This window comes from Rhodobacter sp. P1_C2 (assembly GCF_056406375.1).
This window is the reverse complement of record NZ_JBFUAG010000003.1, coordinates 112488-169859: the sequence shown is the minus strand read 5'-3', so window position 1 is coordinate 169859 and position 57372 is coordinate 112488. Positions and strand designations below refer to the sequence as shown.

Annotated in this window: 49 protein-coding genes (2 of these 49 running past the window's edge); 23 read left to right on the top strand and 26 right to left on the bottom strand. The window is 65.6% G+C overall.

Annotation, left to right across the window (positions count from 1 at the left end; all coding sequences use genetic code 11):
- From AC1DZT_RS05820 to AC1DZT_RS05805, 4 genes are all read right to left on the bottom strand, one after another.
- A protein-coding gene (locus AC1DZT_RS05820) for a trypsin-like serine peptidase (protein WP_478005667.1) crosses the window boundary here: on the bottom strand, positions 1-87 show its beginning. The gene continues 726 nt to the left of window position 1, outside the view; only the first 87 of its 813 coding nucleotides appear in the window; the start codon lies at positions 85-87; its stop codon lies beyond the left edge, outside the window.
- A gap of 33 nt (positions 88-120) precedes the next feature.
- A complete protein-coding gene (gene glcF, locus AC1DZT_RS05815) occupies positions 121-1431 on the bottom strand; it encodes a glycolate oxidase subunit GlcF (RefSeq protein WP_478005666.1) in 1311 nt (436 codons plus the stop codon).
- Complete coding sequence (locus AC1DZT_RS05810; protein ID WP_478005665.1) at positions 1431-2519, bottom strand: FAD-binding protein; 1089 nt, start codon at positions 2517-2519, stop codon at positions 1431-1433. Before AC1DZT_RS05810 ends, glcF begins: the two co-directional genes overlap by 1 nt.
- Before the next feature lie 66 nt (positions 2520-2585).
- Positions 2586-4016 (bottom strand): FAD-linked oxidase C-terminal domain-containing protein, encoded by a 1431-nt coding sequence (locus tag AC1DZT_RS05805; RefSeq protein WP_478005664.1) that lies wholly within the window; start codon positions 4014-4016, stop codon positions 2586-2588.
- Between the two features lie 84 nt (positions 4017-4100).
- Between AC1DZT_RS05805 and AC1DZT_RS05800 the strand changes: the two genes are divergently transcribed.
- On the top strand, positions 4101-4799 hold the full coding sequence (locus tag AC1DZT_RS05800) for a DUF599 domain-containing protein (protein ID WP_478005663.1): 699 nt from the start codon (positions 4101-4103) through the stop codon (positions 4797-4799).
- 3 nt (positions 4800-4802) lie between these two features.
- Here the strand turns inward: AC1DZT_RS05800 and AC1DZT_RS05795 are convergent, their stop codons facing one another.
- Genes AC1DZT_RS05795 through AC1DZT_RS05780 form a run of 4 tightly spaced genes read right to left on the bottom strand, consistent with a single transcriptional unit; the run spans position 4803 to position 11492 of the window.
- The gene (locus tag AC1DZT_RS05795; RefSeq protein ID WP_478005662.1) at positions 4803-6872 is read right to left on the bottom strand and encodes a glutamine amidotransferase; all 2070 of its coding nucleotides are present in this window, start codon (positions 6870-6872) and stop codon (positions 4803-4805) included.
- Positions 6869-9613, bottom strand: coding sequence for a DUF4159 domain-containing protein (locus AC1DZT_RS05790; RefSeq protein ID WP_478005661.1), 2745 nt, complete (start codon positions 9611-9613; stop codon positions 6869-6871). The genes AC1DZT_RS05795 and AC1DZT_RS05790 overlap by 4 nt, the downstream gene beginning before the upstream one ends.
- Positions 9613-10491: a DUF58 domain-containing protein gene (locus AC1DZT_RS05785; protein WP_478005660.1), complete on the bottom strand. Its 879-nt coding sequence runs from the start codon at positions 10489-10491 to the stop codon at positions 9613-9615. The genes AC1DZT_RS05790 and AC1DZT_RS05785 overlap by 1 nt, the downstream gene beginning before the upstream one ends.
- On the bottom strand, positions 10488-11492 hold the full coding sequence (locus AC1DZT_RS05780; RefSeq protein WP_478005659.1) for an AAA family ATPase: 1005 nt from the start codon (positions 11490-11492) through the stop codon (positions 10488-10490). Before AC1DZT_RS05780 ends, AC1DZT_RS05785 begins: the two co-directional genes overlap by 4 nt.
- Before the next feature lie 82 nt (positions 11493-11574).
- On the opposite strand from AC1DZT_RS05780, the gene AC1DZT_RS05775 reads away from it, so the two are divergent.
- The 5 genes from AC1DZT_RS05775 (at position 11575) to polA (ending at position 16955) form a co-directional block, all read left to right on the top strand.
- Positions 11575-12144, top strand: a complete 570-nt coding sequence (locus tag AC1DZT_RS05775; protein ID WP_478005658.1) for a DUF1285 domain-containing protein — start codon at positions 11575-11577, stop codon at positions 12142-12144.
- A gap of 43 nt (positions 12145-12187) precedes the next feature.
- Positions 12188-12970 (top strand): hydroxypyruvate isomerase family protein, encoded by a 783-nt coding sequence (locus AC1DZT_RS05770; RefSeq protein ID WP_478005657.1) that lies wholly within the window; start codon positions 12188-12190, stop codon positions 12968-12970.
- A gap of 254 nt (positions 12971-13224) precedes the next feature.
- Positions 13225-13410: a zinc-finger domain-containing protein gene (locus AC1DZT_RS05765; protein WP_478005656.1), complete on the top strand. Its 186-nt coding sequence runs from the start codon at positions 13225-13227 to the stop codon at positions 13408-13410.
- A 7-nt stretch (positions 13411-13417) separates the two neighbouring features.
- Positions 13418-14092 (top strand): TIGR02117 family protein, encoded by a 675-nt coding sequence (locus AC1DZT_RS05760; RefSeq protein WP_478005655.1) that lies wholly within the window; start codon positions 13418-13420, stop codon positions 14090-14092.
- A 58-nt stretch (positions 14093-14150) separates the two neighbouring features.
- Positions 14151-16955: a DNA polymerase I gene (gene polA, locus AC1DZT_RS05755; protein WP_478005654.1), complete on the top strand. Its 2805-nt coding sequence runs from the start codon at positions 14151-14153 to the stop codon at positions 16953-16955.
- 3 nt (positions 16956-16958) lie between these two features.
- On the opposite strand, the gene AC1DZT_RS05750 is transcribed toward polA, so the two are convergent.
- Complete coding sequence (locus tag AC1DZT_RS05750; RefSeq protein WP_478005653.1) at positions 16959-17417, bottom strand: DUF1203 domain-containing protein; 459 nt, start codon at positions 17415-17417, stop codon at positions 16959-16961.
- Between the two features lie 187 nt (positions 17418-17604).
- Between AC1DZT_RS05750 and rimP the strand changes: the two genes are divergently transcribed.
- From rimP to infB, 4 genes are read left to right on the top strand one after another with little or no spacing between them, the layout of a single operon-like run.
- A complete protein-coding gene (gene rimP, locus AC1DZT_RS05745) occupies positions 17605-18213 on the top strand; it encodes a ribosome maturation factor RimP (RefSeq protein ID WP_478005652.1) in 609 nt (202 codons plus the stop codon).
- Positions 18214-18233: 20 nt separating this feature from the next.
- Positions 18234-19829 (top strand): transcription termination factor NusA, encoded by a 1596-nt coding sequence (nusA, locus tag AC1DZT_RS05740; RefSeq protein ID WP_477998759.1) that lies wholly within the window; start codon positions 18234-18236, stop codon positions 19827-19829.
- A 16-nt stretch (positions 19830-19845) separates the two neighbouring features.
- Entirely contained in the window at positions 19846-20484 is a 639-nt protein-coding gene (locus AC1DZT_RS05735) for an RNA-binding protein (RefSeq protein WP_478005651.1), read from the top strand.
- 5 nt (positions 20485-20489) lie between these two features.
- Positions 20490-23066: a translation initiation factor IF-2 gene (gene infB / locus AC1DZT_RS05730; RefSeq protein WP_478005650.1), complete on the top strand. Its 2577-nt coding sequence runs from the start codon at positions 20490-20492 to the stop codon at positions 23064-23066.
- Positions 23067-23251: 185 nt separating this feature from the next.
- Here infB and AC1DZT_RS05725 read toward each other — a convergent pair whose 3' ends face one another.
- The 4 genes from AC1DZT_RS05725 to AC1DZT_RS05710 form a co-directional block, all read right to left on the bottom strand.
- A complete protein-coding gene (locus tag AC1DZT_RS05725) occupies positions 23252-23407 on the bottom strand; it encodes a hypothetical protein (RefSeq protein ID WP_478005649.1) in 156 nt (51 codons plus the stop codon).
- 125 nt (positions 23408-23532) lie between these two features.
- Positions 23533-23931 (bottom strand): (deoxy)nucleoside triphosphate pyrophosphohydrolase, encoded by a 399-nt coding sequence (locus AC1DZT_RS05720; RefSeq protein ID WP_478005648.1) that lies wholly within the window; start codon positions 23929-23931, stop codon positions 23533-23535.
- A gap of 89 nt (positions 23932-24020) precedes the next feature.
- A complete protein-coding gene (gene argJ / locus AC1DZT_RS05715) occupies positions 24021-25355 on the bottom strand; it encodes a bifunctional glutamate N-acetyltransferase/amino-acid acetyltransferase ArgJ (RefSeq protein ID WP_478005647.1) in 1335 nt (444 codons plus the stop codon).
- Between the two features lie 9 nt (positions 25356-25364).
- Positions 25365-26264 carry a peptidylprolyl isomerase gene (locus tag AC1DZT_RS05710; protein ID WP_478005646.1) on the bottom strand — a complete coding sequence of 300 codons (900 nt, stop codon included), beginning with the start codon at positions 26262-26264 and terminating at the stop codon, positions 25365-25367.
- A 215-nt stretch (positions 26265-26479) separates the two neighbouring features.
- Here AC1DZT_RS05710 and secA point away from each other — a divergent pair, with 215 nt between their 5' ends.
- On the top strand, positions 26480-29218 hold the full coding sequence (gene secA, locus AC1DZT_RS05705; RefSeq protein ID WP_478005645.1) for a preprotein translocase subunit SecA: 2739 nt from the start codon (positions 26480-26482) through the stop codon (positions 29216-29218).
- A gap of 30 nt (positions 29219-29248) precedes the next feature.
- Here secA and AC1DZT_RS05700 read toward each other — a convergent pair whose 3' ends face one another.
- Genes AC1DZT_RS05700 through AC1DZT_RS05670 form a run of 7 tightly spaced genes read right to left on the bottom strand, consistent with a single transcriptional unit; the run spans position 29249 to position 37422 of the window.
- A complete protein-coding gene (locus AC1DZT_RS05700) occupies positions 29249-29935 on the bottom strand; it encodes a response regulator (protein ID WP_478005644.1) in 687 nt (228 codons plus the stop codon).
- Positions 29932-32631, bottom strand: coding sequence for an ATP-binding protein (locus AC1DZT_RS05695; protein ID WP_478005643.1), 2700 nt, complete (start codon positions 32629-32631; stop codon positions 29932-29934). The genes AC1DZT_RS05700 and AC1DZT_RS05695 overlap by 4 nt, the downstream gene beginning before the upstream one ends.
- 12 nt (positions 32632-32643) lie before the next feature.
- The gene (gene kdpC / locus AC1DZT_RS05690; RefSeq protein WP_478005642.1) at positions 32644-33189 is read right to left on the bottom strand and encodes a potassium-transporting ATPase subunit KdpC; all 546 of its coding nucleotides are present in this window, start codon (positions 33187-33189) and stop codon (positions 32644-32646) included.
- 11 nt (positions 33190-33200) lie between these two features.
- The gene (gene kdpB / locus AC1DZT_RS05685; protein WP_478005641.1) at positions 33201-35252 is read right to left on the bottom strand and encodes a potassium-transporting ATPase subunit KdpB; all 2052 of its coding nucleotides are present in this window, start codon (positions 35250-35252) and stop codon (positions 33201-33203) included.
- Positions 35253-35264: 12 nt separating this feature from the next.
- Entirely contained in the window at positions 35265-36974 is a 1710-nt protein-coding gene (gene kdpA / locus AC1DZT_RS05680) for a potassium-transporting ATPase subunit KdpA (RefSeq protein ID WP_478005640.1), read from the bottom strand.
- 21 nt (positions 36975-36995) lie between these two features.
- On the bottom strand, positions 36996-37082 hold the full coding sequence (gene kdpF, locus AC1DZT_RS05675) for a K(+)-transporting ATPase subunit F (protein ID WP_478005914.1): 87 nt from the start codon (positions 37080-37082) through the stop codon (positions 36996-36998).
- A gap of 10 nt (positions 37083-37092) precedes the next feature.
- Entirely contained in the window at positions 37093-37422 is a 330-nt protein-coding gene (locus AC1DZT_RS05670; RefSeq protein WP_478005923.1) for a hypothetical protein, read from the bottom strand.
- A gap of 102 nt (positions 37423-37524) precedes the next feature.
- Between AC1DZT_RS05670 and AC1DZT_RS05665 the strand changes: the two genes are divergently transcribed.
- Both AC1DZT_RS05665 and AC1DZT_RS05660 read left to right on the top strand, forming a co-directional pair.
- Positions 37525-38466, top strand: a complete 942-nt coding sequence (locus AC1DZT_RS05665; RefSeq protein WP_478005639.1) for a hypothetical protein — start codon at positions 37525-37527, stop codon at positions 38464-38466.
- A 14-nt stretch (positions 38467-38480) separates the two neighbouring features.
- Positions 38481-39995 (top strand): phosphate ABC transporter substrate-binding/OmpA family protein, encoded by a 1515-nt coding sequence (locus AC1DZT_RS05660; RefSeq protein WP_478005638.1) that lies wholly within the window; start codon positions 38481-38483, stop codon positions 39993-39995.
- On the opposite strand, the gene radC is transcribed toward AC1DZT_RS05660, so the two are convergent.
- From radC to AC1DZT_RS05640, 4 genes are all read right to left on the bottom strand, one after another.
- Positions 39973-40740, bottom strand: coding sequence for a RadC family protein (gene radC / locus AC1DZT_RS05655; RefSeq protein WP_478005637.1), 768 nt, complete (start codon positions 40738-40740; stop codon positions 39973-39975). The two genes, AC1DZT_RS05660 and radC, sit on opposite strands and share 23 nt — an antisense overlap.
- 111 nt (positions 40741-40851) lie before the next feature.
- The gene (gene dnaJ / locus AC1DZT_RS05650; RefSeq protein ID WP_478005636.1) at positions 40852-41994 is read right to left on the bottom strand and encodes a molecular chaperone DnaJ; all 1143 of its coding nucleotides are present in this window, start codon (positions 41992-41994) and stop codon (positions 40852-40854) included.
- A gap of 72 nt (positions 41995-42066) precedes the next feature.
- Complete coding sequence (gene dnaK, locus AC1DZT_RS05645; RefSeq protein ID WP_478005635.1) at positions 42067-43974, bottom strand: molecular chaperone DnaK; 1908 nt, start codon at positions 43972-43974, stop codon at positions 42067-42069.
- 222 nt (positions 43975-44196) lie between these two features.
- Positions 44197-45018, bottom strand: coding sequence for an ABC transporter permease (locus AC1DZT_RS05640; protein ID WP_478005634.1), 822 nt, complete (start codon positions 45016-45018; stop codon positions 44197-44199).
- A 159-nt stretch (positions 45019-45177) separates the two neighbouring features.
- On the opposite strand from AC1DZT_RS05640, the gene cysQ reads away from it, so the two are divergent.
- The 7 genes from cysQ (at position 45178) to AC1DZT_RS05605 (ending at position 53341) form a co-directional block, all read left to right on the top strand.
- The gene (gene cysQ / locus AC1DZT_RS05635; protein WP_478005633.1) at positions 45178-45972 is read left to right on the top strand and encodes a 3'(2'),5'-bisphosphate nucleotidase CysQ; all 795 of its coding nucleotides are present in this window, start codon (positions 45178-45180) and stop codon (positions 45970-45972) included.
- Positions 45969-46757 carry a 3-deoxy-manno-octulosonate cytidylyltransferase gene (locus AC1DZT_RS05630; RefSeq protein WP_478005632.1) on the top strand — a complete coding sequence of 263 codons (789 nt, stop codon included), beginning with the start codon at positions 45969-45971 and terminating at the stop codon, positions 46755-46757. Before cysQ ends, AC1DZT_RS05630 begins: the two co-directional genes overlap by 4 nt.
- 202 nt (positions 46758-46959) lie before the next feature.
- Complete coding sequence (gene galU, locus AC1DZT_RS05625; protein ID WP_478005631.1) at positions 46960-47874, top strand: UTP--glucose-1-phosphate uridylyltransferase GalU; 915 nt, start codon at positions 46960-46962, stop codon at positions 47872-47874.
- Positions 47875-47988: 114 nt separating this feature from the next.
- The gene (locus tag AC1DZT_RS05620; RefSeq protein ID WP_478005913.1) at positions 47989-49002 is read left to right on the top strand and encodes a glycosyltransferase family 2 protein; all 1014 of its coding nucleotides are present in this window, start codon (positions 47989-47991) and stop codon (positions 49000-49002) included.
- 201 nt (positions 49003-49203) lie between these two features.
- Positions 49204-50214 carry a glycosyltransferase family 2 protein gene (locus AC1DZT_RS05615; RefSeq protein ID WP_478005630.1) on the top strand — a complete coding sequence of 337 codons (1011 nt, stop codon included), beginning with the start codon at positions 49204-49206 and terminating at the stop codon, positions 50212-50214.
- Positions 50215-50224: 10 nt separating this feature from the next.
- Positions 50225-51922 carry a DUF5927 domain-containing protein gene (locus tag AC1DZT_RS05610; RefSeq protein ID WP_478005629.1) on the top strand — a complete coding sequence of 566 codons (1698 nt, stop codon included), beginning with the start codon at positions 50225-50227 and terminating at the stop codon, positions 51920-51922.
- A gap of 12 nt (positions 51923-51934) precedes the next feature.
- Positions 51935-53341 carry a nodulation protein NodH gene (locus AC1DZT_RS05605; RefSeq protein WP_478005628.1) on the top strand — a complete coding sequence of 469 codons (1407 nt, stop codon included), beginning with the start codon at positions 51935-51937 and terminating at the stop codon, positions 53339-53341.
- Here the strand turns inward: AC1DZT_RS05605 and AC1DZT_RS05600 are convergent.
- Positions 53317-53778, bottom strand: a complete 462-nt coding sequence (locus AC1DZT_RS05600; protein WP_478005627.1) for a MaoC family dehydratase — start codon at positions 53776-53778, stop codon at positions 53317-53319. The genes AC1DZT_RS05605 and AC1DZT_RS05600 overlap by 25 nt on opposite strands.
- Positions 53779-53970: 192 nt before the next feature.
- Here AC1DZT_RS05600 and AC1DZT_RS05595 point away from each other — a divergent pair, with 192 nt between their 5' ends.
- Positions 53971-54393: a MarR family winged helix-turn-helix transcriptional regulator gene (locus AC1DZT_RS05595; protein ID WP_478005626.1), complete on the top strand. Its 423-nt coding sequence runs from the start codon at positions 53971-53973 to the stop codon at positions 54391-54393.
- A gap of 12 nt (positions 54394-54405) precedes the next feature.
- Here the strand turns inward: AC1DZT_RS05595 and AC1DZT_RS05590 are convergent, their stop codons facing one another.
- Positions 54406-55026: a TetR/AcrR family transcriptional regulator gene (locus AC1DZT_RS05590; protein ID WP_478005625.1), complete on the bottom strand. Its 621-nt coding sequence runs from the start codon at positions 55024-55026 to the stop codon at positions 54406-54408.
- Between the two features lie 126 nt (positions 55027-55152).
- Between AC1DZT_RS05590 and AC1DZT_RS05585 the strand changes: the two genes are divergently transcribed.
- Both AC1DZT_RS05585 and AC1DZT_RS05580 read left to right on the top strand, forming a co-directional pair.
- Positions 55153-57186: an oxidoreductase gene (locus AC1DZT_RS05585; protein ID WP_478005624.1), complete on the top strand. Its 2034-nt coding sequence runs from the start codon at positions 55153-55155 to the stop codon at positions 57184-57186.
- 151 nt (positions 57187-57337) lie between these two features.
- A protein-coding gene (locus tag AC1DZT_RS05580; RefSeq protein ID WP_478005623.1) for a hypothetical protein crosses the window boundary here: on the top strand, positions 57338-57372 show its beginning. The gene runs 868 nt beyond the window's last position; only the first 35 of its 903 coding nucleotides appear in the window; its start codon is at positions 57338-57340; the stop codon falls past the right edge of the window.

Below are 57372 nucleotides of genomic sequence, written 5' to 3'. Positions count from 1 at the left end.
GTTCAGGGTCTGCAGCTTGACGAGGGGCGTCTCCTGCGCCCGCAGCGGCAGGGCGATCAGGCACAGCAGGGTGATGAGACGCAGCATGGGACCTCCGGGGTTCACGGCGGTCCTATCCTGTCAGCGGGGCAGCATTGCGGCGCTGGTTTGGCGCAGTTGGGCAGGAACCGGCCCGCCCGTCGCCCAATCGAGAAGCGAGACCGTATGCACCACCGGCACCCCGGCCTCCTGCCCGATCTGGATCATGCAGCCAAGGTTGCCCGCCGCGATCACATCGGGCTTCTTCGCCATCAGGCTGGCCACCTTGCGGCTGCGCAGCTCGCCCGAAATCTCCGGTTGCAGGATGTTGTAAGTCCCCGCCGAGCCGCAGCAGAGGTGGCTGTCCAAAGGCTCGCTGACGGTGAAGCCCGCGGCCTTCAGCAGGTCCTTGGGCAGGGTCTTGATCTTCTGCCCGTGCTGCAGCGAACAGGCGGCGTGATAGGCGATGGACAGGCCCTTGGGCTCGGTCGGCGGCAGGCCCAGCTTGGTGATCACCTCGCTGATATCCTTGGTCAATCCCGCCACCCGGGCCGCATCGCCCGCAAGCGCGTCATGGGCCAGCAGATGCCCGTAATCCTTCAGCGTCGTCCCGCAGCCCGAGGTGTTGATGACCAAAGCGTCCAGCGCCTCCCGCCGGTCCTCGGCCATCACCGCCTTGACCATATTGCGGGCGAAGGGCAGGGCCGCGGATTCCTTGCCCATATGCAGCGGCAGGCCGCCACAGCAGCCCATGTTGCGCGGCACCACGACCTCGGCGCCAAGCCTTGTCAGCAGGCGGATCGTGGCATCGTTGATCTCGGTATCCAGCGCCTTCTGGACGCAGCCGGTCATCAGCGCGACCCGCATCCGCCGCGTGCCCTGCGCCGGAAAGACCTGCGCATCGTCGTTGCGGCTGACCGGAGGGATCGTCTTCGGCGCGAGCTTCAGCATCGCCTTCAGCCGCGCATCCGGCATCAGCCCGGCAAAGGGCCGCGCCAGCTTGGCTCCGAAGAGGGCGAGGCGGAAGCGGCGCGGATAGGGCATGACCATCACCAGCACCCTGCGCAGGAAACGGTCCATCAGCGGGCGCTTGTAGGTCCGGTCCACATGGGCGCGGCCCATGTCGATCAGATGGGCATAATCCACGCCCGAGGGGCAGGTGGTGGTACAGGCAAGGCAGGACAGGCAGCGGTCGATATGCTTGGCGGTCTTTGCGTCAGCCGGCCGCCCGCTCTCCAGCATCTCCTTGATCAGGTAGATTCGCCCGCGCGGACTGTCGAGCTCGTCACCCAGCACCTGATAGGTCGGGCAGGTCGCGGTGCACATGCCGCAATGGACACAGGTCCGCAGGATCTTGTTGGCTTCGGCAAGGGTCGGGTCGGCCAGCTGGGCCTCGGTGAAGAAGGTCTGCATCAGTCCATGATCCCTGCGTTCAAAATCCCTCTGGGATCAAATCTGGCGCGAAGCGCGCGGGACAGGGCCGAAACCCCTGCCGCTTCGGGGTGAAAGACGGCGACGCCGGCGGGCCCGCGCATCAGCGTGGCATGGCCGATCCCCGCCAGGGCCGCCCGCAGCCGCGCCGCCCCGCCATCGGCCAGACCGCTCACCGCCAGCCAGATCAACCCGCCGCCCCAGTCATAAGCCGCCTGATGCGCCGCCCCGGCAAGAGAGGCCACCACCGCCTCCGCCTCGGTCGGCTTGCAGGAAATCCGCCACAAAGCCTCGCCCTGCACCCCGCCGCCATCACGCAGCCGCGCCCAAAGATCCTGCCCCGCAACCTCCTGCCAATCGCCGCCCAACAACCCGCGCAAGGCCGCCGCGCGATGCCGGACCGAGGCGTCCAGCCCCTCGATCCGCAGCAAGGTGCCGAAATCCCCCTGCGCCGCCCCCGAAACCTCGAAGGGCGAGCCGAGCGCCTTGCGCAGGGCGGCGAGCCCCGCCGTCACGCCCAGCCCCTCGGCGCGCAGGGTCACTTCGGTCTCGGGCAGGGCCTGCACCTTGAAGGCGACCTCGCTCATCACCCCCAAAGTGCCATGCGACCCGGCCAGAAGCTTGACGAGATCCAGCCCCGTCACGTTCTTCATCACCCGCCCGCCGGATTTGATCACCGTGCCGCGCCCGTCGACAAAGCGTACGCCCAGCATGTGGTCACGCGCCGCCCCCACCTGCACCCGGCGCGGCCCCGCCGCATTGACCGCCGCCACCCCGCCGATGGTGGACACCCCCGCGCGCCCCAGGGCCTGCCGCAGATCGGGCACTTCGAAGGCCAGCCGCTGCCGCTCCCCCGCCAGAAGTGCCGTCACCTCAGCCACCGGCGTCCCCGCCCCCACAACCAGCGTCAGCGCCCCCGGCTCATAAAGCCGCACCCCCGCCAGCCCTGAGGTCTCCAGCACGTCTCCGGCGCCAAAAGCCACACCGCGCGTCCCGCCGCCCCGCAGGGACAAAGGCCCCGCGGTGCCCCGCACCATCTCGCTCAGTTCAGCTTCATCTCTTGGCTGCATCTTGTCTTTCATTGGTCCATAAATATCCCACGGGGGGTCCGGGGGGTGTGAAACCCCCCGGCGCGGTCAACCAGCGCGCCGGCTGGCCGTCATGTCCAGCGGAAACACCTTGGCCGGGTTCAACAGCCAGCCCGGGTCGAACACATCCTTCACCCGCAGCTGCGCCTCCATATCGGCGGGGGTGAACTGCACATGCATCAGATCGCGCTTTTCGATGCCCACGCCATGTTCCCCGGTCAGACAGCCGCCGACCTCGACACACAGCTTCAGGATATCCGCCCCCAAAGCCTCGCACAAAGCCAGATCGCCGGGCTTGTTGGCGTTGTAGATGATGAGGGGGTGCATGTTGCCGTCGCCCGCGTGAAAGACATTGGCGACCGAAAGGCCGACTTCCTTCGACATCTCGGCGATGCGGCGCAGCACCAGAGGCAGTTCGGACACCGGGATCGTCCCGTCCAGGCACATGTAATCGCCCAGATTGCCCACCGCGCCAAAGGCCGATTTGCGGCCAAGCCAGATCCGTTTGGATTCCTCCTCCGAGCCGCTTTCGCGGTAGGCGGTCGGGTTGTGGCGCGCGGCGATCTCCTTGATGCGGGACAGTTGCGCGTCGATCTCGGGCGGGCTGCCCTCGACCTCGATGATCAACAGCGCCTCGCAATCGGGATAGCCGGCCTTGGCGAAATCCTCGCAGGCGCGGATGCAGGGCCGGTCCATGAACTCGATCGCGACCGGCAACAGCCCGGCGCGGATGATGTCGGCGACACATTCCCCGGCGACCTCGTTGGAGGCAAAGCCCATCAGCACCGGCCTTGCGCCTTCCGGCTTGGGCAGGATGCGCAGGGTGGCTTCGGTGACGATGCCAAGCTGCCCTTCCGATCCGCAGATCACGCCCAGCAGGTCCAGCCCGCAGGCGTCGTTCCACGGCCCGCCGATCTCGACCACCTCGCCATTCATCAGGACGATGGTCACACCCAGCAGGTTGTTGGTCGTCACCCCGTATTTCAGGCAATGCGCCCCGCCGGAGTTCATCGCGATATTGCCCGCAATGGCGCAGGCAAGCTGGCTGGACGGGTCGGGCGCGTAGAACCAGCCATCCGCCTCCACCGCCGCGGTGACGGCCAGGTTGGTCCGCCCGGTCTGAACGCGGATGAAGCGGTTCTCGTAATCGGTCTCCAGCACGCCATTCATCCGCGCCACGCCGAGGACGACGCAATCCGCCGTGGGCAGCGCCCCGCCTGCCAGACTGGTGCCCGAACCGCGCGGCACCACCTTCACCCCCAGCTCGCTGCACAGGCGCAGCAGGGCCGAGACCTCGGCCGTCGTGCGCGGCAGCACCACGGCCAGGGGCGCGCAGCGATAGGCGCTGAGCGCGTCGCATTCATAGGCCAGCGTCTCCGCCGGGTCCGAGATCACGCCGGCAGGCAGGACCCCGCGCAGTTGGGCAATGATCCGGTCACGGGCCGACAGAACGGCCTGATCTGGCAATGGCATATCCATGGGCAAAGGCCTCCCCTTCCCGATGAGGTTACGAGCCTCGATCCCCACTGGCAAGGCAGGTTGCGTCGCGCTAGGGTTGCCGTCATGAATCTTCTTGCGACCCTTGAGACCACCTTTACCGGCCTCGACACGGTAGCGTTCGGGCTGCTGATGGCGGTCTGGCTTGGCACCGGTTTTGCCGCCGAACATCCGCCGGCCTGGCGCGTCTCGGTCACGGTGCTGATGAAAGAATTCCGCCACCGCTGGATGGTGGAGTTTCTGACCCGCACGCCGCGCATCTTCGACATCTCGCTGATGGACAGCCTGCGCCAGGGCACCGCCTTCTTCGTCTCGGGTTCGATGATCGCGATTGGCGGCGGCGTGGCGCTGATCGGCAATGTGGTGACGTTGCAGGGGCTGGCGCGCGATCTGACCATCGGGGCCGACATCAGCCAGATCCGGATCAAGCTGATCGTCGTGGTCGGGCTGATGGCCAATGCCCTGCTGAAATTCGTCTGGTCGCATCGCCTCTTCGGCTATTGCGCGATCATGATGGCCGGGGTGCCCAACGACCATACCAAGCACACCGCCCTGCCGCGCGCCGCCCAGACCGCCGAGATCAACATCACCGCCGCGCGCAGCTTCAACCGCGGCCTGAACTCGGTCTATTTCGCGCTGGCGGCCCTTGCCTGGCTGATCGGGCCGCGGGCGCTGATCCTGGCGGTGCTGCTGACCGGCGGGGTGCAGCTCAGGCGCGAGTTTGCCAGCCATTCCCGCGCCGTGATGCTGGAAAAGATCGAATAGGCCTCAGGCCCCCTTGCCCCGGCGCCCCTCGATCACCCAGGCGAGCACGGCGAACACCGCCGCCAGCAGCAGGTAAAGCCAGGCCGGCAGCAGCGCCGTGACCGAGATTTCGCCCGTCACATAGGCGCCGCGCGGCGTGATGCCGATCCAGCCGCGCCCGGCGGCGGGCCGTCCGTCATTGACGAGGCGAATATCCGGCATGCCGTTTTCCAGCGCCACCAGACCGCCGCGCGTCGGGGTGACGACCGGCTCCAGCTTGGCGGGGCTGGCGATCGTCTCTTCGAACTCCTTGGGGGCAGAGGGGCCGATCGCGACGACCCGGGCCAGATCGCCCTGTTGCAAGCGGTAAAGCCCCAGCTCCGGTGCGGCATAATCCGTCTCGTACTGGCCGGGTGCCACCAGCTTCAGATCCACCGTGCCCGTGGTGCCATCCGGCAGGGTCAGGGTCACCGGCGGCGGCGCGGTGTCGAGGATGGTGCGCCGGGTGATCGTCATCTCCTGGCCCACGGCCGTGGCGCCAAGGCTCTCCTCCTCCAGCTCGGGCTGTTTCAGCATCCAATGGGCGAGCCTGCGCAACAGCTCCAGCTGCGGCCCGCCGCCTTCGAAGCCGCGCCCCCAGAGCCAGCTTTGATCCGAGGCGAGGACGGCGACCCGCCCCTTGCCCACGCGGTCCAGCACCAGCAAGGGCTTGTCATCCGGCCCGCTCATCAAGACCTGGCCCGAGCGTTGCTTGACCTCGATCAGCCGGAACCAGCGGCCCCAGCCACCGGGCGGGGCCAGCGCTTCCAGCCCCTCGGTCACCGGATGGCGGCGGCCGACCTCGGTCAGAGCCGGGCGGTAGCCCTGTTCGATGATCTGGCTCGTCGGCTCCACCGGCAGGATCTGGTTGAGGGGCGAGCGCCAGAGGCTGTCGACCTGGCCGAACTCCGGCCCCGCCGCCACCAGAACCGTGCCGCCCTCCTGCACATAATCCACCACGTTCTGCAGATAGGACATCGGCAGGATGCCCCGCATCGCATAGCGGTCAAAGATGATCAGGTCGAAATCCTTGATCTTGTCGACGAACAATTCCTTGGTCGGAAAGGCGATCAGCGACAGTTCCGAGACCGGGATGCCATCCTGCTTTTCCGGCGGCCGCAGGATGGTGAAATGCACGAGGTCCACCGAAGGGTCGGATTTCAACAGGTTGCGCCAGACCCTTTCGCCGGTGTTCGGCTCGCCCGAGACGAGCAGAACCCGCAAGCGGTCGCGCACGCCGTTGATCTGCACCACGGCGGTGTTGTTGCGGTCGGTCAGCTCGCCCTTCTGGCCCGCGATCGACAGTTGCAGCACGTTGATCCCGGCATGCGGCAGGCCGATCGGCAGGTCCAGATCCTGCCCCACCGGCACCGAGAAGGTCGAGGGCGGCTCGGCATCCAGCGCCACGGTCACATCCACGACCTGACCGGCGCTGGCGGGGGCCTTGCCCTGATCCTCGATGCGGAACTTGAGGCTGGTCTTCTCGCCCATGATGGCGAAGGCCGGGGCGTTTGTGATCACAAGCCTGCGGTCCCAGTCACTCTGATGGCCGGTCAGCAAGACCTGCAAGGGCGCGGGCAGGGCGGGAGCGGCGCCCATGTCGTGGACCTGCCCATCGGTGATCAGGATGGCACCGGCGACCCTTGCCTGCGGTTCGCGCGCCAAGGCTTGCGCCAGCGCCGTCATCGCCAGCGTGCCGGCATTGTCCTTGCCATCGGCCAGATGGACGATGCGGAGTTCGGTATTGGGCAGGGCCGCGACCTTGGCCTTGACCGCCTCCACCGCCTGAGCCGTCTGCTGGGCGCGGTCCGACAGGCTCTGGCTTGCGCTGTCATCGACGATCAGAATGACGATATCGGCCAAAGACTTGCGGTTTTCGTCCTGCAGCGACGGGTTGCTGAGCGCCAGCAGAACCAGACCCAGCGCCAGGGCCCGGATCGCCCAACCGGCCAGCCCGCGCCACAAGGCCAGCGCCAACAACAGCACCGCCGCCACGGCCAGCGCCACCAGCGCCCAGTCCGGCACGAGGGGTTGAAAGAGGAATGTCTGGCTCATTTGCCCAGCCTTTCCAGCAGGGCCGGCACATGGACCTGGTCCGACTTATAATTCCCGGTCAGCACATGCATCATCAGGTTGATGCCGAAGCGATAGGCATATTCCCTCTGATCATCGCCCGCCGCCCCGCGCCCGACCGGATAAAGCGGCATCCCGTCGCCATCGACCGCCCAGGCCGAGGCCCAGTCATTGCCGCCGATCACCACCGGCGTCACCCCGTCGTTGAGGTTGCGAAACGGCATGCCCTCGGCCTTGGCGGCATCGGGCGGGGCGGCCTCGACCCAGAGGCCACCCTCGCTGAAGCGGCCCGGGAAGGTCTGCAACAGATAGAAGCTGCGGGTCAGCACATGGTCCTCGGGGATCGGCTCGATCGGCGGAATGTCCAGCCCCGAGGCGATGCGCTGCAGGGCCTGACCCTCGGGCGTCGGCCCCGCGCCTGCCACATCGGCATCGCGCGTGTCGAAAAGGATCATGCCGCCGGTCCGCAAGTACTTGTTCAGCTTGGCATAGGTCGCCGAGGAGGGCACCGGCGCATCCGCCGTCACAGGCCAGTAGAGGAAGGGGAAGAAGGCCAGCTCGTCCTTCTCGATATCCACACCCATCGGCGGCATCGGTTCCACGGCGGTGCGGTTGGCCAACTGGTCGCTGAGGCCCAGCAGCCCCGCGGCAGAGGTCTCGTCCACCCGCGTGTCGCCTGTGATCACATAGGCCAGCACCACGCCCTCGGTGGCGGCAATCGCCCGGTCATCGGCGGCATCGGCGCGGGCGTCCTGCGGTTGGCCGAGCAGGGCGAGCACCACCAGCGCCACCCCGGCCCCACGGAACCGCAAACGGCCCGACAGTGCCAAAGTCGCCAGAATGTCCAGCAACAACAGCATCATGGCAATGGCGAGCACCGGCCCTTTCAGGGCCTGTTCAGAGGGCAGGGACAGATCGGCCGGCGTCACGCCCGAGGGCCAGACCGCCCTGGTCAACGCCGCATCACCCGCCACCGGGTTCAGCGCCACCACTCGCCCGTCATTGCGGTACAGCCCCGGCGGCACCAGGCTGCCCGGCCCCGACTTGATCGCCTGCGCCAAAGCCGCGCCCGGCACGCCGGCCAGACTGCCCGGATCGCCCAGATCGCCCCAGCCATCCAGCAGACGCTCCGGCGTCCAGATCAGCCCGTTCAGCCCCTCGGCGGTGCCCGACCCCGCGGTGGCCGAAATCGCCAGCCGGTCCAGCATCTGCACGAAAAGGCCCGACAGGGGCAGGTCCGACCATTCCGCATTGGCCGATACGTGGAACAGCACGATCTGCCCCAGACCGATCACCTTGCGCGTGACAAGCGGCGTGCCATCGTCCAGCACGGCCAGGGTGCGGCTCGACAGGTCAGGATCGGGTTGCGCCAGAACCTGGGTGCGCACCCGCAGATCGGGCGGGATCGCGAGGCCGTGGAAGGGCGACTCTTCCGGGAAAGGGGCCAGCGTCTTCGGCGCGCCCCAGCTCATCGCCCCGCCCGAGGACATGCCACCCTGGCGCAGCGTGACCGGCATCAGCGGGTCCTGCTCCAGCCGGGCGATGTCGGCAGCGGCCAGATGCGGCCCGGCAAAGCGCAGCAGAAGCCCGCCCTTGCCGATCCAGTCGACCAGCGCATCGCTTTCGGCCAGGGGCACCTGCGCCACATCGGCCAGCACGATCACATCGGGCTTGGCGGGCAGCACATCGCTCACCCCGCCCTCGATCAGGTCGGCGGTGGGGCTCAGCGCCTGGTGCAGGTAATGCAGCGGCGACAGCAGTTGCAGCCCCTCGCCCGCGGCCTGATCGGTGACCAGGGCCACCTTGCGCCGCTTCAGCGCATCGCCTGCGAGCGTGACGGCACCGGCGCTGCGCAGCCCCTCGATCGCAAAGCGGGTGACGCGGTTGCGCAGTTCCGGCGGCAGATCCAGCACGGCCTTGGCCTTGGCGGCACTGGCGTCGAAGGCCAGCGGCACCCGCGCCAGCTCGCGGTCGGTGCCCGAAGGGTCCGGCCCGCGCGCAACCAGGGTCAGCGCGGCTTCGACACCCGCGATGTCGCGGGCGGCAGAGATGGTCAGCTTGCCATCGGCCTGCACCGCCGGTTCCAGCGCATAGATCGGCTTGGTCGAGGCATAGAGCCGCACCTCCCCCTGTTTTTGCAGCGCGGCAAGCAACTCGTTCCGCCCGGGATGCGCCAGGCCATCGGTCAGCCAGTCGGTCTCGAACCGGTCCTTGGGCAGCTCGCCCGTCCAGAGGTTGAGCGTGGCCGGCGCCCAGGGGCGCGGCTGGTCGGCGGTCAGGCGGCCGCGCTCCTCTGCGGCGGAGCGGAAGGTCACCGGCTGCGGCGCATCGGCCAGGGTGATCACCGCCACCGGCCGCCCGGCGCGCTCGGCCCCGTCGAGGAGGCTCGTCGCCTTGGCGATCCGGGCGGGCCAGTCATAGGCATCGGCCCAGCCGCCATCCATCACGATGAGCAGGGGGTCCTTGCCCACGACCACCGGCGTCGGGTTCAGCACCGGGCCGGCAAAGGCCACGATCACCCCGCCGATCGCTAGCATCCTGAGCGCCAGAAGCCACCAGGGCGTCTTGTCGGCCTCGCGGTCCTCGTCCGTCAGGCCCAGAAGCAGCGCGACCCCGGGGAATTTCCGCCGGATCGCGGCGGGCGGAATGGCCCGCAGCAGGAACCACAGCACCGGCAGCGCCAGAAGCGCCAGCAACAGAAGCGGAGAGGTGAAGCCCAGCATCAATGCCCGCCCCCCAGCGCGCGGTAGGCCCAGAGAAGGGCCGCCTGCGCCGGTTGCCCGGTGTGATGCGCCATGTAATGCCAGCCCGCCGCCTGGGCGAGCGTGGCCAGCCGGTCCTTGCGTTCGGCCAGCCGCGCGAGGTAGCGCGCGCGCAGATCGCCGGCGCGCTGGGTCTCATGGCTGAGCGAGCCGCCAACCGAGACGAAGACGGTGCGCCCGTCGAAGGGAAACTCCTCCTCCGCCGGGTCAAGCACCTGCAACAGCACGCCTTTCACATCGCGCCCCGCCGCCTGGGTCAGGGCGCGTTCGACCGCCGCCATGTCGCCCAGAAAGTCCGAGACGAAGACCGCCCGCCCGTGGTTCACGAAAGCATCCGGCAGGGGCGCGCCGTAATCCGCGCCGACCCGCGCCAGATCCAGCGCCATCGCCTCGATCAGCCGCAGCATCTGGCCCTTGCCGGCCTTGGGCGGCTCGCGCCCGGCCAGCCCGACCTGTTCGCCGCCGCGCAACAGCAGGACGGCGAGGGCCAGCGCCAGAAGCCGGGCGCGGTCGGCCTTCTCCGGGCGGCTCGGGGCGCCGGAAAAGGCCATCGACTGCGCCGGATCGACCCAGAGCACGACCTGCTGCGCCGCCTGCCATTCGCGTTCGCGCACGAAGGTCTGGTCGGACCGGGCCGAACGCCGCCAGTCGATGCTGCGCAAGGGGTCGCCGGGCTGAGCCGGACGGTACTGCCAGAAATCATCGCCCATCCCGGCGCGCCGCCGGCCATGCTCGCCCAGGGCGACGGTCGCAGCCAGATGCTCCGCCTCTGCCAGAAGTGGCGGCAGGCTCTGGCCCAGGGCCTCGGCCCGGGCGCGCAGATCGGCGGAAAGGCTCACGCGGCGGCCTCTTGCCCGAGGATGCGGCCTGACACGCGGGAAATGACGCCTTCCAGGCTTTCGCCCCGCGCCCGTGCGGCGAAATTCAAAGCCATCCGGTGTTCCAGCACCGGCTGCGCCATCGCCGCCACATCCTCGACCGAGGGCACGAGCCGGCCGTTGAGCAGCGCCCGCGCCCGCACGGTCAGCATCAGCGCCTGCGCGGCCCGCGGCCCCGGGCCCCAGGACAGGGTGTCGCGCAGATCGCGACCCTCCGGCTCACCGGGGCGGCAGGCGCGGACGAGGTCCAGAATGGCCTCGATCACCTTGTCGCCGACCGGCATCCGCCGGATCAGCGCCTGCGCCGCCATCAGCTCCGGCCCGGAAAACACCGGTTGGGCGACCGCCAGCGTGGCGCCCGTGGTCGCCATCAGGATGTCGCGCTCGGCGGCGCGGGTCGGATAGGCCACATCGACCTGGACGAGGAAGCGGTCCAGCTGCGCCTCGGGCAGGGGATAGGTGCCCTCCTGCTCGATCGGGTTCTGCGTCGCCAGCACATGGAAGGGCGGCCCGAGCTTGCGGTGCTGGCCGGCGATGGTGACCTCGCGCTCCTGCATCGCCTGCAGAAGGGCGGATTGGGTGCGTGGGCTGGCGCGGTTGATCTCGTCGGCCATCAGAAGTTCGCAGAACACCGGGCCTTCGATGAAGCGGAAGGCGCGCGACCCGTCGGCCGAGGTTTCCAGCACTTCCGAGCCGAGGATATCGGCCGGCATCAGGTCCGGCGTGAACTGGATGCGGTTCGATTTCAGCCCCATGACGGTGGCCAGCGTATCGACCAGAAGCGTCTTGCCCAGTCCCGGCAGGCCGACCAGCAGGGCATGTCCGCCCGACAGAAGCGCGGCCATCGTCATCTCGACCACCCGCTCCTGCCCGATGAAGCGCCCGCCGATCGCGCCCCGCGCCACCGCCAGACGGGAGGCCAGGGCTTCGATGGCAGTGACGAGATCTTCGGCTTGGGACATGACTTTGCTCCGACAGGGTTCTATGGGACACTAAAGCCAATCCTGACCGCAGGCACAAATGGCAAAAGGGGCAAAGCCACAAATGATCGTGAAACCTGATGCCGAAACTCTGCTCTCTTCCGTGACCAAAGCCGCAAAAAAGGGCCCGCCGCCGGTGCATCTGTGGAACCCGGAGTTCTGCGGCAACATCGACATGCGGATCGCGCGGGACGGGACCTGGTTCTACAACGGCACCCCCATAGGGCGTGCGCCCCTGGTCAAGCTCTTCTCCTCGATCCTGAAGAAGGAGGGCGAGGATTACTTTCTGGTGACCCCGGTCGAGAAGGTCGGCATCAAGGTCGAGGATGCGCCATTGTTCGCCGTTGACTTCACGGCAAGCGGGCAAGGCCGCGATCAGATCCTGCGATTTGTGACCAAAACCGAGGACGAGGTCGAGGCCGATGCGGCAAATCCGCTGGAAATCCGCTTGATTGACGGGGAACCTGCCCCCTATATCCACATTCGCTCTGGCCTTTACGCACGGATTGACCGCAAGAGCTTCTACCGCCTGATCGAATTGGGTTGCCATGAGGTGCAAGACCGGGAAAGCTGGTTCGGCCTTTGGTCCCACGGTCAGTTCTTCAAGGTGATCGCGTCGGCCGACCTGCCGTGACCGCCGCACGACCCAACTGCCGACCTGACCTGACCAGAGACCTATGCCCCGTTACGCCGCGAACCTGACCATGCTTTTCACCGAGGTCCCGAGCCTCGACCGCCCCGGCCTTGCGGCCCAGGCGGGCTTTGACGGTGTGGAGATTCTGTTTCCCTATGACCATCCCGCCAAGGACTGGCAGGCCGCACTGGCCGGGCTGCCGCTGGCGCTGATCAACACGCCGCCGGGCGACTGGGCCTCGGGCGACCGGGGGCATGCCGCCGTGCCGGGGATGGAGCTGCAGTTCCGCGATCATTTCCTGCGCGCCGCCGATCTCGCAACCCGGCTGGGGGCGGCCAAGGTCCATGTGATGGCGGGGGTCGCCAAGGGGCCGCAGGCGACGCAGCTCTTCACCGAGAACCTTGCCTGGGCGGCCGAGGCGGCGCCCGACCTCAGCTTGACGATCGAGCCTTTGAACGCCGATGACTGGCCGGGCTATTTCCTCAACGACTTCGACCAGGCGGCGCGGATTCTGGCGGATCTGGAAAACCGCCGGATCGGGTTGCAGTTCGATATCTGGCATGCCGCGCGCATCCATGGCGATGCGCAAGCGGTGTGGGAAAAGCACCGCGCCCTGGTCAACCACGTCCAGATCGCAGGTTTCCCGGGCCGGGCCGAGCCGGGCGGCGGCGGCTTCGACCTCACCTCGCTGTTCCGCGATCTGGATGCGCAGGATTATCAGGGCTGGGTCGCCGCCGAATACCGCCCCTCGCGCGCCACGGTGCATGGCCTCGGCTGGCTGAACGCGCTGAAGGCCCGCGACAAGCTGATCGGCACCGCGGGCTGAGGCCCCCGAATTTTCTGCGAAAATTCCCGCAGTCCTGCCCGATTCGGCGCCCTTTGGTTAACGGGCGCCTGTCTTGCCGTGCGTAGAGACGCAAGGAAGACGGAAGGAAGACGCGGGCAAGACCGCAGCCCGGCCTGCGTTTTCACCGGTTAACCCTGCGCGCCCAAAGACTTGGGCTGCAATCCGCGCCGCCCTCTTCCCCCGCCCGCCTGCAACCGCTATCCTTGCGCCAAACCTCATTCAGGGACGACAATATGCCGACCAAAGCGCCCGAGACCCAAATCGTTACCACCTGGAAAGTCGCCTGTGACGGCGGCGTCGGGGCGCTGGGCCATCCCCGGGTCTGGCTGACCATCCCCGAGGACACCGGTTTCGTCGAATGCGGCTATTGCGACAAGCGCTACGAGATCGACCGCGCCCACGCCCACGACGACCACTGACCCCGCGATGCGCCGGGGCCTGCGTCTCGTCGCGGTTCTGGTCTGCCTGCCACTTCTCTACCTCGCCGCGGGCCTGATCGGCGCGGTGCTGCCGGGTGCCGCCATCCGGGCCGAGGGCGCCCCGACCCGCGCCATCGGCCTGATCGCCGGGCCGATCCATTTCGACATTCTGCTGCCGCTGACCGATGCCCTGCGCCGGGACTTTGCCTTTGCGGCAGAGCAGGGCGTGCCGGTGCAGGATCAGGCCGCGCAATATCTTGTGGTGGGTTGGGGGTCGCAAGGGTTCTACACCACCACCGGCAGTTATGCCGATCTGAAGCTCGCGACCGCCCTGCGGGCGATGACCGGGGATTCCGCGGTGTTGCACCTGGATGTGGCCGGCGATCTGACCGATGTGCCGGGCCTGATCTGGCTGCCGGTCTCCGAGGCGCAGTTGGACCGGCTGACGCAAGTGATCCTCTCCAGCCTGACACGCGACGCGGCGGACCGGCCGATCCCCCTGCCGGGGCCCGGCTTCGGCCCGACCGATGCTTTCTTCGCCGCCGAGGGTCATTTCAGCCTGCTGCGCACCTGCAATGTCTGGGTGGGCGAGGTTCTGCGCGCTGCGGGCATCCCCTTCGGCCTCTGGACCCCCACGCCGCAGGCGATCCGCCTGTCGGCCTATGTCTTCGACCGATCCTAGTGGCACCCGCACCCGCTTCCCGCCTATACTTCGGCGAAACTTGAGCGGGGCGCGCGACATGACTTTCGGCAAAGGCCACCATCTTCACCTGATCGACGGCTCGGCCTTCATCTTCCGGGCCTATCACGCGCTGCCGCCCCTGACGCGCAAGTCGGACGGGCTGCCGGTGGGGGCGGTGGCGGGCTTCTGCAACCTTCTGTGGGGGGAGCTCACCACCACCCGCAACCAGAACGCTCCGACCCATATCGCGGTGATCTTCGATGCGGGGGCGAAGACCTTCCGCAATGATATCTACCCGGAATACAAGGCAAATCGCCCACCCCTGCCCGAGGATCTGCGCCCGCAGTTCCCGCTGACCCGCGATGCCACCCGCGCCTTCAACGTCGCCTGCATCGAGCTTGCGGGCTACGAGGCCGATGACATCATCGCGACCCTCGCCAAACAGGCGCGTGAGGCCGGGGGGACGGTGACCATCCTTTCCTCGGACAAGGACCTGATGCAGCTGATCGGCAATGGCGTCGACATGCATGATCCGATGAAGAACAAGCGCCTCGGGCTGGAGGAAGTGCGCGAGAAGTTCGGCGTCGATCCCGACCGCGTGGTCGATGTGCAATCCCTCGCCGGGGATTCGGTCGACAACGTGCCGGGCGCGCCGGGGATCGGGTTGAAAACCGCCGCCCTGCTGATCCAGGAATATGGCGACCTCGACACGCTTCTGGCCCGGGCGGGCGAGATCAAGCAGCCCAAGCGCCGCGAGGCGCTGGTCGAAAACGCCGACAAGATCCGCCTGTCGCGCCAGCTGGTCACCCTGAAGGATGACACGCCGATCGACCTTGACCTTGGCACGCTGGAGCTGCGCGCGCCCGAGCCTGAGGCGATCATGGAATTCCTGAAAAAGATGGAATTTCAGACCCTTATCCGCCGCGTCAGCGAAAAGCTGAAGGTCGAGGCGCCGGTGCTCGACACCGGAAAAGGCTATGAGGTCGCCGGGGCCCATGACGCGGCAGAGGCCAAGGCGCTGCCCTTCGACACCACCGCTTACACCTGCATCCGCGATGCGGAGACGCTGGCCAAATGGATCGCACGCGCCCGCGAACGCGGCTATCTGGCCGTCGATACCGAGACGACCTCCCTCGACGAGATGCAGGCCGAGATCGTCGGCATCTCTCTCGCCATCGACCCGGGCGAGGCGGCCTATGTCCCGCTGCTGCACCGCACCGGCACAGATGACCTTCTGGGCGCCGTCACCATGGCCGAGGGGCAGATGACGCTGGACGCGGCGTTAACCCTGCTGAAACCGCTGCTCGAGGATGATGCCGTCCTCAAGATCGGGCAGAACATGAAATACGACATGAAGATCTTCGCCCGGCTTGGCGTCACGGTCGCGCCGATCGACGATACGATGCTGATGTCGGGCGCGATGTATGCCGGGCTCAACAACCACGGCATGGATGAGCTGTCCGAAAAATACCTCGGCCACAAACCCATCCCGATCAAGGAGTTGATCGGTTCCGGCAAATCCGCCATCACCTTCGACAAGGTGCCTTTGGACAAGGCCGTGGCCTATGCCGCCGAGGATGCCGATGTGACGCTGCGCCTCTGGCAGGCCTTCAAACCTAACCTGCACAAGGCCCGCGTGACCACGGTTTACGAGACCCTCGAACGCCCCCTCGTCCCGGTTCTGGCCGAGATGGAGATGGCCGGCATTCAGGTCGACCGCGCCACCCTGTCGCGCATGTCGGGCGCCTTTGCCCAGAAGATGCTGGCCTTGGAGGAGGAGATTCAGACCCTCGCCGGCGAGAAATTCAACGTCGGTAGCCCCAAGCAACTGGGCGAGATCCTGTTTGACAAGATGTCCTTGCCGGGGGGCGAGAAGGGCAAGAACGGCGCCTATGGCACCGGCGCCGATGTGCTGGAGGATCTGGCGACCGAACACGAACTGCCCGGCAAGGTGCTGGACTGGCGCCAGCTGTCCAAGCTGAAATCGACCTATACCGACGCCTTGCAGGAATATATCAACCCCGAAACCGGGCGGGTCCATACCTCCTATTCGATCACCGGGGCCGTCACCGGGCGGCTGGCCTCCTCCGATCCCAACCTGCAGAACATCCCGGTGCGCAGCGAAGAAGGCCGCCGCATCCGCGAGGCTTTCGTGGCGCCCAAGGGCAAGGTATTGGTATCGCTCGACTATTCCCAGATTGAACTCCGCATCCTCGCCCATGTCGCCGATATTCCGGCGCTGCAGCAAAGCTTCCGCGACGGGATCGACATTCATGCGATGACGGCGTCAGAGATGTTCAATGTGCCCTTGGACCAGATGACCTCGGAAATCCGCCGCCGCGCCAAGGCGATCAACTTCGGCGTGATCTATGGCATCTCGGGCTTTGGCCTTGCCCGCAACCTGCGCATTCCCCGGGCCGAGGCGCAGGGCTTCATCGACCGCTATTTCGAGCGTTTCCCCGGCATCAAGGAATACATGGCCGCGACGGTGAAATTCGCGCAAGCCAACGGCTTTGTGCAAACCCTGTTCGGCCGCAAGATCCACACGCCCGAGATCAACGCCAAGGGCCCCGGCGCCGGCTTCGCCAAACGCGCCGCGATCAACGCGCCGATTCAAGGGACTGCGGCCGACGTCATCCGCCGCGCCATGATCCGGATGCCGGATGCCATCGCCCACCTGCCCGCCAAGATGCTGCTGCAGGTCCATGACGAGCTTTTGTTCGAGGTCGAGGAATCTGCCGCCGCCGACCTGATCAAGGTGGCCAAAGCGGTGATGGAGGGCGCCTCCCACCCCGCCGTCCACCTGAAAGTCCCGCTGATTGTCGAGGCAGGTCAAGGGCTTAACTGGGCTGCGGCGCATTAGGCCCTAACGGTCGATCCGCACCTGAAAGCAGTTGTTGCGGGCGGATCTTACATGCACATAGGCCACGCGCGGGTCGGCGATCCGCGCGGCACCCTCTGATATCACGTCAGAGGTCTGCACCACCGCCCCCGTGCCATAGACGATCCGGTCATCCGCGCCGTAACCCCGGACGATATAGGTCGGGCTCTCCAGAATCTCCGGCACGCCCTCGCCACCCCCCGCCTCACAAGCATCGGCGCAGAGGAAGATCGGCCCGACCTCGGCATAGGGCTGCGGCGCGGGGAAGGGGCGGTGGGCCAACACCAGCATTGCGGCGCCTTGGGGAATCATCTTCAGGCAGTGGCGGCAGGGATTGCCCTCGCCATCGCTGACATGCCGCTCCGGCGGCTGTCCATTGGCGTCGAGGCCGCCGGATTGCCAGGCGCGGACAAGTTCAGTGGGGATCGGGGTAAAGTGCATCATGGCCTCCATTTTCCGCCAGCTTCGCCGAAGCCCGCGGCAGCCTCGACCCGGAACCTGCGCATTTGTCTTGCAACAGGGGGGCATCGGGCCTATATCGCCACTAACAGAAGTTTCAGGGTCCAAACCTGAAGCTGCCGACCTATCTTGCGGGCCTGTTGGCCCGTTTTTCATTTCTGGGGCCTCCCGCATGTCTGACCTTATCGCCAAAACCGCCATGGACCGCCGTCTGGCCGACATCATCACCCCGGTGATCGAGGGTCTGGGCTTCGAACTGGTCCGCGTGCGTCTGATGGGCGGGGCGACCCGCATCCTGCAGATCATGGCCGACCGGCCCGAAGGCGGCATCGGCGTCGACGAATGCGGCGATATCTCCACCGCCGTTTCCGCCGTGCTGGACGTCGAAGACCCGATCGAAGAGAATTACGTCCTCGAAGTCTCCTCCCCCGGGATCGACCGGCCGCTGACGCGTCTGAAGGATTTCGAGATGTGGAAAGGCTGGGAAGCCCGGATCGAGACGACCGAACTGATCGACGGCCGCCGCCGCTTCAAGGGCGGGCTGATGGGCGTCGAAGGCAATGACGTGCTGATCGAGATCGAGGAACATGGCCAGGATGTGATCATAGGCCTTGATTTCGAATGGCTTTCCGACGCGAAGCTGATCCTCACCGACGAGCTGATCGCCGAAATGCTGCGCCAGCGCAAAGTGCCCGAGGTTGAAGAGGGCGGCTTTGACGAGATCGACGAGACCGAAACCGACGGCGAGGACGAAGAGCCCGCCGAACCGACCAAACACTGACACCAAGCCGGGAGACGAACATGGCGATTACCTCTGCCAACCAGCTGGAGCTTCTGCAAACCGCCGAAGCCGTCGCGCGTGAAAAGATGATCGACCCGGATCTGGTGATCCAGGCGATGGAGGACAGCCTCGCCCGTGCCGCCAAGTCGCGTTACGGCGCCGAGATGGACATCCGCGTCAAGATCGACCGCAAGACCGGCCGCGCCACCTTTGCCCGCATCCGCACCGTGGTCGAGGACGAGGCGGTGGAAAACCACCACGCCCAGCTGACCGTCAAGCAGGCCAAATCCTACCTCGCCGACCCCAAGATCGGCGACGAGGTGATCGACGAGGTTCCGCCGGTGGATCTGGGCCGAATCGCTGCCCAATCGGCCAAGCAAGTGATTCTCCAGAAGGTCCGCGAAGCCGAGCGTGACCGTCAGTTCGACGAATTCAAGGACCGCAAGGGCACGATCATCAACGGTCAGGTCAAGCGCGAGGAATATGGCAACATCATCGTCGACATCGGTCGCGGCGAAGCCATCCTGCGCCGGAACGAGAAGATCGGCCGCGAAAGCTATCGCCCGAACGACCGCATCCGCGCCTATATCAAGGACGTGCGCCGCGAGGCCCGTGGCCCGCAGGTCTTCCTGTCGCGCACCGACCCGCAGTTCATGGCCGAGCTCTTCAAGATGGAAGTGCCGGAAATCTATGACGGCATCATCGAGATCAAGGCCGTCGCCCGCGACCCGGGCTCGCGCGCCAAGATCGCTGTCATCTCCTATGACAACTCGATCGACCCGGTCGGCGCCTGCGTCGGTATGCGCGGCAGCCGTGTCCAGGCCGTGGTGAACGAGCTGCAGGGCGAGAAGATCGACATCATTCCGTGGAACCAGGATCAGGCGACCTTCCTCGTGAACGCGCTGCAGCCGGCCGAGGTCTCCAAGGTCGTGATCGACGAGGAAGTGGGCAAGATCACCGTCGTCGTGCCGGATGAACAGCTGTCGCTGGCCATCGGCCGCCGTGGTCAGAACGTTCGTCTGGCCAGCCAGCTGACGGCGCTCGACATCGACATCATGACGGAATCGGACGAGTCCGCCCGCCGCCAGGCCGAGTTCGCCGAACGCACCAAGCTCTTCATGGAGACGCTGGATATCGACGAGATGATGGCGCAGCTGCTGGTCTCGGAAGGCTTCACCAACCTGGAAGAAGTGGCCTATGTCGAGACGGACGAGCTTCTGTCGATCGACGGCTTCGATGAGGGCACCGCTGGCGAACTGCAGGCCCGTGCGCGGGATTACCTGGAGGCTGCCAACAACAAAGCCATTGAAAACGCAAAGGCTTACGGTGTGCAGGACGAGCTGATGTCCTTCGAGGGTCTGACGCCCCAGATGCTGGAAGCGCTGGGCAAGGAAGGCATCAAGACGCTGGAAGACTTCGCGACCTGCGCCGACTGGGAACTGTCGGGCGGCTGGACCACGGTCAATGGCCAGCGCGTGAAGGACGAAGGCATCCTCGAGAAGTTCGACATGAGCCTGGAAGAAGCCCAGACCCTCGTGATGACGGCGCGTGTCATGCTCGGCTGGGTCGATCCCACCGCCATGGAACCCGAAGCGGAAGAGGAGGCCGGGGCGTAACGCACCCCGGACCCCCTTGACCCGCGGCGGCCGCACCCCAGATATGGATGACCCCGAGCGCAAGTGCATTGTGACCGGGGAAGTCCAACCCAAGTCAGGCCTGATCCGGTTCTGCCTTGACCCCGAGGGTCAGGTCACGCCGGACATTCTGGCGCGCCTGCCCGGTCGGGGCTTTTACGTCTCGGCCGACCGCAAGGCGATCGAGAAGGCGGCGGCCAAGGGGCTTTTTGCCCGGGCCGCCAAGCAACCCGTCAAGGTGCCGGAAGGTCTGGCCGATCTGGTCGAATCGCTTCTGCTGAAACGGGTGCAGGAATCGATCTCGCTCTGTCGCAAGGCCAATGCGGCCGTGACCGGGTATGAGAAAGTGAAGGAATGGCTGAAGGATGGGCGGGCAACCGTGCTGATCCAGGCAGCCGACGGGTCCGAACGCGGGAAAACCAAGCTCAGGCCACCGGAAAATGGCGGTGGGTTCATCGGCTGTCTGACAGCAGGGGAATTGGGTTTGTCCTTTGGCCGCGAACGTGCGATACACGCCGCGCTTGCGACTGGTGTCCTTACGACTCGTGTTGTAGAGGAAGCGGCAAGGCTGGCTGGGCTGCGGGTGCAGACCGGCGGGCATGATGGCGGCGACGATGCCGCCTTGAAGGATATGTAGGACGCATGAGCGATACAGACGGCAAAAAACCCCTCGGCCTGGGTGGCGCACCTCGTTCCGGTCAGGTGAAGCAAAGCTTCTCGCATGGCCGCACGAAAAGCGTCGTGGTCGAGGTCAAGCGCAAGCTGACGGTGGTGCCGAACAAAGGTGCCGCGCCGACCCCGGGTACGGGCGCGGCCGTGGCGACATCTCCGCGTCTGGGCGATCCGTCCAAGCGCCCTGCCGGCATTTCCGATGCCGAGATGGAGCGTCGTCTGTCCGCTCTGCGCGCCGCCAAGGCGCGTGAAGCCGAAGACGCCGCCAAGCGCGCCGAAGACGAGCGCCTCCGCGAGGAAGAGCGCCAGCGCAAGCGCGAAGAGAATGAGGCCAAGGAGCGCGAACAGCGCGAGGCAGAGGCTGCGGCCCGTGCCAAGGCCGAAGAAGAAGCCCGCCTGAAGGCGGAAGCCGAAGCTGCCGCCAAGGCCGCGGAAGAGGCCCGCAAGGCGCCTGCCGCTGCGACACCGCGCCCGACCAACACCTCGGCGCCGTCGCGCAACGGTTCTGCGAGCCGTCCGGCCGCGGCGACCCCGGCGGAAGATACCCGTGGTCCGGCCTCGGCCAAGCCCGGCCTGCCGCCGCGCCGTACGGATCGGGAGCGGGAAGACCGCGAACGCGCCGCCAACAAGGCCAAGGGTGAAGAAGGCCGCCGCGCCGGCAAGCTGACCCTGTCTGACGCCGTCGCCGATGAAGGTGGCCGTCAGCGCAGCATGGCCGCGATGAAGCGCAAGCAGGAAAAGGCCCGCCAGAAGGCGATGGGCATGGGCCTCAAGCCCGAAAAGCAGGTGCGCGACGTGCAGCTGCCGGAAACCATCGTCGTCTCGGAACTGGCCAACCGCATGGCGGAACGTGGCGCCGACGTCGTGAAATCGCTCATGAAGATGGGCATGATGGTCACGATGAACCAGGCGATCGACGCCGACACGGCGGAACTGGTGATCGAGGAATTCGGCCACCGCGCCGTCCGCGTCACCGATGCCGACGTGGAACAGGCGATCGACACCGTCAAGGACAAGTCGGAAGACCTGCTGCCGCGCCCGCCGATCGTCACGATCATGGGCCACGTCGACCACGGCAAGACCTCGCTTCTGGACGCCATCCGCCACGCCAATGTGGTGTCGGGCGAAGCCGGCGGGATCACCCAGCACATCGGCGCCTATCAGGTGAAAACCCCGAACGGCCAGCTTGTCACCTTCCTCGACACGCCCGGCCACGCGGCCTTCACCTCGATGCGCTCGCGCGGGGCCCATGTGACCGATATCGTGATCCTGGTGGTTGCGGCCGACGACGCCGTGATGCCGCAGACGGTGGAAGCCATCGCCCACGCCAAGGCCGCGAAGGTTCCGATCATCGTCGCGATCAACAAGATCGACAAATACGAAGCCAACCCGCAGAAAGTGCGGACCGATCTTCTGCAGCATGACATCGTCGTGGAAGAAATGTCCGGTGACGTGCAGGACGTCGAGGTTTCGGCCAAGACCGGCAAGGGCATCGACAACCTGCTCGAGGCGATCTCGCTGCAGGCCGAAATCCTGGAACTGAAGTCGAACCCGAACCGTCAGGCCGCGGGTGCCGTGATCGAAGCCAAGCTCGACGCAGGTCGCGGCCCGGTGGCGACGGTTCTGGTGCAGAACGGCACCCTGCGCAAAGGCGACATCTTCGTCGTCGGCGAACAGTGGGGCAAGGTCCGCGCCCTGATCAACGACAAGGGCGAGACGGTGACCGAAGCCGGCCCGTCCGTTCCGGTCGAGGTTCTGGGTCTCTCGGGTACGCCGCATGCCGGGGATACGCTCAACGTGGTCAACACCGAAGCGGAAGCGCGCGAGATCGCCGACTACCGCGAGAAGGCGACCAAGGACAAGCGCGCCGCCGTTGGTGCCGCCACCACGATGGAACAGCTGATGGCCAAGGCCAAGGCCGACCAGTCGGTGGCAGAGCTGCCGATCATCGTGAAGGCCGACGTGCAGGGTTCGACCGAAGCCATCGTGCAAGCGCTGGAAAAGGTCGGCAACGACGAGGTGCGCGTGCGCGTCCTCCACTCCGGTGTGGGCGCGATCACCGACAGCGACGTCAGCCTCGCCGATGCCAGCAAGGCGCCGATCATCGGCTTCAACGTCCGGGCGAATGCGATGGCCCGCGCCTCCGCCACCCAGAAGGGGGTCGAGCTGCGCTACTACTCGATCATCTACGACCTGGTGGATGACATCAAGAAAGCCGCCTCGGGCCTGCTCAAGGCCGAGATCCGCGAGACCTTCATTGGCTATGCCACGATCAAGGAGGTCTTCAAGATCACCGGGATCGGCAACGTGGCCGGTTGCCTCGTCACCGAAGGCGTCGCCCGCCGCTCGGCTGGCGTGCGTCTCCTGCGCGACAACGTGGTCATCCACGAAGGCACGCTCAAGACGCTCAAGCGCTTCAAGGACGAGGTCAAGGAAGTGCCGATGGGTCAGGAATGTGGCATGGCCTTCGAGCGTTACGAGGATGTCCGCTCTGGCGACGTCATCGAAATCTTCGAACGGGAAGAGATCCAGCGCACGCTGGCCTGATCGGGCCTGCGACACCTCTCCGGCCGGGATGGTTTCCGGCTGGAGGGTTTGCCCCGCCGGATGATCCCTGCGACCCCAACGATCTTGAAAATGAAAAGGCCGGGCAGATTGCCCGGCCTTTTGAATTCACAACCCGACCAAGGCCTGGAAAGGCCCCGCAGGCAAGAGACCTGCCGCGCGCTGGGTCAGGCGTTCGCCGGTTCGACGGACTTGTAGGACTGGATCGGACGGCCGACATAAGTGCCGCCATACACCTTCACGGCAATCTGGCCATCGCTCAGGTCACGCACATAGGTGCCCTGAATGAAAACGCTGCTTCCGATGGAGATGGTTCTGATCATGGCTCAACCCTCAACACTGTGTCAGTTTTTAGAAAGATATGTGTAACTTCCCGATTAAGATACAGGCAATTTACGAAAAGTACCTATCCTGAAGTATATTTTTGCAAATATGTCTTGATGGAAGGTTAAAGCCAGTCGCGCAGGATCGGGATGAGCGGCAAATCTGCCGGTGGCATCGGGTAATCGCGCAGTTTTTCAGGGCGCACCCAGGCCAGGGTCTGCCCCTCGCGCGGGGTGGCGATTCCCTCCCAGCGGCGGCAGGCGAAGAGCGGCATCAGCAGGTGAAAGCTGTCATAGGCGTGGCTGGCGAAGGTCAGGGGCGCGAGGCAGCTTTTCCAGGTGTTGATGCCAAGCTCTTCCTGCAACTCGCGGATCAGGGCGGCTTCCGGGGTTTCGCCGGGTTCGACCTTGCCGCCGGGAAATTCCCAGAGGCCCGCCATGGACTTGCCCGGCGGCCGTTGGGCGAGGAGCACGCGGCCCTCGGGGTCGATCAGGGCGACGGCGGAGACGAGAATGACGGTCATCGGGTGCGCTCCTTGCCGGCGGCCGGGGGTTTCACACCCCCGGACCCCCGTGGGATATTTGGTCTGGATGAAGGCGGAAGAAGCCGGGTTCAGGAGCGGTAATCGGCGTTGATCTCGATGTAGCGCTTGGTCAGATCGCAGGTCCAGACGGTGCGCTGGCTGAGGCCCAGACCGAGGTCCACGGCGATGACGATCTCGGGCTTCTTCATATAGGCGGCGGCATCGGCCTCGACATAGGAGGGGCTGCGCCAGCCCTTTTCGGCCAGCACCATGTCGCCGAACTTGATGGTGAGGCGGTCGCGGTCGGCCTCGGCGCCGGATTTGCCCACGGCCATGACGATGCGGCCCCAGTTCGGGTCCTCGCCGGCCACGGCGGTCTTGACCAGGGGCGAATCCGCGATGGCGAGGGCGACCTTGCGGGCGTCGGCATCGGAGGCGGCGCCGGTGACGCGGACCTCGACGAATTTCGTCGCACCTTCGCCGTCACGAATCACCTGATGGGCGAGGTTCAGCATCACCTCGCGCAGGGCGGCTTCGAAGGCCTTGAGGGAGGCGCCGGTGAGGGGGGCGGCCTCGGACTGGCCGGTGGCGGCCAGAAGCAGCGTGTCGGAGGTCGAGGTGTCGCTGTCGACGGTGATGGCGTTGAAGGTCGTATCGGTCTGGCGCGACAGGATCTTTTGCAGCGCGGTGGCGGAGATTTTGGCGTCGGTGAAGATATAGACCAGCATGGTCGCCATGTCCGGGGCGATCATGCCCGAGCCCTTGGCGATGCCGGCGATCTGGATCACGCCGCCCTTGCCCTGAACGGTCGCGGTGGCGCCCTTGGGGAAGGTGTCGGTGGTCATCATCGCCTCGGCCGCCATCGCGATCGCGTCGGCCTTCAGGCCTGCCTGCAGGGCGGGGATGGCGGCGATGATGCGGTCATGGGCGATCGGCTCGCCAATCACGCCGGTCGAGGAGGAGAAGACGCGGCTGGAGGGCAGGTCCAGCGCCTGGGCCACATGGCCGGTGATGGCGGCAACCGATTGTTCGCCGAGCGCACCGGTGAAGGCGTTGGAATTGCCCGAGTTCACGATGATCGCCGCCCCGGCGCCCTCGGGCACCTTGGTGGTGATCTTGGCCTGGCAGTCGCGCACGCAGGCCGAGCGGGTGGTGGAGCGGGTGAAGACCCCGGCCATGGCGGTGCCGGGGGCCAGACGGATCAGCATCACGTCCTTGCGGTTCTTGTAGCGCACCCCGGCCTCGACCGCGGCGAATTCGACGCCGCGGACCAGGGGCAGGTCGGGGAAGCGCGCGGGGGCGAGGGGCGAGACCGGCTTGGCCTTCTTCACCGGAGCCGGTGCAGGCTCTGCCTTGGCGTCCTTCAGGGCCTGAAGTTCCTTCTTCAGTGCCTTGGCTTCAGCTTTCCAATCGGTCTTGCCCATCGCTTGTCCTTACTTGTCCAGAAGGGTCAGGTCTTTGATCGTCGCCGGGTCGATTCCGGAGATATCGGCGCGGGTGACGGTGGCCTTGTCAGTAACAGATTTGATGAAGGATTCGATGGCGGCCTTCTGCACTTCGGCGGCAATCTGGTCATGCACCTCGGCCAGCGCCGGGGCGGCCTTGTTGCGGGTTTCCGAGACGAGGATCAGGTGCCAGCCGAAATCGGTCTTGATCGGGCCGACGACCTTGCCGACCGGAGCGGCCAGAACCGCATCTTCGAAGGGCTTGACCATGGCGCCCTTGCCGAACCAGCCGAGGTCGCCGCCATTGGCCGCCGAACCATCGGTGGAATTGGCCTTGGCCACATCGGCGAAGGGCTTGCCACCCTCGATCTCGGCCAGAAGCGCCTTGGCCTTGTCCTCGCTGTCGACCAGGATATGGGCAGCGTGGTATTCCAGCTCCGGCGCCATGTCCTTGTACTTGGCGTCATAGGCCTTCTGGATCGCCTCTTCCGAGGTCGCGTCCTTGATGCCGGCGATCAGCGCCTCGTTCGACAGGTAGCTGCGGTTCAGGTTCTGGATCGCGATGGTCTGCTTCTTCGACAGCGTCTCGCCGACCGACTGCTTCAGCGCCTCTTGCTGGATCAGCTGGTCGAGGATGCCCTTGAAGAGCTGGTCATCGGGCAGCGCCTTGTACTGCTGCGGCAGGCCGTCGCGCGTGACGATCACATCGCCCAGCGTGATGTCGGTGCCGTTCACCGTGGCCAGAACCGTGGAGCCGGTGGCGGCTACGGCCGGGGTGGCTGCGGGGGCAGCTTCGGTGGTCGCGGGGGCCGTGGTTTCGGCCAGGACTGGCAGGGCCAGACCGGCAGAAAGGGCCAGCGCGGCGCAGAACCCGGAAAGTTTCGTCATCTCACACGCTCCTGATGCGGCTGCGGCGTCGCGCAGCGTTGACTATGGCATGGCCAGACCTTAAATCGCACACGTCCCATTGGATTGGTCCGCGGCCAGGTTGGCCGACCTGCCCGGCTCTTCTAGGGGGTGACTTGGGTGCGGGCAAGGCCAAGCCTCACACGATGATGTCAGCGCTTCGTTGGCATAACCGAATTGGTCAGGCGGAGTGGTTGATGTTGGGTTTGGGAACGCTTGCACGGAAAGTCTTTGGCACGCCCAACGACCGCATGGTCAGATCGGTGCGCCCCTTGGTGGAGAAGATCAACGCTCTGGAGCCGGAATTTGCGGCGCTGAGCGATCAGGGCATCAAGGACCGGACCGAGGCGCTGAAAAAACGCGTTCAGGAGGGCGGGGAGAGCCTGGACGCCATCCTGCCCGAAGCCTTCGCCAACTGCCGTGAGGCAGCCCGCCGCGCGCTTGGCCTGCGCGCCTTCGACACCCAGCTGATGGGCGGCATCTTCCTGCATCAGGGCAATATCGCCGAGATGCGCACCGGTGAGGGCAAGACCCTCGTCGCGACCTTTCCGGCCTATCTCAACGCCTTGTCGGGCAAGGGCGTTCATGTCGTCACGGTGAACGACTACCTCGCCAAGCGCGACGCGATGTGGATGGGCAAGGTCTATGCGGCGCTTGGTCTGACCACCGGCATCGTGGTGCCCTTCCAGCCGGAAGACGAGAAGATCGAGGCCTACCGCGCCGACATCACCTATGCGACCAACAACGAACTGGGCTTCGACTATCTGCGCGACAACATGAAGGGCTCGATCGCCGAAATGGCGCAGCGCGGCCACAACTTCGCGATCGTCGACGAAGTGGACTCGATCCTGATCGACGAGGCGCGCACGCCGCTGATCATCTCGGGTCCGTCCGAGGACCGCAGCGATCTGTACCAGAAGATCGACTCCGTGATCCCCGAACTTTCGCCGGAGCATTTCAAGCTGGACGAAAAGGTCCGTTCGGCGACCCTGACCGAAGAGGGCAACGAGTTCATCGAGCGCCGTCTGCAGGCGCTGGGTCTGCTGCCGGATGGCCAGTCGCTTTATGACCCGGAAAGCACGACCATCGTGCACCACGTCACCCAGGCGCTGCGGGCGCACAAGCTTTACCAGCGCGATCAGCAATATATCGTCAAGGATGGCGAAGTGATGCTGATCGACGAATTCACCGGCCGCATGATGCGCGGCCGCCGCCTGTCGGAAGGCCTGCACCAGGCGATCGAGGCCAAGGAACATGTCAAGGTCCAGCCCGAGAACGTGACCCTCGCCTCGGTGACCTTCCAGAACTACTTCCGGCTTTATGCCAAGCTGGCCGGCATGACCGGCACGGCCACCACCGAAGCCGACGAATTCATGGAAATCTACAAGCTGGGCGTGGTCGAAGTGCCGACCAACCGCCCGGTGCAGCGGATCGACGACCATGACCAGGTCTTCCGCACCGCGCGCGAGAAGTATGAGGGGATCGTCAAGACGATCCGCACCGCGCATGAAAAGGGTCAGCCGATCCTCGTCGGCACCACCTCGATCGAGAAGTCCGAGGCTTTGTCGGACATGCTGAAGAAAGAGGGCATCACCCATAACGTGCTGAACGCACGCCAGCACGAGGCCGAGGCGCAGATCGTCGCAGATGCCGGCAAGTTCGGCGCGGTGACCATTGCCACCAACATGGCCGGCCGCGGCACCGACATCCAGCTTGGCGGCAATGTCGAGCTGAAGGTGCTGGAGGCGATCGCCGCCGACCCGCATCTGCACCCCGATGAGGTCCGCGCCAAGATCGAGGCCGAACATGCAGAGGAGAAGGCCCGCGTTCTGGCCGCCGGTGGCCTGTTCGTTCTGGCCACCGAACGCCACGAAAGCCGCCGGATCGACAACCAGCTGCGTGGCCGCTCCGGCCGTCAGGGCGACCCGGGCCGGTCCTCGTTCTTCCTCAGCCTCGAAGACGACCTGATGCGGATCTTCGGCTCGGAACGTCTGGACAAGGTTCTGTCGACGCTGGGCCTGAAAGAGGGCGAAAGCATCGTTCACCCTTGGGTCAACAAATCGCTCGAACGCGCGCAGGCCAAGGTCGAAGGCCGCAACTTCGACATCCGCAAGCAGCTTCTGAAGTTCGACGACGTGATGAACGACCAGCGCAAGGCCATCTTCGGCCAGCGGCTGGAGATCATGAATTCGGAAGACGTGGGCGAGATCGCGCAGGACATGCGCCATCAGGTGGCCGAGGATCTGGTCGATTTCTACCTGCCGCCGAAAGCCTATGCCGACCAATGGGATGCGCCCGGCCTTTACGCCGCGGTGATCGAGAAGATGAACCTCGATCTGCCGATCATCAAATGGGCGGCGGAAGAGGGCGTCGATCAGGCCGTCATGCTGGAACGCCTGATCGCCGAAAGCGACAAGGCGATGGCCGCAAAGCTCGAGGCTTTCGGCGAAGACACCATGCGCTCGATCGAAAAGCAGCTGTTGTTGCAGACCATCGACGCGAAATGGCGCGAGCATCTGGTGACGCTGGAACATCTGCGCACCGTGGTCGGCTTCCGCGGCTATGCGCAGCGCGATCCCCTGAACGAATACAAGACCGAGGCCTTTGCCCTGTTCGAATCCATGCTGAACTCGCTGCGCCAGGAGGTCACGCAGAAGCTGGGCCTCGTGCGGCCGATCACGCAGGAAGAACAGCAGGCGATGATGGCGCAGATGATCGCGCAGCAGCAGGCGATGCAGGCCGCCGCGCTGGCCGCTGCCCCGGCGCCCGCCCCTGCGGCAACCCCGGCGCCTGCGGTCGCCGCAGCCCCGGCCGCTGCCGCAGCACCGGGCTTCAACGAGGCCGATCCCGCGACCTGGGGCAACCCCTCGCGCAACGATCCCTGCCCCTGCGGTTCGGGCGAGAAGTTCAAGCACTGCCACGGCAAGCTGGCCTGACGCGCAGGGCGAGGGGGCTTCTTCCCCTCGTCAGGGTTCCATCAGGCGATAGCCCGCGCCGGGTTCGGTGCGGATGATTGTGGGATTGGCTGGGTCCGGCTCGATCTTGGCGCGCAACTGGCCGACGAAAACCCGCAGATATTGCGTGTCGTCGTGATGCGCCGGGCCCCAGACCGCCGTCAGGATCTGGCGATGGGTGACGACCCGCCCGGCATTGCGGGTCAGGATGGCGAGAAGCTCGTATTCCTTCGGCGTCAGGCGGAGCGGCTGACCCGCGCGCAACACCAGACGCTTGTCGAGGTCGATCACCAGATCCTCGATCTGCAACCGCGTCACCTCGCCCTTGCCGCGGGCCGCATGGCGGGCGGCGGTGCGCAGGCGGGCCTGCAATTCGCTGATCCCGAAAGGCTTTTCCAGATAGTCGTCGGCGCCAAGGTCCAGCGCCGCCACCTTTTCCGCCTCGCGGTCGCGGGCCGAAAGCACGATGATCGGCACCTGCGAGAAGGCGCGGATATCGGCCAGCACCTCCTTGCCGTCGCGGTCGGGCAGGCCAAGGTCCAGAAGGATCGCATCCGGGGCGATGCTGGCGGCCAGACGCACCGCCTCTTGCCCGGTCAGGGCGGGGCGGGTGTCGTAACCAGCGCTTTGCAGGCCGATCCGCAGCATGGTCTGGATCTGCGGATCGTCATCGACGATCAGGATGCGGTTCAGGCTCATGCGGGCTCCTCGGGCGGCAGGATGGCGGCGGGCAGGCGCAGGATCATCCTGGTGCCGCGCCGGCGCGCCGCCGGGCTTTCGGCGACGATCGTGCCGCCCATGGCCTGCACCAGTCCCTTGCAGATCGCAAGCCCCAGACCGGTGCCGGGCTTGCGCCGGTCGGTGCCGCCGCCCCGGTAGAACTTCTCGAACACCCGGTCGAGGTCGGCGGGCTTGATCCCCGGCCCTTCGTCGGTGACGCTGATCACCACCTGATCGGCCTGATTGCGGGCATGGACGGTGACTTCGCCCTCGTCGGAATATTTCTGGGCATTGTCGAGGAGGTTGAAGACGACCTGCGCCAGAAGATCCTGATCGCCGCGGATGAAATGCAGGTCGGGCGCCAGGCTGATCCGGGTCTTGCGGCCGGGATGGGCCTTGGCGCAGCGTTCCACCGCCGCGCGGATTGCGTCGCCGACATCGACCCAGTCGCGCCGGATCTTGACCGCGCCAGAGTCGATCCGGCTCATCTCCAAGAGGTTGGTGACAAAGCGGTTCAGCCGGCCGGCCTCTTGCCCGATGGTCTGCAACAGGTCCTGCTGCTGCGCCTCGGGCAGGGCCGCGCCCCTTTGCTGCAGGGTCGAGACCGAGCCTGTGATCGCGGCCAAGGGCGTGCGCAGATCGTGGCTGAGCGAGGCGAGCAGCGCGTCACGGATATTCTCGTTTTCCTGCAGGGCGGCGGCCTTGACCGCCTCGCGCACCAGAAGCGCGCGGTCCAGCGCGATCGCCGCCTGTTCCACCGCGGCGGCGAGTTTGATCTCATCCTCGGGGGGCAGGGGGACGCTGCGGTCGGGCGGCTCGAACCCCAGAACCGCCACAACCCGGCGCGAGGTCTTCAGGGGCTGAAAGCGAAAGCGCAGGTTGGGCAGGGTGCCGGTGCGCCAGCCCGCCGGTTCGGCCTTTTCCAGCGCCCAGCGGGCGGCGGTCATCTCGGCCGGGTCGGCCAGTTCCTCGGGCGGCCAGGCGGCGCGGGCGGTCAGCTCCTGCCCCTCGGCCAGAAGCAGGATCGCGCTGCCGCCCAGCAGGGTATGGATCTGGGTCACCGTGGCCCAAAGCACATCCTCCTCGGTCGAGGCGGCGGCGAGCTTGCGCGAAAAGGCGGCCTGCGCCTCGATCACCTGGGTTTGGGCGAGGGCGGCGCGGGCCTGCGCACGGATCCGCCCGGTCAGCGAGCCGGTGAGTGTGGCCACGACGAGGAAGATCAAAAGCGCGAAAAGCTCGTGCGGTTTGGCGACGGTCAGGGTGTGGACCGGGTCGATGAAGAAGTAGTTGTAGGACAGGAATGACAGCATCGCCGCCAGAACGGCCGCCCGCGTGCCGCGTGCGCTGGAACAGGCCAGAACGCCGACGAGGAAGACCATCGAGAGGTTGGGCAGCGCCATCAGCGCGCTCAACCCCTGACCCACCGCGACGCCGAGGCCGGTGGCCAGACCCGCCCAGGCCAGATCGATGCCGAGGCCCGCCTTGCTGAAGGCGGCGGTGAGGCGGGCGCCCAGCGGCAGGCCGAGGGAGCCCGGCTCGGTCAGGGGCATCACCAGCACCGGGATTTCATCGGCATGGCGCAACATCGCATCGGGCAGCGAGCGGGCAAAGGGCCGCAGGCTCCAGGGGCGCGACCGGCGGCCCAGCACGATCTGGGTCACATTCTCGCGCCGGGCAATGCGCATCAGGTCTTGGGTGAAATCGGCGCTGGTCAGCCGCCGCACCTCGGCGCCGAGGCTTTCGGCCAGCGCCAGCACATCCGAGATGCGGTGATCGCGCGCCGGGTCCGGCGTCAGGCCCGGCTGGATGAGCGAGACCGCGATCCACCCCGCGTTCAGCGAGGAGGCCAGCCGCGCCGCCTGCCGGACCAGCCTTTCCCCCGCCGTATCCGGGCCGATGCAGACCAAAAGCCGGTCCGAGGTGCCCCAGGGCCCCTCGATCGCCTTCTGGCGCAGGATCTGGGTCATCTGGTTCTCGACCCGGTCGGCGGTGCGGCGCAGGGCCAGTTCGCGCAGCGCGGTCAGGTTGCCGGGGGTGAAGAAATTCTCGGTCGCCTTCTGCGCGGTCTGCGGCAGGTAGATCTTGCCCGCCTTCAGCCGGGTAATCAGTTCATCCGGGGTGATGTCGACCAGAACCACATCCTGCGCGGTCTGCAGGATGCTGTCGGGCACCGTCTCGCGCACCGTGACGCCGGTGATCTGGGCCACCACATCGGCGAGGCTTTCCAGATGCTGGATGTTGAGCGCGGTCCAGACATCGATCCCGGCCTCCAGCAGCTCTTTCACATCCTGCCAGCGTTTGGGATGGCGGCTTTCGGGGGCATTGGTATGGGCCAGTTCGTCCACGACCAGCAGGCTCGGGCGGCGGGCGAGGGCGGCGTCGATGTCGAACTCTTCCAGACGCTGGCCGCGGTAGTCGATGCGCTTGCGCGGCAGGACCTCCAGCCCCTGCATCAGGGCCTCGGTCTCGGCCCGGCCGTGGGTTTCGATCAGGCCCAGAAGCGGCGCCTGCCCCTCGGATTTCAGCCTTTGGGCGGCGGCGAGCATGGCATAGGTCTTGCCGACGCCGGGGGCGGCGCCGACGAAGATTTTCAGACGGCCCGACCGGTCGCGCTGGCTGAGGGCCAGAAGCGCGTCGGGGTCGGGCCGTTTGGGGGTGCTGTCAGGGTCGCCCATGGGCCTATCTGGTCAATTCGCGGCCAGCTTGTCGAGGGCGAGGTTGAGGGCCAGCACATTGACCCGACGCTCGCCGAAGAGGCCGAAGAGCCGCCCCTCCGTCTGCTGGGCCACCAGCGTGTTCAGCCGATCCGGCGGCAGATGGCGTGCCGCGGCCACCCGGGCGACCTGCGCCAGCGCATTGGCGGGCGAGATGTCCGGGTCCAGCCCTGAGGCCGAGGTGGTCACCGCATCGGCCGGCACGGACTTTTGCCCCGCGACATCGGTGGTCACCCGGTCGATCAGCTTCTTCGACAGCGGGCCGAGGTTCGACCCGCCCGAGGCCATCCCGTCATAAGAGGCGGCCGAGGGGCGGGGGTGGAAATAGGCGTCGCTGGTGAAGGCCTGCCCGACGAGGGCAGAGCCCACCACCTGGCCTCCTTCGCGGATCGGGCTGCCCGCGGCCTGGGCCGGAAAGGCCAGGCCCGCCACCCCGGTCATGGCCAGGGGATAGGCCAGACCCAGAAGCAGGGTGAACAGCACCAGAAGCACGAAGGCGGGGCGAAGATGAGACAACATGGTCAGGCTCCTTAAGCCAGATGCAGGGCGGTGATGACAAGGTCGATCAGTTTGATGCCGATGAAGGGCAGGACCAGACCGCCAAGACCGTAGACAAGCAAGTTGCGCCGCAGAAGGGCCGCGGCCCCGACCCGGCGGTAGGCCACCCCGCGCAGGGCAAGCGGGATCAGGGCGATGATGATCAGCGCGTTGAAGATCACCGCCGACAGGATCGCCGATTCCGGCGAGCCGAGGTGCATCAGGTTCAGCGCGGCCATTTGCGGATAGGTGGCCACGAACAGCGCCGGCAGGATGGCGAAATACTTGGCCACGTCATTGGCAATCGAGAAGGTGGTCAGCGAACCGCGCGTCATCAGAAGCTGTTTGCCGATCTCGACGATCTCGATCAGCTTGGTGGGGCTGCTGTCGAGGTCCACCATGTTGCCCGCCTCGCGCGCCGCCTGGGTGCCGGTCTGCATCGCCACGCCCACATCGGCCTGGGCCAGGGCGGGCGCGTCATTCGTGCCGTCGCCGCACATCGCGATCAGCCGCCCGCCGGTCTGTTCGCGGCGGATATAGGCGAGCTTGTCCTCGGGCGTCGCCTCGGCGATGAAGTCATCCACCCCGGCTTCCGAGGCGATGGCGGCGGCGGTCACCGGGTTGTCGCCGGTCACCATCACAGTGCGGATGCCCATGGCGCGCAGGGCGGCAAAGCGCTCGCGGATTGCGGGTTTGATCACGTCCTTCAGATGGATCACCCCCAGAAGCCGGGCGCCATCCGTCACGGCCAGGGGCGTGCCGCCAGAGCGGGCGACGCGGTCCACCGCCTGGCGAAACTCCACCGGGGCGCGGTCGGCGGCGAGGCCCGCGAACCGCAGCACCGAATCCACGGCGCCCTTGCGGATGCTGCGGCCGGCGATGTCGATGCCCGACAGCCGGGTCTGGGCGGCGAAGGGCACCAGAACCGCGCCCATCAGGTCCTGCTCGATCAGGCCGAAGTCGGACTTGGCCAGCGCCACGATCGATCGGCCCTCGGGCGTTTCGTCGCCCATGCTGGCCAGAAGGCTGGCGCTGGCCAGTTCGGCCTCGGTCACGCCGGGCAGGGCCAGAAACTCGGCCGCCATCCGGTTGCCGAAGGTGATGGTGCCGGTCTTGTCGAGCAGGAGCGTGTCCACGTCGCCCGCCGCCTCCACCGCGCGGCCCGAGGTGGCGATGACGTTGAAGCGGATCAGCCGGTCCATCCCCGCGATGCCGATGGCCGACAGCAGGCCGCCGATCGTGGTGGGGATCAGGGTGACCAGCAAAGCCACAAGCATGACGATCGACACCGTGGTGCCGGAATAGCCCGCCAGACCCCACAGCGTGACCACGGCGATCAGGAAGATCAGCGTCATGCCGGACAGGAGGACCGACAGCGCCAGCTCGTTCGGGGTCTTCTGCCGCTCGGCCCCTTCGACCAGCGCGATCATCCGGTCGATGAAGGTCTGGCCCGGGGCGGCGGTGATGCGGACGCGGATCGCATCCGACAGGACCGTGGTCCCGCCGGTCACGGCCGACCGGTCGCCGCCCGCCTCGCGGATCACCGGGGCGCTTTCGCCGGTGATGGCGGCCTCGTTGATCGCGGCCACGCCCTGGATGATCTCGCCATCGAGCGGGATCACGTCGCCGGTTTCGACCAGAACCACGGCGCCGCGTTCCAGGGTCTGGGCGTTGACCACTTCGTAAAGCCCGTCCTGGGTGTCAGGATGCAAGAGAAGCTTGGCCTGCACATCGCTGCGCGATTGCCGCAGGCTTGCGGCCTGCGCCTTGCCGCGCCCTTCGGCCACCGCCTCGGCGAAGGTGGCGAAGAGCACGGTGAACCAGAGCCAGGCCGCGATCTGGCCGGAAAACCACAGGCCCCCTGTGCCCTGCATCAGGTCGCGCAGCCACAGGAAGGTGACCAGCGCCGCCACCACCTCGGTGACGAAGATCACCGGATTGCGCATCAGCTTGCGCGGGTCGAGTTTCACCACGGCGTCACGCGCCGCATGGAGCAGGATGGTCCTTTCGAACAGGGCCGGCGCTGCGAGAGTGTCTTTGGACATGGGAATGCTCCGTCAGAAGGTTGCGGAGGCGTGCATCAGCACGTGTTCCACGATGGGCCCCAGGGCCAGGGCCGGGAAGAATTGCAGACCGCCGAGGATCAGGATCACGCCGACCAGCAGGCCCACGAACAGGGCCGAGGTCGTCGGGAACGTACCGGAGGAGGCCGCAACCCGGGTCTTGGCCGCCAGCGACCCCGCCATGGCCAGCACCGGCAGCACATAGGCGAAACGGCCCAGAACCATGGCGATGCCGAGGGTGGTGTTGTACCAGGGCGTGTTGGCGTTCAGCCCGGCAAAGGCCGAACCGTTGTTGCCGGCCGCCGAGGAATAGGCATAGAGCAGCTCGCTCAAGCCATGCGGGCCGGCGTTGTTCAGGCTCGACAGGGCGGCCGGCAGCATGGCCGCCACGGCGGTGAAGCCGAGGATGACCAGAGGCAGGATCAGCACGGCCAGCACGGCCATCCGGATCTCGCGCGCTTCGATCTTCTTGCCCAGAAACTCCGGCGTGCGACCGACCATCAGGCCAGCCACAAAGACCGAGAGGACGCAGAAGACCACCATGCCGTAAAGACCCGAGCCGACGCCACCGGGCAGAACCTCGCCCAGCTGGATCAGCACCAGCGGCACCAGCCCGCCCAAGGGCGTCAGGCTGTCATGCATCGCATTGACCGCGCCGCAGGACAGGCCCGTGGTCACCGCGACGAAAAGCGCGGACATGGACTGGCCAAAGCGCAGCTCCTTGCCCTCCATATTGCCCATCGCCGGGTCGACGCCGAGCGCGGTCAGCAAGGGGTTGCCCTGGCTCTCCGCCCAATAGACCAGCGCCACGCCGCCGATCAGCAGGATCGCCATGGCGGCAAGCAGCGCCCAACCCTGCCGCTCTGACCCGACCATGCGGCCAAAGGTGATCGGCAGGGCGGAGGAGATGATCAGCATGGCCCAGATCGCCAGCACATCGGACAGGGCCGAGGGGTTCTCGAACGGATGGGCGGAGTTGGCGTTGAAGAAGCCGCCACCATTGGTGCCCAGCTGCTTGATCGCCTCCTGGCTCGCAACGGGGCCAAGGGCGAGCGTCTGATGCGCGCCCTCCAGCGTCGTCGCATCCAGCGCGGCCGACAGGCTTTGCGGCACGCCGAGGGCGACCATGGCCAGACCCACGACAATCGACAGCGGCAGAAGGACATAAAGCGTCGACCGGGTCAGATCGACCCAGAAATTGCCCAAGGTCGCGGAACCGGACCGCGCAAAAGCCCGCGTCACCGCCATCGCAAGGGCGATGCCGGTGGCGGCAGACAGGAAGTTGTGCACGGCAAGACCGGCCATCTGGCTGAAATTGCTCATCGTGGACTCGCCCGAATAGGCCTGCCAGTTGGTGTTGGTCAGAAAGCTGATCGCCGTGTTGAAGGCCAGATCCGGCGCCACGCCGGGCAGGCCCGCCGGGTTGAAGGGCAGATAGGCCTGCAGGCGCAGGATCATATAGAGCGACAGAAAGCCAAGCGCGCTGAAGACCAGCATCGCCATGCCATAGCTGGCCCAGCCCTGCTCGCGGTTCGGGTCAATGCCCGAGGCGCGGTAAAAGCCGCGCTCGATCGGCGCGAGGACCGGGTGCAGAAGGGTCCGCTCGCCGGTGAACAGCCGCGCCATGAAACGGCCCAGCGGCAAAACCACCGCCAGTACCAAAGCCAAAGTGGCCGCGATCTGCAGCCATCCGTTGATAGACATGAAAAGACTCCTGCACCCGGATCAGAATTTCTCGGGTGCGATGAGGGTGATGATCAGATAGACGCCCAAGCCGAGGGCGACGATCAACCCGAGGACCGCTTCGAACATTGCTGCCTCCTCACGCCTTGCGCAGCAGCGCAAGATAGGCCGCCATGAGGCCGATCAGCCCCAGACCAAGCCCGCCGAACCAGATATCAAGCATAGGTTTTCCCCTTTTTGCTGGGGAAGAAATGCCACGGGGCGGCGTCGTCTTTCGATACGGAAGGCTGGGGTCCCATGTAAGGAAGTTGCAAAGATCGCCTTTGAAAGGACCGGCGACAGGCCGAGAATCGATCCCCCCTCCTGCCACGGCCCGCACACAATCCCTCACCGCGCAACGCGCGGCGGCGGGGCAAAACTGGCGTTTTTGCGGTTTTTCAGGTGGGAAAACGGCGGGAATGCGTCTCATAGCCGGATTTCAAGGCAAATGCGTCGCAGGTTTTCCTTGATCGGGCCGCAGGCGTGCCCGGTTTGTGGCGGATTGATTACCCTTCCGTTACCGGGTGAGAAGATGAGCGATATTGATTCCGTTCTGGCATCAGAGAGACTGCGCCGCGCCGCGCGGTTGATCGCCTTGCTGGCCATTGCCCTGGCCGCGGGCCATCTGGTGCAGACCCTCGCCGCGCACAAGGCCGCCGCGCCGCGCCAGTCCGCGATCAAGGCGCCGGTTCATGTCGTGCAACTGTCCTCGACACCGGATGAGACGGGGCTGACGCCGCCCCGCCCCGCCACCGTGACGCTGCCGCAAAGCCCGGACGCGCATAACATGCCGGCGCCGCTTCCCCCCCAGCCGCAAAGCGCCGATTGCGCGCCGCGGATGCAGCTGCGCGCCGCAGCGGGGGCCGAGGTGGTGGTGCAGGTCAGCGCGCCTTGCGATGCCGGGGCCGAGGTCGTCCTGAACCATGCCGGGCTTGCGGTGTCCGAACGCATCGGTTCCGCCGGGCAGCTGGTCCTGCAGATGCCGGCGCTGGACAGCGCGGGCCGCTTCACCCTGCGCCTGCCCGATGGCCGTGCGGCCAGCGCGGCCCTGCCGATCCCCGACCTTGCCGGCGTCAGGCGCTTTGCCGTGCAATGGACCGGCAAGGCCGGCTTCATCCTGCATGGCCTGGAAAATGGCGCCACTTTCGGCGGCGCGGGGGACATGTCGCCCGGCCAGACCGGCTCTGCCGGGGCGGGTGGCTGGATCAGCCTGCTGGGCGATGCATCGGTGGAGGCGCCGCGGATGGCGCAGATCTACACCTATCCCGCCGATCCCGCGACAGCGGAGGTCGTGCTCGAGGCGCCGGTTTCGGCGGCAAGCTGCGGTCGGGTGATGCAGGGCCAAACCATCGTGAGTGCGGCCGGAACCGCCGTGCCGACCGAACTGGCGCTGACCATGCCGGATTGTTCCGCCGTGGGTGACTTTCTGGTGTTGAAGAATCTTGATCAAAACGTGACACTCGCCACCAGGTAGGAACGGCGGGTGGCATGGGTGTGATGGTGTGGCGCGCGGCGGTTTTCGCCGCGTTTCTGTTTCCGGTGGCGGCAGAGGCGCAGGATGTCACCCTGACGTCGCGCGACGGCGCCTTGTCGATCGCGGGAACCCTGACCGGCTATGATGGCGAGTTCTTCCGGATCGCCTCCAACTACGGGCCCTTGACGATCGACGGCCAGGGCGTTGTCTGCGAAGGGCCCGCCTGCCCGGATCTGACCGCGCCCAAGGCGGTGATCGCGATCACCGGGGCCTCCGATGCCGGGGCCAAGCTTCTGCCGCCGCTGCTGGCCGCCTTCGCGCAAAGCCGCGGCCTGACCCTGCACCCGGGCATGCCGGTGGTGATCACCGACCCAACCTCGGGCGAGGCGCTGGCCGAGATCTCCTTCACGCCCGGCACGCCGCAGGAAGCGCATGACGCGGTGCTTTCGGGGGCGGCGACCCTGGCGCTGGCCTCGGTGACCGAGGCGGATCTGGGTTCGCAGTCGGTGGCGCTGGATGCGATGGTGCCGATCGTGGCGCCCGACAACCCGACACCGCGGATTTCGACGACCGATCTGGCCCGGGTCCTGTCGGGCGAGGCGAAGAACTGGAAGGATGTCGGCGGGCCGGACATGCCGCTGGTCCTGCATGGTCTGGCGGCCGACAGCGATGTGGCGCGGGCCTTGAAGGCGCGGCTCGGCAAGGACCCCGCCGTCACCGTGTCACATGCCACGCTGGCCGAGCTTGCCACGGCTGTAGCGCGCGACCCCTGGGCCATCGCGGTCACCGGGCAATCGGTGGCGCAGCCCGCCCGCGCTCTGCCCCTGACCGACAGCTGCGGCTTTCCCCTTCTGCCGACCCGGCTTGCCGTCAAGGCGCAAGACTATCCCCTGACCCTGCCGGTGTTTTTCCTGACGCCCCGCCACCGCCTGCCCCTTTTTGCGCGCGAGTTCCTCGAGTTTCTCTCGACCCCCGAGGCGCAGCGCGCCGTGGCGCAGGCCGGCTACATCGACCGCAGCGTCGAACGCCAGCCGATGACCGCCGACGGTTTGCGCCTGATCAACGCGATCAAGGGCGCCGGGGCGCAGACGACGCTGGAGGATTTGCAGCGCCTCGTCTCCGCGATGGACGGGGCTGATCGGCTGTCCCTGACCTTCCGCTTCGAGGATGGCACCAACACGCTGGACGCCGCCAGCCAGGACAACCTCGCCGACCTCGCCCAGATGATGGAGGCCGGCCTCTTCAAGGGCCAGGCGCTGACACTGGCCGGCTTCTCCGACGGGCAGGGCACAGTGCAGGCCAATCTCGCCCTGTCGCAGGCTCGTGCCGAAGCGGTGATGGCCGCCCTGAAGGCGCTGGTGCCGGGGATGCCGCTGGACCAGTTGCCGGGCGAGCAGGCCTTTGGCGAGGCGCTGCCGATGGCCTGCGACGCGGTCGCCGCCGGCCGCCGGCTGAACCGGCGGGTGGAGGTCTGGCTGAAACCGGCTTTCGGTGCTGATGCTCCTTCTATAGATACCCCTGCGCCTTGAACGAAAGCTCGCGTGATTTGCCGATGATCAGATGGTCATGCAGCACGATGCCCAGAACCTGCGCCGCCTCCTGCACCTGAAGGGTCATCGAGATATCCGCCTCCGACGGGGTCGGATCGCCCGAGGGGTGGTTGTGGATCAGGATGATCGCCGAGGCGTTCAGCTCCAGCGCCCGCTTGACCACCTCGCGCGGATAGACCGGCACATGATCGACCGTGCCCTTGGCCTGTTCCTCATCCGCAATCAGCACGTTCTTGCGGTCGAGAAAGAGGATGCGGAACTGTTCGGTTTCGCGGTGCGCCATGACCGTCTGGCAATAGTCGAGCAGGGCATTCCACGAGGACAGGATCGGCCGATTCATCACCCGGGCCCGCATCAGGCGGCCCGCCGCGGCCTCGACCAGCTTCAGCTCCACCACCACGGCATCGCCCACGCCTTTCACCATCATCAGGCGTTGCGGCGCGGCCGAGATCACCCGGTTGAAATCGCCGAAGGTGTCCAGCAGCAACCGGGCCAGCGGTTTCACATCCTGCCGCGGAATGGCGCGGAACAGGATCAGCTCCAGCAATTCATAATCCGGCAAGGCCGCCTGACCGCCCGCCATGAAGCGTTCGCGCAGGCGTTTGCGGTGATCGGCGATGTAGGAGGGGAGTTTGCCGGGCAAGGCCACCGGCACGGCCTCATCCTCGTCCCCCGGGGTGGGGAACATCGGGAGGAGTGAGTCCTGGAAACCTTGCTGTGCCATGGCGACAGACTGCCACGGGCTTGGTGAAGGAAGGGTTAACGCAACCCCGCCAACCCGGGGCCTGCCCTGTCCGGTAGGATGGGCAATGCTGCCCATCCTCGGAGCATCGGCTCAGTTCTTCATGCCGTCCCAGAAGCCCTTGACCTTGGCGAAGAAAGACGAGCCCTCGGGATTGTTGTCCTCGGCCTCGAGCTTTTCGAACTCGCGCAACAGCTCCTTCTGCCGGGTCGAAAGGTTGACCGGGGTCTCCACCGCCAGTTCGATCAGCATGTCGCCGTGGCCACCGCCGCGCAGCGCCGGCATGCCCTTGGACCGCAGGCGCAGCTGCTTGCCGGTCTGGGTGCCGGAGGGCACTTTGACCCGGCTCTTGCCGCCGTCGATCGTCGGCACCTCGACCTCGCCCCCCAGCGCCGCGGTGATCAGCGACACCGGCACGCGGCAATAGAGGTTCACCCCGTCGCGCTGGAAGATCGGATGCTCCCGCGTTTCGATGAAGATATAGAGGTCGCCGGTCGGCCCGCCGCGCATCCCCGCCTCACCCTCGCCGGCAAGCCGGATCCGGGTGCCGGTTTCCACCCCGGCCGGGATGTTGACCGAAAGCGAGCGTTCCTTCTCGACCCGGCCTGCGCCACCGCAAACCTTGCAGGGATTCTTGATGGTCTGGCCCGCACCGCCGCAGGTCGGGCAGGTGCGTTCGACGGTGAAAAAGCCCTGCTGCGCCCGCACCTTGCCCATGCCCGAACAGGTCGGGCAGGTCACAGGCTCGGCCCCGCCTTCGGCACCGGTGCCGTGGCAGGTGTCGCAGCTGACGGCGGTCGGAACCGAGATGGTCTTTTGGACGCCCTTGTAGCTTTCTTCCAGCGAAACGCGCAGGTTGTAGCGCAGGTCGGACCCGCGCTGCGCCCGACGGCGCCCGCCCTGACCGCCACCGCCGCGGCCCATGAAATCGCCGAAGAGGTCTTCGAAGACATCCGAGAAGGCCGAGGCGAAATCGCCATTGCCCGCGCCGCCGCCACCGCCGCGCCCGCCTTCGAAGGCGGCATGGCCATAGCGGTCGTAGGCGGCCTTCTTGTCGGCATCCTTCAGGACGTCATAAGCCTCGTTGATCTCTTTGAACTGAGCTTCGGCTTCGGGATTGTCGGAATTGCGGTCGGGGTGCAGCTCTTTGGCCTTGGCCCGATAGGCTTTCTTGAGTTCTTCCGCAGAGGCGCCCTTGGCGGCTCCGAGGACATCGTAATAGTCGCGCTTTGCCATTGCTGAACCTCTGTTCGAGAACGCGTTTGGGCGACCCTGCAACAGGGCCGCCCATCGACAGTTCCGCGCTGGTTACTTGCGCTTGTTGTTGCCAAGATCCTCGAAGTCGGCGTCGACGATGTCATCGTCCACGTCGCGCGGGGCATCTTCGTCCTTGCCTTCGGCAGCCGAGGCGGTGGCCTTGTAGATCGCCTCGCCCAGTTTCATCGCCGCATCGGTCAGGTTCTGGATGCCGCCCTTGATCTTGCCGGCGTCTTCGGTCTTGAGGGTGTCCTCAAGCGCCGACATGGCCAGTTCGATGACTTCGACGGTCGAGGGATCAACCTTGTCGCCGTGTTCTGCCAGCGACTTCTTGGTCGAGTGCAGCAGGCTTTCGCCCTGGTTCTTGGCTTCCACCAGCTCCTTGCGGGCCTTGTCGGCGTCGGCATTGGCCTCGGCGTCCTTGACCATGCGCTCGATGTCGGCATCGGACAGACCGCCCGAAGCCTGGATCGTGATCGCCTGTTCCTTGCCGGTGCCCTTGTCCTTGGCCTTCACGGTGACGATGCCGTTGGCGTCGATGTCGAAGGTGACCTCGATCTGCGGCATGCCGCGCGGGGCGGGCGGGATGTTCTCCAGGTTGAACTGGCCGAGCATCTTGTTGTCGGCGGCCATTTCACGCTCGCCCTGGAAGACGCGCAGGGTCACGGCGTTCTGGTTGTCTTCGGCGGTCGAGAAGATCTGGCTCTTCTTGGTCGGGATCGTGGTGTTGCGGTCGATCAGGCGGGTGAAGACGCCACCCAGGGTTTCGATGCCGAGCGACAGCGGGGTCACGTCGAGCAGGACCACGTCCTTGACGTCGCCTTGCAGAACGCCGGCCTGAATGGCGGCACCGGCGGCCACGACTTCATCGGGGTTCACGCCCTTGTGGGGCTCTTTGCCGAAGAACTTGGTCACTTCCTCGATGACGCGGGGCATCCGGGTCATACCGCCGACCAGAACCACTTCGTCGATGTCCGAGATCGACACGCCGGCATCCTTCAGCGCGGCCTGGCAGGGCTTGATCGAACGCTTGATCAGGTCATCGACCAGGCTTTCCAGCTTGGCACGGGTCAGCTTCACCACCAGGTGGAGCGGCTGGCCGGTGGTGCGGTCCATCGAGATGAAGGGCTGGTTGATTTCGGTCTGCGACGAGGAGGACAGCTCGATCTTGGCCTTTTCAGCGGCTTCCTTCAGACGCTGCAGGGCCATCTTGTCGAGGGTCAGGTCAACGCCATGCTCTTTCTTGAACTCGTCCGCCAGGTAGTTGACGATGCGCATGTCGAAGTCTTCGCCACCGAGGAAGGTGTCGCCGTTGGTCGACTTCACTTCGAAGAGGCCGTCGTCGATTTCCAGGATGGTGATGTCGAAGGTACCGCCGCCAAGGTCATAGACCGCGATGGTCTTGGTCTCTTTCTTGTCGAGGCCGTAGGCCAGCGCAGCCGCGGTCGGCTCGTTGATGATGCGCAGCACTTCGAGGCCGGCGATCTTGCCGGCGTCCTTGGTGGCCTGACGCTGGGCGTCGTTGAAATAGGCCGGAACCGTGATGACGGCCTGGGTGACGGTTTCCCCCAGATAGGCTTCGGCGGTTTCCTTCATCTTCTGCAGGATGATGGCCGAGATCTGGGCGGGCGAGAACTTCTCGCCACGGGCTTCGACCCAGGCGTCGCCGTTCGGGCCGGGAACCACCTTGTAGGGCAGGTTCTTGAGGTCCTTGGACAGCATCGAGTCATCGGCGCGGCGGCCGATCAGACGCTTGACGGCATGGATGGTGTTGGAAGCGTTGGTCACGGCCTGACGCTTGGCGGCCTGGCCGACAAGACGCTCATTCTCGGTGAACGCAACGATGGAAGGCGTGGTGCGTGCGCCTTCGGAGTTTTCGATGATGCGGGGTTGGCTGCCATCCATGATGGCGACGCAGGAGTTGGTCGTCCCCAGGTCAATGCCGATAATTTTGGCCATGTCTGTTCCCTTTACTTAGGCGATGTTTTGGGGCGGCCCCATCAGGCGACCTGCCCCGATCCCAACGAGAACCATCTGCAGGCTGCCCTGGTGGACAACCCCATCTGGCTTCGTGGGGTATATAAGGGGGGGTAACGGGTGCTGCAAGCGCCCTGCAGAGGGGAAAGATCACCGAAGTTGATGAAAGCTGCATATTTCCCTGCAGCGCGCGAAAAGCAGCCGTCAGCGTCCCGCGCTCCAGCTGATCGAGGCATATTTGCGGGTGAAACTGTCGCCCATCAGCCCGAGGATGATCAGCACCGCAGAGACGAGAAGCGGATAGCTGATCGAGGAATAATGCGGGTGATAGTTCAGGAAGACAAAGCCGCGCGTCTGGTCGATGACGTGAAACAGCGGGTTCCACCAGAACCAGGCCAGCTTCGAGGTCGGCATCGCATTGGCCAGGAACATCTTTCCCGAGGCGATCATGTTGGCCCGGCTGTAGATCATGTTGAGGATGGAGAAGAAGTTGGGCGACCAGGGGGTCGCCGCCTTGAACACCATGCCGACGCCCACGCCCGAGATCCAGGCGATCAGCAGCATGCAAAGCGCCATGATCGGCTGCTCGATCGTGATGCGGTTGAACACCGTGTTGTAGAAGAACAGGATCACCACGATCGACAGGATCTGCTGATAGAGCGAGGCGAGCGATTGGCCTGCGATGGCCACGACCGTGTTCATCGGCGCGTGCTTCATCATGTTCGAGGTCGGCCCGTCCGAGTTGGACACGGCCTTCAGCGTCTTCACATGGGTGATGTACATGAAGATGCCGGTCATCGAATAGAGCATGAAGTCGCCGCGCACAGCCGAGCCGCGCATCTTCAGCACCGTCAGCATGAACCAGAAGAACAGCACCAGGATGACGGACTGCACCATGGTCAGGATCAGGCCCATGATCGCATTGCCATGCGATTTGCGGATATCGCGGACGGCGACGTGAAAGATCAGCTCGGCCGTGGCGAGAAAACTGCCAACATGGCTCTTGGGCAGGGCAGGCTGAAACATCTCTTCGCCTCTTGCGGGACCGAACCCCGTTTTACGCCGGGAAATCTTGCTGTTCCCTTTATCTTTGATGATAAAGGCAAAGTAAGGGTCATTCAATCGGGGCCCGGCTTGTGTTCCGGCCGCGATCCCGGCGTTTTGACCAGCCTCACAGGAGTTTGCATGGATTTCGACCGCCTCATCCCGATCTTCCGCCGTCTCGCCCTCGAAGCCGGTGACCGAATCATGCAGGTCTACAATGGCCCGGATTTCGAGGTGAAATCCAAGAGCGATACCAGCCCGGTGACCGAGGCGGACGAAGCGGCGGATGCGATCATTTCGGCCGGTCTGCAGGCGGCTTATCCGGAGGTGACCCTGATCACCGAAGAGCAGGCGGCCAGCCACGCGCTGGAGGCGTCGACCTTCTTCATCGTCGACCCGCTGGATGGCACCAAGGAATTCGTGCAACGCCGCGGCGATTTCACCGTGAACATCGCCTATGTCGAAAACGGCGTGCCCCTGCGCGGTGTGGTCTATGCCCCGGCGCAGGATCGGCTGTTCTATACGCTGCCCGATGGCAGCACGGTCGAAGAGACCGGCGCTTTCGAGAAGGACAAGGTCGGGGCCACCAAGCCGATCGGCGTCTCCACCCCCGACAATGGCGCGCTGATGGTCGTGGCCTCCAAAAGCCACCGCGATGCCGCGACCGATGCCTATATCGGCAAATACGCGGTCAAGGACATGAAGTCGGCGGGGTCGAGCCTGAAGTTCTGTCTGGTGGCGACCGGCGAGGCGGATATCTACCCGCGTCTGGGCCGCACGATGGAATGGGATACCGCCGCGGGCGACGCCGTCCTGCGGGGCGCGGGCGGGCAGGTGGTGCGCTTTGACGACCACACGACCCTGACCTATGGCAAGAAGGGCTGGGACAACCCCTTCTTCATCGCCTATGCGCCCGGGGTCTCCTTGCAGAAATGAGCGTCCTGATCGCCATCCCCGCCCGCTATGCCTCGACCCGGTATCCCGGCAAGCCCTTGGTCACCCTGCGCGGGCCGGATGGCGAAAAGACCCTGATCCGGCGCAGCTGGGAGGCGGCAATGGCGGTCTCGGGCATCGACCGCGTGGTCGTGGCGACCGACGACGACCGCATCCGGACCCATGCCGAAAGCTTCGGGGCCGAGGTGGTGATGACCTCCTCCGCCGCGCAGAACGGCACCGAACGCTGCGCCGAGGTGGTGCGGCATCTGCCCGGCTATGACGTGGTGGTGAACCTGCAGGGCGACGCGCCGCTGACCCCCGCCTGGTTCGTCGAGGATCTGGTGGCGGGCCTCTTGGGTGATTCGCAGGCCGACATCGCGACGCCGGTCCTGCGCTGTGACGGCCAGGCGGTGGAGGGTTTCCTCGCCGACCGTCGCGCCGGCCGTGTCGGCGGCACGACGGCGGTTTTCGGCGAGGGCGGGCGGGCGCTCTACTTCTCCAAAGAGGTGATTCCCTATACCGGCAAGACCTATGACCCGGACGAGATGACCCCGGTTTTCCACCACGTTGGCGTCTATGCCTATCGTCCGGCGGCGCTGGCCAGCTATCCGTCCTGGCCCATCGGACCGCTGGAAAAACTGGAAGGCCTTGAACAACTGCGGTTTCTTGAACAGGGCCGCAAGGTGCTTTGCGTCGAGGTCGCCGCGCGCGGCCGCAAATTCTGGGAGTTGAACAACCCCTCCGACGTTCGCGTTCTGGAGGAGATGATGCAGGCCATGACATGAGCCCGGGTTTTGGCAGGAAACCGCCCAGAAAACCGACCGCGGCCTTGTCATTTACCCTGCCAAAAGGGAAGTACTAGGCAAGCGCATAAAAATTTGTGCAAATGCAGCGAGTTTCGGGGTGTGGGGGAGCGCGCTCCGGCAAATGTTCTGTTAGAACTTCACATAATGAGCGTCACGCTCAGATGAATTCCGAGTGGATGAAATGGCTGAGATCATCAAACGCAAGATCAAGAAAGTTACCAAGGCCGTCTTCCCGGTCGCTGGTATGGGGACCCGTTTTCTTCCCGCAACCAAGTCGGTCCCGAAAGAGATCCTGACCCTCGTCGACCGCCCGCTGATCCAGTACGCGATCGACGAAGCGCGCGCTGCGGGCATCAAGGAATTCATCTTCGTGACCGCGCGCGGCAAATCTGCGCTGGAAGACTATTTCGACCATTCGCCCGAGCTGGAAGCGACGCTGCGTCGCGGTGGCAAGGACGACCTTCTGGAAATCCTGCGCGAGACCAACATGGACTCGGGCGCCATCGCCTATGTCCGGCAGAACCGCGCGCTTGGCCTCGGCCACGCCGTCTGGTGCGCCCGCCGCATGATCGGCAACGAGCCTTTCGCGGTCCTGCTGCCCGATGACGTGATCGCCGCCGAAAAGCCCTGCCTGCAGCAGATGGTCGAGGCTTACGAGCAGACCGGCGGCAACATGGTCGCGGCCATGGAAGTGCCGGTCGAAAAGGCCTCCTCCTATGGCGTGCTGGATGTGGCCGAGGACATGGGCTCGATCGTGCAGGTCAAGGGCATGGTCGAAAAGCCCAAGGCTGCCGATGCGCCGTCCAACCTCGCGGTGATCGGGCGTTACATCCTGACGCCGAAGGTGATGACCAACCTCAACAAGATGAAGCAGGGCGCCGGTGGCGAGATCCAGCTGACCGACGCGATCGCCGAAGAGGCCGCGACCCCGGGTCAGGTCTTCGGCTTCCGCTTCCGTGGCCAGCGCTACGACTGCGGCAGCAAGGCGGGCTTCCTGCAGGCGACCGTGGCCTTCGGCCTGTCGCGCCCCGATCTGCGCGAGGAATTCTCGGCCTATATCAACGATATGGTCGCCATGCAAAAAGCGGCACAATAAGCTTTGCTTCCTGGCCCCTGGGATCGCTTGCGTCAGGTTGCGCGGCGGGTCTGGGGGCCTTCTCATCTGCCACATGCCGTCAGCCTGGGCGAGCTTGCGGCGACCTCCCCCTCGATCACCTTCTACTGGCGTGCCTATCGCCTGCGTCTGCGGCGGCTGGGGTTTCTCTTGCGCGCCTTTCGCAAGCGGCGCGAAATCGCCCCCGTCAAAGACCGCAGCCACCAGATTGCCCCCGATGCCATCCTGGCCTTCGTCACCGTCCGGAACGAGGCGCTGCGCCTGCCGCATTTCCTCGCCTATTATCGGCGGATCGGGGTGGATCACTTCTTCTTCGTCGACAATGCCAGTACCGATGGCACGGCCGAGCTTCTGGAGGCCCAGGGCGATGTCTCGCTCTGGCGCAGTGCGGCGGGCTACAAGGCCTCGCGCTTCGGGCTGGATTGGCTGACCTGGCTCATGCAACGCCATGCGCCCGGCCATTGGTGCCTGACGCTCGATGCCGATGAATTGCTGGTCTATCCCCATTGCGAGACCCGCCCCCTGCGCGCCCTGACCGAGCGGCTTGATTCGGACGGGCGGCGGTCTTTCGGGGCGATGATGCTGGACCTTTACCCGCAAGGCCCGCTGGCCGCGCAAAGCTACCGCGCCGGGCAGGACCCGCTGGAGGTGCTGCCCTGGTTCGACAGTGGCAATTATGTCGTGCAGGTCCAGCCCCGGATGCGCAACCTCTGGATACAGGGCGGCGTGCGCGCCCGGGTTTTCTTCGGCAGCGAACCGCGCCGCGCGCCGACGCTCAACAAGGTGCCGCTGGTCAAATGGCGGCGCGGCTATGCCTATGTGAACTCCACCCACGCGATCCTGCCGCCCCGGCTCAATGCGGTTTTTGACGAGACGGGCGGCGAAATGCTGTCGGGAATCCTGCTTCACACCAAGTTTCTGCCGACGATCGTCGAGAAATCGGTCGAGGAACGCGAAAGACGCCAGCATTTCGCCAATTCGGATCTGTACGACGCCTACTATGCCGCGGTGATCAGCAGCCCCGACTTGTGGTGCCCGCAATCGCACAGCTATAGCGGGTGGCGCAAGCTGGAGGCGCTTGGCCTGATGTCGCGCGGAGGATGGCTTTAGCCGCAGGCCGAGAATTTTTTCCTAACCGCCTTGGATTGTTGCGAATTTCACTTCAAAATTCGCGGGCCGGATCGGGCTGGTCTCTGGCAGGGGAATGGGTGCGGCAGCGGAAGGAAAAGCGGCAGGGCGTCAAGGCTTCCTCAAGCTTTGGGGCCTATACCGTGAAGAATTGAATGTCGTTTCAGGCGACGGGGGCACAGCGTGAGTTTGTATGAGGCGATAAAGCTCAGGGCGCGACGGCGGCGCGCCCATTTGCGCGCCTTCATCAAGCGTCGCGAACTGCGGCCGGTGGCGGACCGGACGGGCAAGATTGCCCGCAATGCGATCCTGCTCCTGTGTACCCTGCGCGACGAACGCATCCGGCTGCCCTATTTCATGCGCTATTACCGCGATCTGGGGATCGAGCATTTTCTCTTCGTCGACAATGACAGCACCGATGGCAGCCGCGAATACCTCGCCGAACAGCCCGATGTCTCGATCTGGACGACCAAGGGCGGCTACAAGGCCTCGCGCTTCGGGGTGGATTGGCTGACCCATCTGCAGCGGCGCTATTGTCACGGCCATTGGTGCCTGACGGTCGATGTCGACGAATTCCTCGTCTATCCTTTCTGCGAAACCAGGCCGCTGCGGGCGCTGACCGACTGGCTGGATGCCTCGGCCGTGCGTTCGTTCTCGGCGATGATGCTGGACATGTATCCCAAGGGTCCGATCCACGAACACCCCTACCGCGAGGGGCAGAACCCGATGGAGATTGCCCAGTGGTTCGACAGCGGCAATTACACGATCCACCGCAACGGCGGCCTTGGCAATCTGTGGATCCAGGGCGGGCCGCGCACCCGGGTCTTCTTTCCCGAAAAGCCCGCCATGGCCCCGGCCCTGAACAAGGTGCCGCTGGTGAACTGGCATCGCTCCTATGCCTATGTCAGCTCGACCCACATGCTTTTGCCGCGCGGGCTCAATCTGGTCTATGATGAATGGGGCGGGGAAAAAGCCTCTGGTTGCCTTCTTCACGCCAAGTTTCTCGATACATTTGCGACAAAAGCGGCAGAAGAGATGTCGCGCGGACAGCACTATGGGGCGAGTGTGGAGTACAAGGCCTATCAGGAGAAGCTGGCCAAGCATCCCGACATGTGGTGCAAGTTCAGCGAGAAATACATCAACTGGCGTCAGCTCGAAATTCTCGGTCTGATGTCCAAGGGCAATTGGGCCTGAGGGAGGCTGCGTGACCGTCGGCTTCGTCATGCTATGTCACACGGCGCTGGAACGCGCCTCCGAAGTGGCGCGCCATTGGGCCGAACGGGATTGCCCGGTGGTGATCCATGTCGACAGGCGCGTGGCCTTCGCGGCCTATGATGGCCTGGTCAAGTCACTGGCCGATCTGAACAATATCCGCTTTTCGGGGCGCTATGCCTGCGAATGGGGCACCTGGGGCATCGTGGCCGCGACCCAGGAGGCCGCGACGATCATGCTCAAGACCTTTCCCGAGGTGCGGCATGTCTTCCTCGCCTCCGGCTCCTGCCTGCCGCTGCGTCCGGTGGAGGAGCTGATCGCCTATCTGGAAAGCCGTCCGCGCACCGATTTCATCGAAAGTGTGACGACCGAGGATGTCGGCTGGACGGTGGGCGGCCTCAATCTGGAACGGTTCACCCTGCGCTTTCCCTTCAGCTGGCGCAAACAGCGGCGGGCCTTCGACTGGTATGTGAAGCTGCAGCGCCGGATGCGGTTTCGCCGCAAGGTGCCGCCCGCGCTGGTGCCGCACCTGGGCAGCCAATGGTGGTGCCTGACCCGGCAGACCCTGTCGGCCATCCTGGAAAGCCCCGACCGGGCCGAGATCGACCGCTATTTCCGCCGGGTCTGGATTCCCGACGAAAGCTATTTCCAGACCATGGTGCGGCAGTTCTCGACCAATGTCGAAAGCCGCTCGCTGACCCTGTCCAAGTTCGATTTTCAGGGCAAGCCGCATATCTTCTACGACGATCACCTGCAGCTTCTGCGCCGGTCGGATTGTTTTGTGGCCCGCAAGATCTGGCCGCAGGCGAACAAGCTCTACGACACCTTCCTGCGCGGCGGCCCGGCAGGTCAGGCCTCGGCCGAACCCAACCCCGGCAAGATCGACCGGCTTTTCGCCAAGGCGGTTGAGCGGCGCACCAAGGGGCGGGCCGGGCTTTACATGCAAAGCCGGTTTCCGAACGAGAATTGGGAAAACGGCCGCACCGCCGCGCCCTATTCGGTCTTCGAAGGTTTCTCCGAAGTGTTCGAAAATTTCGAGGCCTGGCTGGGCAAGGTCGCCGGCACCCGCGCGCATGGCCATCTCTTCGCGCCGGACCGGGTCGAATTTGCCGGGGGCGAGGCGGTCTTCAGCGGTGCCATGTCGAACAGCGCGGCCCTGCGCGACTATGCCCCGAAGAACTTCCTGTCGAACCTGATCTGGAACACAAGGGGCGAGCGGCAATGCTTCCAGTTCGGCCCGAACGATCTGCAGGCGATCAGCTGGTTCATGGCCTGCGATCCCAATGCGCAGATCTCGGTCATCTCGGGCGCCTGGGCCATTCCGCTGTTTCATTCCAACCAGAACTTCTCGGAAATCCGGCGCGAGGCGGCGCGGCTGCAAAAGATTGAATCGGATCACCTTTCCATCCTGCGCTCGCATTTCGCCAAGGCGCGGATCCGGATCTGGACCCTGGCCGAATTCGTCGAAAACCCGATGGAGCCCCTGCAGACCATCGTGGACGAGATCAGCCCGCGAAGCCAGCGCCGCCTGACCGAGGCGCCAAGGCTTGCGGACCTCAAGGGCTTTGGGCAATTCTTGCAGAACCTGCGCAACCAGGGCATGCAACCGGTGCTGATGGGCGATTTTCCGACCGGCGCAGACCCGAACCCCGCCGCCAACCGCCGGGGCCGCCCCTATCTGGTGAAATAAAGGATCGTTCTTTTGGCCAAATCGCGTTTTCAGTCCTTTGTCGTCTTTGCTGAAATGCGGACGGGGTCGAATTTCCTTGAGGCCAATCTGAACGCCATTCCCGGGGTCACCTGCTATGGCGAGGCGTTCAATCCCGCTTTCGTCGGCAATGCCAACAAGTCCGAGCTTCTGGGCGTCTCGATCCACCAGCGCGACCTCAATCCTGAGGTGCTTTTGAAGGCGATGCGCCGCCAGACCGAGGGGTTTTCCGGTTTCCGCTATTTCCACGACCATGACCCGCGGGTCTTCGGCCTCGTGGTCGATGACCCTTCGGTCGCCAAGGTGATCCTGACCCGCAACCCCCTGGAAAGCTACATCAGCTGGAAGATCGCCAAGGAGTCCAACCAGTGGCGCACCACCTCCGCCGCCAATATCAAGACCGCCCGGCCGCGTTTTGTGATCGAGGAATTCCGCGAACGCACCGATGAATTGCAGGAGTTTCAGGGCCAGCTTTTGAACCGCCTGCAAGTCTCGGGGCAGACGGCCTTTTATATCGATTACGAGGATGTGCTGGACCTCAAGGTGCTCAACGGGCTTGCCGCCTTTCTGGGGGTCGAGGGGCGGCTGGAATCACTGGATCTGTCCTTCAAGAAGCAGAACCCCGAGCCGATCCGCGACAAGGTTGCCAACCCGGCAGAGATGGTGGCCGGGCTGGCAAAGATCGATTTCTTCAACATCGCCCAGACCCCGAATTTCGAACCGCGCCGACAGGGGGCGATCAACACCTATGTCGCCGGTGAGGCTCTGCCCCTGCTGTTCCAGCCGGTCAAATCGGGGCCGGAGCAGGTCTTGCGCAAGTGGATGCAGCTTTACGGGCCGATCCTGACCAGTTTCGACCGGCAAGAGCTGAAGGCCTGGCGCAATGACCGGCCCGGCCACCGCAGCTTTACCGTGCTGCGCCATCCGCTCGCCCGCGCCTATACCGCCTTTTGCGATTACCTCGACAAGGACTGGATGGGCGAACTGCGCGGGCATCTCAAACGCGTCCACAAGTTCGACCTGCCGCCGAAGGGCAAGGGCTTTGCCGATCTGGCCGCGCATCGCGCCGGGTTTCTGAAGTTTCTGGAGGTGACCAAGCACCTCCATGCCGGCCGGACCGAACTGCGCACCCCGCCGCATCTGGCGACCCAGATCGCCACTATCACCGGCTTTGCCCAGCTGCAGGCCCCTGATCACCTTTTGCGCGAGGAGACTCTGGCCGAGGGTCTGGCCTTTCTCTGCGCCGAAATCGGGGTTGCGATGCAGCCGCTGCCGGAAATTGCCGCGACGCAACCCTATCCCCTGGCCGAGGTCTATGACGCCGAGGTCGAGGCCGCCGCGCGCGAGGCCTATGGCCGCGATTACACCGCTTTCGGCTATGGCGACTGGCGCGCCCGGTAGGTCATGAAGCGGGCGGTGCCGCGCTGCACCACCTCAAGATTCTGATTTTCCGCGATTATGTCCAGCGTCAGAACCCCTTTGTCGGGCGATGCGGCGCGCTTGTGCTGCACCGTGATCCGGGCGCGGATGCGGTCCTGGGCATAGACCGGGGCGCGAAAGGACCAGTCCCAGCCGAGGGCAGCGAAACTGTCGAATTGCGCGGCACTTTGGCTTTTCAGCCCCTCGATCAGCGACAGGACCAGAAGCCCATGCGCGACCTGGCCGCGGAAGCCGTGCCGCCGGGCGCCGGCATCCGAGAGGTGGATTTCAAACCTGTCCCCGGTCAGCGCGGCAAAGGCCGCGATCGCGGCGGGCGTCACCTCGGCCCAATCGGTCAGGATGTGATCGCCGACCTCGACCGCGTCGAAGCCGTGGCGTCCGGCGGGCAGGGCGCTCATGCAGCGACCGGCGGCAAGGCCGGGTCAGGTATGCGGCGGATGAACTGGTTCAGGCTCTGACCCTCGACGCTGTGGCGGTTTCCCGCGCAGCCTGCCCGCAAAGCAAGCGGAAAGGGAAGCGCGCTGCGCGGGACAACGCGAAGTGGCGTCAACTTTCTTGCAGGAAGACCCGGGCTTCGGTACTTTGTCTCAATGGATTTGGAACCGCCGCATTACTCGCTCGATGAGCAAATCGGATTTCTGCTGCGTCGCGCGACCCAGCGGCACCTGTCGATATTCAGCTCTGCCATCCCCGAACTGACCACGACGCAATTCGCCGCCCTTGCCCGGCTCGCAGAGCTTGGCGCGCAAAGCCAGAACGTGCTGGGCCGCGCGACCTCGATGGATGCGGCGACGATCAAGGGCGTGGTGGACCGGTTGACCCGCGACGGGCTGGTCGAAACCTCCGCCGACCCCGAGGACCGCCGCCGCCTGACCGTCAGCCTCAGCCCGGCCGGGGCAGCGCTTTATGCGCGCCGGGTCCAGTCGGCGCTGGATGTGTCGGCCGAGACGCTGGAGCCGCTGAAGCCGGAGGAGCAGGCGCTGCTGATGGAGCTGTTGCGCCGGCTGACCTAAACCCTTCTGGGCCTAAGCCGTGTGCCGGGCGCGAAATTCCTGCAATTCGGCCTCGGTCGGGGTCTGCCCGGCAAAGACCAGGACATAATCCGGGATGCGCGCCAGCCGCAGGTCGAGGGTTTCGACGGTGCGCATCGCGATATAGCCGATCTGCGTGAGGTAGACGGTCTGCGCCCGGATCCGCGCCTCGGCCTCGGCAAAACCGTGGCGCTGGAACAGCCGTGTCAGGGCCTGCATCCGCGTCTCGTCCGCCGCGGCAAGAGTCTCGGTCAGGGCGGGGTCGGTGAGCGCCCAGGTGCGGATCGCGAACTCCAGCCGGCTGTCGAACAGCGCGGGCGTGATCCAGAGGTCGCAGACATTCAGCATCGCCGCGGTGATCGTGGCGGCAGGCGCCTCGGTCCGCGCGATGAGCTGGGCGGTGTTGGTGCCCTGCCAACGGGCGATGAGGCCGGCCAGAAGCGCCTCGCGGTCGGGAAAATGCCAGTAGAACGAGGTGCGCGACAGGCCCAGCCTTGCGGCAAGCGGCATGACCTTCACCGCCTCCACCCCGCTTTCGACCAGCACCTCATAGGCCGCATCCAGCCAGACCTGGGCCGATCCGCGCCATCCCCGTTCGTTTTGCACCTGTTCCATTGCGCCAGATTAGGCGGCGCAGGTTTTCTTGACAACCGCCCGCCAGAGAAAACTTGACACCTGTGTCGATTTTCGCAATTCTTGCCCAAATCCCCGCCATTCCCCCGCCAATCCCCCAGAGGCCCCATGTCGAACGATCCGCTGCTGCAACCCTACCAGCTCAAACACCTGACCCTGCGCAACCGGATCATGACGACCAGTCACGAACCGGCCTATCCCGAAGACGGCATGCCGAAAGACCGCTACCGGCTTTATCATCTGGAACGCGCCAAGGCCGGGGTCGCCATGGTGATGACGGCGGGCTCTGCCGCCGTGTCGAAGGATTCGCCGCCGGTCTTCAACAACGTGCTGGCCTACAAGGACGAGGTCGTGCCGTGGATGAAGCGCCTTGCCGATGACTGCCACGAGGCGGGGGCGGCGGTGATGATCCAGCTGACCCACCTCGGGCGGCGGACCCGCTGGGACAAGGGCGACTGGCTGCCGGTTCTGGCCGCCGGCCCCTCGCGCGAGCCGAGCCACCGCGCCTTTCCCAAGGTGATGGAGGATTGGGACATCGCCCGCGTCATCACCGATTTTGCCGATGCGGCGGAACGGATGAAGGAAGCCGGGCTCGATGGGGTGGAGTTCGAATGCTACGGCCACCTCCTCGACCAGTTCATGTCGCCCCTGACCAATGCCCTGCCCGCGCCCTATGGCGGCAGCCTGGAAAACCGCGCCCGCTTTGCGATGGAGGTTCTGGCCGCCGTGCGCAAAAGGGTGGGCGAGAAATTCCTGCTCGGGATGCGTTACACCGCCGATGAGGCCGAGGCGGGCGGCATCAGCGCCGATGAGGGCGTGGCGATCGGCAAGATGTTCCGCGACAGCGGGTTCGTCGATTTCCTCAACATCATCAAGGGGCGCATCCATACCGATGCCGCGATGACCGATGTGATCCCGATCCACGGCATGAAATCCGCGCCGCACCTCGATTTCGCCGGGCGGATGAAGGCCGAGGTCGGCATGCCGACCTTCCACGCCGCCCGTATCCCCGATGTCGCCACCGCGCGCCATGCGATTGCGACCGGGCAGCTCGACATGGTCGGCATGACTCGCGCCCATATGGCCGATCCCCATATCGTGCAGAAGATCGTCGAGGGCCGCGAGGATGACATCCGCCCCTGCGTCGGCGCGACCTATTGCCTCGACCGGATCTATCAGGGCGGCATGGCCCTGTGCATCCACAACCCCGCCACCGGCCGGGAAGAGACGATGCCCCACACGATCACCCCGGCGGAGACGCCGCGCAAGGTCGTCGTCGTCGGCGCCGGTGCCGGCGGGCTGGAGGCGGCCCGTGTCGCGGCCGAACGCGGTCACAGCGTCACCGTCTTCGAGGCGGCCAATCAGGCGGGCGGTCAGGTCCGGCTTCTGGCCCAGACCAAGCGCCGGGCCGAGATGATCGGCATCATCGACTGGCGCATGGCGCAATGTGCGGCGCTTGGGGTGGAGTTCCGCTTCAACACCTGGGCCGAGGCGGAGGATGTCCGCGCCCTGAACCCCGATGTCGTGATCATCGCCACCGGCGGCATGCCGCAGAAGGACATCCTCGCTTCGGGCAACGAGCTGACCGTTTCGGCCTGGGATATCCTCTCGGGCGATGTGAAGCCCGGGCAGAACGTGCTGCTTTACGATGACGCGGGCGACCATACCGCGCTGCAGGCGGCGCAGCTTCTGGCCGAATCCGGCGCCAAGGTCGAGGTGATGACCCCCGACCGCACCTTCGTGCCCGATGTGATGGCGATGAACCTCGTCCCCTACATGCGCGCGATCCAGGACAAGGATGTCACCTTCACCGTGACCTATCGCCTGTCTTCGGTCGCCAAGGACGGCAACCTGATCAAGGCCACCATCGACAGCGATTATGCCAAGCTCGGCATCACCCGCAGCTTCGACCAGATCGTCGTCAACCACGGCACCCTGCCGCTGGACGAGCTTTACTTCGCCTTGAAGCCCGCTTCGGTCAACCTCGGCGCGGTGGATTACGAGGCTTTCATCGACCGCAGGCCGCAGACCATGACCGGCGGGCCGGCGGGCTTCCAGCTGTTCCGCATCGGCGACGCAGTCGAGGCGCGCAACATCCATGCGGCGATTTATGATGCCCTGCGGCTGGTTTCGGTGATCTGAAGGCGGGCAGCTGCCCCCGGTTTGACCGTTTGAGGAAAAATATCTGAAATTCCCCCTGTCCGCGTTAACGTTTTGACGCTTCGTTAACGCGGATGTCACGCAATGGTGACGGCTGGGACTGCAAGGTCTGCGGCACCAACGGGAGGATCAGATGTCAGCGCCCCAGCTTGCCGAAGACAGTGTTCA

Excerpts from the sequence above, each read along its gene's own strand:
- AC1DZT_RS05720 (WP_478005648.1), bottom strand. The coding sequence starts at position 23,931 with ATGACCGTCATTCTCGTCTCCGCCGTCGCCCTGATCGACCCCGAGGGC.
- AC1DZT_RS05670 (WP_478005923.1), bottom strand. The coding sequence starts at position 37,422 with ATGAGACGCATTCCCGCCGTTTTCCCACCTGAAAAACCGCAAAAACGC.
- cysQ (WP_478005633.1), top strand. The coding sequence starts at position 45,178 with ATGGATTTCGACCGCCTCATCCCGATCTTCCGCCGTCTCGCCCTCGAA.
- AC1DZT_RS05760 (WP_478005655.1), top strand. The coding sequence starts at position 13,418 with ATGCGCCGGGGCCTGCGTCTCGTCGCGGTTCTGGTCTGCCTGCCACTT.
- AC1DZT_RS05710 (WP_478005646.1), bottom strand. The coding sequence starts at position 26,264 with ATGACGAAACTTTCCGGGTTCTGCGCCGCGCTGGCCCTTTCTGCCGGT.
- AC1DZT_RS05665 (WP_478005639.1), top strand. The coding sequence starts at position 37,525 with ATGAGCGATATTGATTCCGTTCTGGCATCAGAGAGACTGCGCCGCGCC.
- dnaK (WP_478005635.1), bottom strand. The coding sequence starts at position 43,974 with ATGGCCAAAATTATCGGCATTGACCTGGGGACGACCAACTCCTGCGTC.
- polA (WP_478005654.1), top strand. The coding sequence starts at position 14,151 with ATGACTTTCGGCAAAGGCCACCATCTTCACCTGATCGACGGCTCGGCC.
- galU (WP_478005631.1), top strand. The coding sequence starts at position 46,960 with ATGGCTGAGATCATCAAACGCAAGATCAAGAAAGTTACCAAGGCCGTC.
- AC1DZT_RS05595 (WP_478005626.1), top strand. The coding sequence starts at position 53,971 with ATGGATTTGGAACCGCCGCATTACTCGCTCGATGAGCAAATCGGATTT.
- AC1DZT_RS05805 (WP_478005664.1), bottom strand. The coding sequence starts at position 4,016 with ATGGATATGCCATTGCCAGATCAGGCCGTTCTGTCGGCCCGTGACCGG.
- AC1DZT_RS05660 (WP_478005638.1), top strand. The coding sequence starts at position 38,481 with ATGGGTGTGATGGTGTGGCGCGCGGCGGTTTTCGCCGCGTTTCTGTTT.
- glcF (WP_478005666.1), bottom strand. The coding sequence starts at position 1,431 with ATGCAGACCTTCTTCACCGAGGCCCAGCTGGCCGACCCGACCCTTGCC.
- AC1DZT_RS05770 (WP_478005657.1), top strand. The coding sequence starts at position 12,188 with ATGCCCCGTTACGCCGCGAACCTGACCATGCTTTTCACCGAGGTCCCG.
- kdpB (WP_478005641.1), bottom strand. The coding sequence starts at position 35,252 with ATGTCCAAAGACACTCTCGCAGCGCCGGCCCTGTTCGAAAGGACCATC.
- argJ (WP_478005647.1), bottom strand. The coding sequence starts at position 25,355 with ATGGGCAAGACCGATTGGAAAGCTGAAGCCAAGGCACTGAAGAAGGAA.
- dnaJ (WP_478005636.1), bottom strand. The coding sequence starts at position 41,994 with ATGGCAAAGCGCGACTATTACGATGTCCTCGGAGCCGCCAAGGGCGCC.
- AC1DZT_RS05590 (WP_478005625.1), bottom strand. The coding sequence starts at position 55,026 with ATGGAACAGGTGCAAAACGAACGGGGATGGCGCGGATCGGCCCAGGTC.
- AC1DZT_RS05800 (WP_478005663.1), top strand. The coding sequence starts at position 4,101 with ATGAATCTTCTTGCGACCCTTGAGACCACCTTTACCGGCCTCGACACG.
- AC1DZT_RS05630 (WP_478005632.1), top strand. The coding sequence starts at position 45,969 with ATGAGCGTCCTGATCGCCATCCCCGCCCGCTATGCCTCGACCCGGTAT.
- AC1DZT_RS05810 (WP_478005665.1), bottom strand. The coding sequence starts at position 2,519 with ATGCAGCCAAGAGATGAAGCTGAACTGAGCGAGATGGTGCGGGGCACC.
- radC (WP_478005637.1), bottom strand. The coding sequence starts at position 40,740 with ATGGCACAGCAAGGTTTCCAGGACTCACTCCTCCCGATGTTCCCCACC.
- nusA (WP_477998759.1), top strand. The coding sequence starts at position 18,234 with ATGGCGATTACCTCTGCCAACCAGCTGGAGCTTCTGCAAACCGCCGAA.
- rimP (WP_478005652.1), top strand. The coding sequence starts at position 17,605 with ATGTCTGACCTTATCGCCAAAACCGCCATGGACCGCCGTCTGGCCGAC.
- AC1DZT_RS05790 (WP_478005661.1), bottom strand. The coding sequence starts at position 9,613 with ATGCTGGGCTTCACCTCTCCGCTTCTGTTGCTGGCGCTTCTGGCGCTG.
- AC1DZT_RS05640 (WP_478005634.1), bottom strand. The coding sequence starts at position 45,018 with ATGTTTCAGCCTGCCCTGCCCAAGAGCCATGTTGGCAGTTTTCTCGCC.
- kdpC (WP_478005642.1), bottom strand. The coding sequence starts at position 33,189 with ATGTTGTCTCATCTTCGCCCCGCCTTCGTGCTTCTGGTGCTGTTCACC.
- AC1DZT_RS05780 (WP_478005659.1), bottom strand. The coding sequence starts at position 11,492 with ATGTCCCAAGCCGAAGATCTCGTCACTGCCATCGAAGCCCTGGCCTCC.
- AC1DZT_RS05765 (WP_478005656.1), top strand. The coding sequence starts at position 13,225 with ATGCCGACCAAAGCGCCCGAGACCCAAATCGTTACCACCTGGAAAGTC.
- AC1DZT_RS05795 (WP_478005662.1), bottom strand. The coding sequence starts at position 6,872 with ATGAGCCAGACATTCCTCTTTCAACCCCTCGTGCCGGACTGGGCGCTG.
- AC1DZT_RS05700 (WP_478005644.1), bottom strand. The coding sequence starts at position 29,935 with ATGAGCCTGAACCGCATCCTGATCGTCGATGACGATCCGCAGATCCAG.
- AC1DZT_RS05585 (WP_478005624.1), top strand. The coding sequence starts at position 55,153 with ATGTCGAACGATCCGCTGCTGCAACCCTACCAGCTCAAACACCTGACC.
- AC1DZT_RS05725 (WP_478005649.1), bottom strand. The coding sequence starts at position 23,407 with ATGATCAGAACCATCTCCATCGGAAGCAGCGTTTTCATTCAGGGCACC.
- AC1DZT_RS05695 (WP_478005643.1), bottom strand. The coding sequence starts at position 32,631 with ATGGGCGACCCTGACAGCACCCCCAAACGGCCCGACCCCGACGCGCTT.
- AC1DZT_RS05600 (WP_478005627.1), bottom strand. The coding sequence starts at position 53,778 with ATGAGCGCCCTGCCCGCCGGACGCCACGGCTTCGACGCGGTCGAGGTC.
- kdpF (WP_478005914.1), bottom strand. The coding sequence starts at position 37,082 with ATGTTCGAAGCGGTCCTCGGGTTGATCGTCGCCCTCGGCTTGGGCGTC.
- AC1DZT_RS05775 (WP_478005658.1), top strand. The coding sequence starts at position 11,575 with ATGATCGTGAAACCTGATGCCGAAACTCTGCTCTCTTCCGTGACCAAA.
- kdpA (WP_478005640.1), bottom strand. The coding sequence starts at position 36,974 with ATGTCTATCAACGGATGGCTGCAGATCGCGGCCACTTTGGCTTTGGTA.
- secA (WP_478005645.1), top strand. The coding sequence starts at position 26,480 with ATGTTGGGTTTGGGAACGCTTGCACGGAAAGTCTTTGGCACGCCCAAC.
- AC1DZT_RS05750 (WP_478005653.1), bottom strand. The coding sequence starts at position 17,417 with ATGATGCACTTTACCCCGATCCCCACTGAACTTGTCCGCGCCTGGCAA.
- infB (WP_478005650.1), top strand. The coding sequence starts at position 20,490 with ATGAGCGATACAGACGGCAAAAAACCCCTCGGCCTGGGTGGCGCACCT.